This window comes from Corynebacterium sp. BF-R-2 (genome assembly GCF_024586525.1).
In the GTDB taxonomy this organism is placed as follows: Bacteria; Actinomycetota; Actinomycetes; order Mycobacteriales; family Mycobacteriaceae; genus Corynebacterium; species Corynebacterium singulare.
In genome coordinates this window covers 1-57,671 of record NZ_JAMFTP010000010.1, presented here as the reverse complement: position 1 = coordinate 57,671, position 57,671 = coordinate 1, and the positions used below count along the sequence as shown (strand labels likewise).

53 protein-coding genes (1 of these 53 running past the window's edge) are annotated in these 57,671 nt (G+C 60.0%); 37 read left to right on the top strand and 16 right to left on the bottom strand.

Going from position 1 to position 57,671, the window contains the following annotated elements; translation table 11 throughout:
* The 26 genes from carA to secG form a co-directional block, all read left to right on the top strand.
* Window positions 1-522, top strand: partial view of a glutamine-hydrolyzing carbamoyl-phosphate synthase small subunit gene (gene carA, locus M5J09_RS08375; protein ID WP_042533227.1) — the final stretch only. 624 nt of this gene lie to the left of the window's left edge; only the last 522 of its 1,146 coding nucleotides appear in the window; its start codon lies off the left edge, out of view; the stop codon is at window positions 520-522.
* Between the two features lie 30 nt (window positions 523-552).
* Complete coding sequence (gene carB, locus M5J09_RS08370) at window positions 553-3,894, top strand: carbamoyl-phosphate synthase large subunit (protein ID WP_257157549.1); 3,342 nt, start codon at window positions 553-555, stop codon at window positions 3,892-3,894.
* Complete coding sequence (gene pyrF / locus M5J09_RS08365; RefSeq protein WP_042530707.1) at window positions 3,878-4,717, top strand: orotidine-5'-phosphate decarboxylase; 840 nt, start codon at window positions 3,878-3,880, stop codon at window positions 4,715-4,717. The genes carB and pyrF overlap by 17 nt, the downstream gene beginning before the upstream one ends.
* A 258-nt stretch (window positions 4,718-4,975) precedes the next feature.
* Window positions 4,976-5,296, top strand: a complete 321-nt coding sequence (gene mihF / locus M5J09_RS08360) for an integration host factor, actinobacterial type (RefSeq protein ID WP_039675208.1) — start codon at window positions 4,976-4,978, stop codon at window positions 5,294-5,296.
* Window positions 5,297-5,304: 8 nt separating this feature from the next.
* Complete coding sequence (gene gmk / locus M5J09_RS08355; RefSeq protein WP_042530710.1) at window positions 5,305-5,874, top strand: guanylate kinase; 570 nt, start codon at window positions 5,305-5,307, stop codon at window positions 5,872-5,874.
* Between the two features lie 38 nt (window positions 5,875-5,912).
* Entirely contained in the window at window positions 5,913-6,215 is a 303-nt protein-coding gene (rpoZ, locus tag M5J09_RS08350) for a DNA-directed RNA polymerase subunit omega (RefSeq protein ID WP_042530712.1), read from the top strand.
* A gap of 144 nt (window positions 6,216-6,359) precedes the next feature.
* Window positions 6,360-7,601, top strand: coding sequence for a bifunctional phosphopantothenoylcysteine decarboxylase/phosphopantothenate--cysteine ligase CoaBC (coaBC, locus tag M5J09_RS08345; RefSeq protein ID WP_042530714.1), 1,242 nt, complete (start codon window positions 6,360-6,362; stop codon window positions 7,599-7,601).
* Window positions 7,602-7,731: 130 nt separating this feature from the next.
* Window positions 7,732-8,955: a methionine adenosyltransferase gene (metK, locus tag M5J09_RS08340; protein ID WP_042530716.1), complete on the top strand. Its 1,224-nt coding sequence runs from the start codon at window positions 7,732-7,734 to the stop codon at window positions 8,953-8,955.
* Window positions 8,956-8,966: 11 nt separating this feature from the next.
* A complete protein-coding gene (locus tag M5J09_RS08335) occupies window positions 8,967-11,000 on the top strand; it encodes a primosomal protein N' (RefSeq protein ID WP_042530718.1) in 2,034 nt (677 codons plus the stop codon).
* A gap of 148 nt (window positions 11,001-11,148) precedes the next feature.
* The gene (gene def, locus M5J09_RS08330) at window positions 11,149-11,658 is read left to right on the top strand and encodes a peptide deformylase (RefSeq protein ID WP_042530720.1); all 510 of its coding nucleotides are present in this window, start codon (window positions 11,149-11,151) and stop codon (window positions 11,656-11,658) included.
* Between the two features lie 35 nt (window positions 11,659-11,693).
* Complete coding sequence (gene fmt / locus M5J09_RS08325; RefSeq protein ID WP_042530722.1) at window positions 11,694-12,674, top strand: methionyl-tRNA formyltransferase; 981 nt, start codon at window positions 11,694-11,696, stop codon at window positions 12,672-12,674.
* Window positions 12,671-14,263 (top strand): RsmB/NOP family class I SAM-dependent RNA methyltransferase, encoded by a 1,593-nt coding sequence (locus tag M5J09_RS08320; RefSeq protein ID WP_239179028.1) that lies wholly within the window; start codon window positions 12,671-12,673, stop codon window positions 14,261-14,263. Before fmt ends, M5J09_RS08320 begins: the two co-directional genes overlap by 4 nt.
* Before the next feature lie 28 nt (window positions 14,264-14,291).
* On the top strand, window positions 14,292-14,969 hold the full coding sequence (gene rpe, locus M5J09_RS08315) for a ribulose-phosphate 3-epimerase (protein WP_070536519.1): 678 nt from the start codon (window positions 14,292-14,294) through the stop codon (window positions 14,967-14,969).
* Between the two features lie 11 nt (window positions 14,970-14,980).
* A complete protein-coding gene (gene ribD, locus M5J09_RS08310) occupies window positions 14,981-15,994 on the top strand; it encodes a bifunctional diaminohydroxyphosphoribosylaminopyrimidine deaminase/5-amino-6-(5-phosphoribosylamino)uracil reductase RibD (RefSeq protein ID WP_239179030.1) in 1,014 nt (337 codons plus the stop codon).
* A 4-nt stretch (window positions 15,995-15,998) separates the two neighbouring features.
* A complete protein-coding gene (locus tag M5J09_RS08305; protein ID WP_257157548.1) occupies window positions 15,999-16,613 on the top strand; it encodes a riboflavin synthase in 615 nt (204 codons plus the stop codon).
* An 11-nt stretch (window positions 16,614-16,624) separates the two neighbouring features.
* Window positions 16,625-17,887: a bifunctional 3,4-dihydroxy-2-butanone-4-phosphate synthase/GTP cyclohydrolase II gene (locus M5J09_RS08300; protein WP_257157547.1), complete on the top strand. Its 1,263-nt coding sequence runs from the start codon at window positions 16,625-16,627 to the stop codon at window positions 17,885-17,887.
* 21 nt (window positions 17,888-17,908) lie between these two features.
* Window positions 17,909-18,391, top strand: coding sequence for a 6,7-dimethyl-8-ribityllumazine synthase (gene ribH, locus M5J09_RS08295; RefSeq protein ID WP_257157546.1), 483 nt, complete (start codon window positions 17,909-17,911; stop codon window positions 18,389-18,391).
* Window positions 18,392-18,459: 68 nt separating this feature from the next.
* The gene (locus M5J09_RS08290; protein ID WP_042533231.1) at window positions 18,460-19,026 is read left to right on the top strand and encodes a PH domain-containing protein; all 567 of its coding nucleotides are present in this window, start codon (window positions 18,460-18,462) and stop codon (window positions 19,024-19,026) included.
* Window positions 19,026-21,080: an excinuclease ABC subunit UvrC gene (gene uvrC / locus M5J09_RS08285; RefSeq protein ID WP_070536511.1), complete on the top strand. Its 2,055-nt coding sequence runs from the start codon at window positions 19,026-19,028 to the stop codon at window positions 21,078-21,080. Before M5J09_RS08290 ends, uvrC begins: the two co-directional genes overlap by 1 nt.
* A gap of 108 nt (window positions 21,081-21,188) precedes the next feature.
* Entirely contained in the window at window positions 21,189-22,070 is an 882-nt protein-coding gene (gene rapZ / locus M5J09_RS08280) for an RNase adapter RapZ (protein ID WP_239179229.1), read from the top strand.
* A gap of 65 nt (window positions 22,071-22,135) precedes the next feature.
* Complete coding sequence (gene yvcK / locus M5J09_RS08275) at window positions 22,136-23,101, top strand: uridine diphosphate-N-acetylglucosamine-binding protein YvcK (RefSeq protein ID WP_042530738.1); 966 nt, start codon at window positions 22,136-22,138, stop codon at window positions 23,099-23,101.
* Between the two features lie 128 nt (window positions 23,102-23,229).
* Window positions 23,230-24,219 carry a DNA-binding protein WhiA gene (gene whiA, locus M5J09_RS08270; RefSeq protein ID WP_042530740.1) on the top strand — a complete coding sequence of 330 codons (990 nt, stop codon included), beginning with the start codon at window positions 23,230-23,232 and terminating at the stop codon, window positions 24,217-24,219.
* A 398-nt stretch (window positions 24,220-24,617) separates the two neighbouring features.
* Entirely contained in the window at window positions 24,618-25,625 is a 1,008-nt protein-coding gene (gap, locus tag M5J09_RS08265) for a type I glyceraldehyde-3-phosphate dehydrogenase (RefSeq protein WP_042530742.1), read from the top strand.
* Between the two features lie 152 nt (window positions 25,626-25,777).
* Window positions 25,778-26,995, top strand: a complete 1,218-nt coding sequence (locus M5J09_RS08260) for a phosphoglycerate kinase (RefSeq protein WP_042530744.1) — start codon at window positions 25,778-25,780, stop codon at window positions 26,993-26,995.
* 37 nt (window positions 26,996-27,032) lie between these two features.
* Complete coding sequence (tpiA, locus tag M5J09_RS08255; RefSeq protein ID WP_257157545.1) at window positions 27,033-27,812, top strand: triose-phosphate isomerase; 780 nt, start codon at window positions 27,033-27,035, stop codon at window positions 27,810-27,812.
* Between the two features lie 185 nt (window positions 27,813-27,997).
* Window positions 27,998-28,231, top strand: coding sequence for a preprotein translocase subunit SecG (gene secG, locus M5J09_RS08250; RefSeq protein ID WP_039675251.1), 234 nt, complete (start codon window positions 27,998-28,000; stop codon window positions 28,229-28,231).
* A gap of 131 nt (window positions 28,232-28,362) precedes the next feature.
* On the opposite strand, the gene pgl is transcribed toward secG, so the two are convergent.
* From pgl to tkt, 5 genes are all read right to left on the bottom strand, one after another.
* The gene (pgl, locus tag M5J09_RS08245; RefSeq protein WP_042530748.1) at window positions 28,363-29,124 is read right to left on the bottom strand and encodes a 6-phosphogluconolactonase; all 762 of its coding nucleotides are present in this window, start codon (window positions 29,122-29,124) and stop codon (window positions 28,363-28,365) included.
* Window positions 29,125-29,168: 44 nt separating this feature from the next.
* On the bottom strand, window positions 29,169-30,107 hold the full coding sequence (locus M5J09_RS08240) for a glucose-6-phosphate dehydrogenase assembly protein OpcA (protein ID WP_144792829.1): 939 nt from the start codon (window positions 30,105-30,107) through the stop codon (window positions 29,169-29,171).
* A 20-nt stretch (window positions 30,108-30,127) separates the two neighbouring features.
* Window positions 30,128-31,579 (bottom strand): glucose-6-phosphate dehydrogenase, encoded by a 1,452-nt coding sequence (gene zwf, locus M5J09_RS08235; RefSeq protein ID WP_374982116.1) that lies wholly within the window; start codon window positions 31,577-31,579, stop codon window positions 30,128-30,130.
* A 251-nt stretch (window positions 31,580-31,830) separates the two neighbouring features.
* Window positions 31,831-32,916: a transaldolase gene (gene tal, locus M5J09_RS08230; protein ID WP_257157544.1), complete on the bottom strand. Its 1,086-nt coding sequence runs from the start codon at window positions 32,914-32,916 to the stop codon at window positions 31,831-31,833.
* A 68-nt stretch (window positions 32,917-32,984) separates the two neighbouring features.
* Window positions 32,985-35,060, bottom strand: coding sequence for a transketolase (gene tkt / locus M5J09_RS08225; RefSeq protein WP_257157618.1), 2,076 nt, complete (start codon window positions 35,058-35,060; stop codon window positions 32,985-32,987).
* A gap of 213 nt (window positions 35,061-35,273) precedes the next feature.
* Between tkt and M5J09_RS08220 the strand changes: the two genes are divergently transcribed.
* Window positions 35,274-36,308 carry a heme o synthase gene (locus M5J09_RS08220; RefSeq protein WP_374982114.1) on the top strand — a complete coding sequence of 345 codons (1,035 nt, stop codon included), beginning with the start codon at window positions 35,274-35,276 and terminating at the stop codon, window positions 36,306-36,308.
* A gap of 32 nt (window positions 36,309-36,340) precedes the next feature.
* Here M5J09_RS08220 and M5J09_RS08215 read toward each other — a convergent pair whose 3' ends face one another.
* From M5J09_RS08215 to mptB, 5 genes are all read right to left on the bottom strand, one after another.
* Window positions 36,341-37,309, bottom strand: coding sequence for a quinone oxidoreductase (locus M5J09_RS08215; protein WP_257157543.1), 969 nt, complete (start codon window positions 37,307-37,309; stop codon window positions 36,341-36,343).
* Window positions 37,310-37,436: 127 nt separating this feature from the next.
* The gene (locus M5J09_RS08210; RefSeq protein ID WP_257157617.1) at window positions 37,437-38,414 is read right to left on the bottom strand and encodes a heme A synthase; all 978 of its coding nucleotides are present in this window, start codon (window positions 38,412-38,414) and stop codon (window positions 37,437-37,439) included.
* A 96-nt stretch (window positions 38,415-38,510) separates the two neighbouring features.
* Window positions 38,511-39,272, bottom strand: coding sequence for an ABC transporter permease (locus M5J09_RS08205; protein WP_257157542.1), 762 nt, complete (start codon window positions 39,270-39,272; stop codon window positions 38,511-38,513).
* A 39-nt stretch (window positions 39,273-39,311) separates the two neighbouring features.
* Window positions 39,312-40,226 carry an ABC transporter ATP-binding protein gene (locus tag M5J09_RS08200; RefSeq protein ID WP_042530765.1) on the bottom strand — a complete coding sequence of 305 codons (915 nt, stop codon included), beginning with the start codon at window positions 40,224-40,226 and terminating at the stop codon, window positions 39,312-39,314.
* Between the two features lie 6 nt (window positions 40,227-40,232).
* Complete coding sequence (gene mptB / locus M5J09_RS08195; protein ID WP_257157541.1) at window positions 40,233-41,987, bottom strand: polyprenol phosphomannose-dependent alpha 1,6 mannosyltransferase MptB; 1,755 nt, start codon at window positions 41,985-41,987, stop codon at window positions 40,233-40,235.
* A gap of 194 nt (window positions 41,988-42,181) precedes the next feature.
* On the opposite strand from mptB, the gene M5J09_RS08190 reads away from it, so the two are divergent.
* The 7 genes from M5J09_RS08190 (at window position 42,182) to M5J09_RS08160 (ending at window position 48,469) form a co-directional block, all read left to right on the top strand.
* Complete coding sequence (locus tag M5J09_RS08190; RefSeq protein ID WP_374982115.1) at window positions 42,182-42,832, top strand: helix-turn-helix transcriptional regulator; 651 nt, start codon at window positions 42,182-42,184, stop codon at window positions 42,830-42,832.
* Between the two features lie 60 nt (window positions 42,833-42,892).
* The gene (gene sufB / locus M5J09_RS08185; protein WP_162484150.1) at window positions 42,893-44,299 is read left to right on the top strand and encodes a Fe-S cluster assembly protein SufB; all 1,407 of its coding nucleotides are present in this window, start codon (window positions 42,893-42,895) and stop codon (window positions 44,297-44,299) included.
* The gene (sufD, locus tag M5J09_RS08180) at window positions 44,300-45,490 is read left to right on the top strand and encodes a Fe-S cluster assembly protein SufD (protein ID WP_257157539.1); all 1,191 of its coding nucleotides are present in this window, start codon (window positions 44,300-44,302) and stop codon (window positions 45,488-45,490) included.
* A 27-nt stretch (window positions 45,491-45,517) separates the two neighbouring features.
* Window positions 45,518-46,276: a Fe-S cluster assembly ATPase SufC gene (gene sufC / locus M5J09_RS08175; protein ID WP_042530772.1), complete on the top strand. Its 759-nt coding sequence runs from the start codon at window positions 45,518-45,520 to the stop codon at window positions 46,274-46,276.
* A gap of 73 nt (window positions 46,277-46,349) precedes the next feature.
* The gene (locus M5J09_RS08170; protein WP_257157538.1) at window positions 46,350-47,597 is read left to right on the top strand and encodes a cysteine desulfurase; all 1,248 of its coding nucleotides are present in this window, start codon (window positions 46,350-46,352) and stop codon (window positions 47,595-47,597) included.
* Window positions 47,594-48,043, top strand: a complete 450-nt coding sequence (gene sufU / locus M5J09_RS08165) for a Fe-S cluster assembly sulfur transfer protein SufU (protein ID WP_257157537.1) — start codon at window positions 47,594-47,596, stop codon at window positions 48,041-48,043. Before M5J09_RS08170 ends, sufU begins: the two co-directional genes overlap by 4 nt.
* Window positions 48,044-48,469, top strand: a complete 426-nt coding sequence (locus tag M5J09_RS08160) for a metal-sulfur cluster assembly factor (RefSeq protein WP_039675284.1) — start codon at window positions 48,044-48,046, stop codon at window positions 48,467-48,469. It begins immediately after the preceding gene.
* 131 nt (window positions 48,470-48,600) lie between these two features.
* On the opposite strand, the gene M5J09_RS08155 is transcribed toward M5J09_RS08160, so the two are convergent.
* A complete protein-coding gene (locus M5J09_RS08155; protein WP_257157536.1) occupies window positions 48,601-50,601 on the bottom strand; it encodes a fructose-specific PTS transporter subunit EIIC in 2,001 nt (666 codons plus the stop codon).
* A 160-nt stretch (window positions 50,602-50,761) separates the two neighbouring features.
* On the opposite strand from M5J09_RS08155, the gene M5J09_RS08150 reads away from it, so the two are divergent.
* Entirely contained in the window at window positions 50,762-52,393 is a 1,632-nt protein-coding gene (locus tag M5J09_RS08150) for an ABC-F family ATP-binding cassette domain-containing protein (RefSeq protein WP_204100117.1), read from the top strand.
* Window positions 52,394-52,559: 166 nt separating this feature from the next.
* Window positions 52,560-53,297 carry a hypothetical protein gene (locus tag M5J09_RS08145; RefSeq protein ID WP_257157535.1) on the top strand — a complete coding sequence of 246 codons (738 nt, stop codon included), beginning with the start codon at window positions 52,560-52,562 and terminating at the stop codon, window positions 53,295-53,297.
* Here M5J09_RS08145 and M5J09_RS08140 read toward each other — a convergent pair.
* The 4 genes from M5J09_RS08140 to M5J09_RS08125 form a co-directional block, all read right to left on the bottom strand.
* Complete coding sequence (locus M5J09_RS08140; RefSeq protein ID WP_257157534.1) at window positions 53,294-53,857, bottom strand: hypothetical protein; 564 nt, start codon at window positions 53,855-53,857, stop codon at window positions 53,294-53,296. The genes M5J09_RS08145 and M5J09_RS08140 overlap by 4 nt on opposite strands.
* A gap of 13 nt (window positions 53,858-53,870) precedes the next feature.
* Window positions 53,871-54,560 carry a MerR family transcriptional regulator gene (locus M5J09_RS08135; RefSeq protein ID WP_257157533.1) on the bottom strand — a complete coding sequence of 230 codons (690 nt, stop codon included), beginning with the start codon at window positions 54,558-54,560 and terminating at the stop codon, window positions 53,871-53,873.
* Window positions 54,561-54,632: 72 nt separating this feature from the next.
* Window positions 54,633-55,997: a PFL family protein gene (locus M5J09_RS08130; RefSeq protein ID WP_257157532.1), complete on the bottom strand. Its 1,365-nt coding sequence runs from the start codon at window positions 55,995-55,997 to the stop codon at window positions 54,633-54,635.
* A gap of 15 nt (window positions 55,998-56,012) precedes the next feature.
* Complete coding sequence (locus tag M5J09_RS08125) at window positions 56,013-56,282, bottom strand: ACT domain-containing protein (RefSeq protein ID WP_042530788.1); 270 nt, start codon at window positions 56,280-56,282, stop codon at window positions 56,013-56,015.
* Window positions 56,283-56,361: 79 nt separating this feature from the next.
* Between M5J09_RS08125 and M5J09_RS08120 the strand changes: the two genes are divergently transcribed.
* Window positions 56,362-57,051, top strand: coding sequence for an SDR family oxidoreductase (locus tag M5J09_RS08120; protein WP_257157616.1), 690 nt, complete (start codon window positions 56,362-56,364; stop codon window positions 57,049-57,051).
* Here the strand turns inward: M5J09_RS08120 and M5J09_RS08115 are convergent.
* Window positions 57,048-57,431 carry a hypothetical protein gene (locus M5J09_RS08115; protein WP_257157531.1) on the bottom strand — a complete coding sequence of 128 codons (384 nt, stop codon included), beginning with the start codon at window positions 57,429-57,431 and terminating at the stop codon, window positions 57,048-57,050. The two genes, M5J09_RS08120 and M5J09_RS08115, sit on opposite strands and share 4 nt — an antisense overlap.
* Window positions 57,432-57,671: the final 240 nt, after the last annotated feature.

Here is a 57,671-nt window from a genome sequence, read left to right as displayed (position 1 = left end):
GCCAATACTCCGTTTGAGGAGATCACGCAGTACAACCCAGACGGTGTCTTCGTCTCCAACGGCCCGGGTGACCCGGCTACGGCCGACGCCATGGTGGAGGTCGTCCGTGACATCCTCGCCGCCAAGTACCCCTTCTTCGGCATCTGTTTTGGTAACCAGATTCTCGGCCGCGCGCTGGGCATGGACACCTACAAGCTCAAGTTCGGACACCGCGGCATCAACGTGCCGGTGCGCAACCAGCTCACCGGCAAGATTGACATCACGTCCCAGAACCATGGCTTCGCCCTGGCCAGCCCGTCTGGCAAGGAGGACCCTGCCGGCGAGGAATTCGATACCGACTTCGGCCCAGCCATCGTCTCCCACACCTGCCTGAACGACAACACCATTGAAGGCGTTGCCCTCAAGGATGGGATGGCCTACTCGGTGCAGTACCACCCGGAGTCTGCTGCTGGCCCCCACGATGCCAACTCGCTCTTTGACCAGTTCATCGAGCTTATGGCCGAAAAGTCCCCGAACAAGTAAACCGCAACCAGGAAAAGGAAGAAGAAACTTATGCCAAAGCGCACCGACATCAATCACGTCCTGGTTATCGGCTCCGGCCCGATCGTCATCGGCCAAGCCTGCGAGTTCGACTACTCCGGCACCCAGGCGTGCCGCGTCCTGAAGGAAGAAGGCCTGCGCGTGACGCTGGTCAACTCCAACCCGGCCACCATCATGACGGACCCGGAGTTCGCTGACCACACCTACGTCGAGCCCATCGAGCCGGAATTCATTGAGAAGATCCTCCTGAAGGAAAAGGAAGAAGGCCACCCCATCGACGCCGTGCTGGCAACCCTTGGTGGCCAGACCGCTCTCAACGCTGCGGTTCAGCTGGATCGCCTCGGCATCTTGGACAAGTACGACATCGAGCTCATCGGCGCGGACATTGACGCAATTGAGCGCGGTGAGGACCGCCAGAAGTTCAAGGACATTGTTGCCTCCATCGGCGGTGAGTCGGCTCGTTCCCGCGTGTGCCACTCCATGGAAGAAGTCCACGAGACCGTGGCCGAGTTGGGTCTGCCGGTTGTCGTGCGACCGTCCTTCACCATGGGCGGCTTGGGCTCCGGTCTGGCCTTTACCGAGGAGGATTTGGAGCGCATCGCCGGCGGCGGTCTCGCAGCATCGCCAGAGGCCAACGTGCTCATCGAGGAGTCCATACTTGGCTGGAAGGAGTTCGAACTCGAGCTCATGCGTGACGGCGACGATAACGTCGTGGTCATCGCCTCAATCGAGAACGTCGACGCCCTAGGCGTGCACACCGGTGACTCCGTCACCGTAGCCCCGGCGCTGACCCTGACCGACCGCGAGTACCAGAAGATGCGTGACCAGGGCATCGCCATCATCCGTGAGGTCGGCGTTGACACCGGCGGTTGCAACATTCAGTTCGCCGTCAACCCTCAGGACGGCCGCATCATTACCATTGAGATGAACCCGCGCGTGTCCCGCTCCTCTGCGCTGGCGTCCAAGGCCACCGGTTTCCCCATTGCGAAGCTGGCCGCCAAACTCGCCATTGGCTACACCCTCGATGAGGTTCGCAACGACATCACCGGCGTGACCCCAGCGGCCTTTGAGCCGACGTTGGACTACGTCATTGTCAAGGCTCCGCGCTTTGCGTTTGAGAAGTTCCCGGGTGCCGATGACACCTTGACCACGACGATGAAGTCGGTGGGTGAAGCCATGGGCATTGGCCGCAACTACATTTCCGGCCTTAACAAGGTGATGCGTTCGCTGGAGGGCAAGCAGGCCGGTTTCTGGACCCAGCCGGACGAGTACTTCGCTGGGGAGCGCGCCACTGACCTGGATGCCGTACTCAAGGATCTCGAGCGCCCGACCGAGGGCCGCATGTACGACATTGAGTTGGCTTTCCGCCTCGGCGCTACCGTGGAGCAGCTGCATGAGCACTCCAAGCTCGACCCGTGGTTCCTGGCCGAGCTCGAGGCCTTGGTTCAATTCCGGAGCGAGCTTGTCGATGCCCCCGTGCTCGATGCCGAGCTGCTTCGCCGCGCCAAGGTCTTTGGCCTGTCCGACGCCCAGATTGCCGCCTTGCGCCCAGAGTTTGCCGGTGAAGACGGCGTACGTTCTCTTCGCTGGTCCTTGGGGATTCGTCCGGTGTACAAGACCGTCGATACCTGTGCAGGCGAGTTCGAGGCACAGACCCCGTACCACTACAGCACCTATGAGCTTGACCCGAACGCCGAGTCCGAGGTCCGCGAGAGCGCGGACGGTTCCAAGGGCAAAGTCATCATCCTGGGCTCCGGCCCGAACCGCATTGGTCAAGGCATCGAGTTTGACTACTCCTGCGTTCATGCCGCCTTGGAGCTCTCCCGCAAGGGCTACGAGACCGTCATGGTCAACTGCAACCCCGAGACCGTGTCCACGGACTACGACACCGCGGATCGTCTCTACTTCGAGCCGTTGACCTTCGAGGACGTTATGGAGGTCTACCACGCTGAGTCGCAGTCCGGCGAGGTCGCCGGCGTCATCGTCCAGCTCGGTGGCCAAACCCCGCTCGGCCTGGCAGAGCGCCTCACCGCTGCGGGCGTACCGGTGGTGGGCACTTCCGCTGCTGCCATTGACCTGGCAGAGGACCGCGGCGAGTTCGGCAAGGTTCTGGAAGAAGCCGAGCTGCCGGCCCCGGCTTTCGGTACCGCCACGTCCTTTGACGAGGCCCGCGCGGTTGCCGCTGGCATTGGCTACCCGGTGCTAGTCCGCCCGTCCTACGTGCTGGGTGGACGCGGCATGGAGATCGTCTATGACGAGGGCTCCCTGCGTGACTACATCGACCGCGCTACCGAAATCACCTCCGATCACCCCGTCTTGGTGGATCGCTTCCTTGATAACGCCATCGAGATCGACGTCGATGCGCTGTGCGACGGCGAGGAGGTCTACCTGGGCGGCGTCATGGAACACATTGAGGAAGCCGGCATCCACTCCGGTGACTCCTCGTGCGCGCTCCCGCCGATGACGCTTGGCCCGCAGGATATTGAGAAGGTGCGTGAATCGACGCGTCGACTAGCGCACGGCATTGGCGTCAAGGGTCTGATGAACGTTCAATACGCCCTCAAGGACGACACTCTGTACGTCATTGAGGCTAACCCTCGTGCCTCCCGTACCGTGCCGTTCGTGTCCAAAGCCACGGGTGTTCCGCTGGCCAAGGCTGCCGCGCGCGTCATGCTGGGTGATTCCATTGCGCAATTGCGTGGAGAAGGCATCATCCCGTCCAACTACGATGGCGGATCCCTCCCGCTGGAGCACCCGATTGCGGTGAAGGAAGCCGTCCTTCCGTTCAACCGCTTCCGCCGCCCAGATGGACAGCTGCTGGACACCCTGCTGTCCCCAGAGATGAAGTCCACTGGTGAGGTGATGGGCTTGGCCGATAACTTCGGCGCGGCCTACGCCAAGGGTGAGACGGCGGCCTTCGGTGAGCTGCCAACGGAGGGCACGGTCTTCGTATCCGTGGCTAACCGTGACAAGCGCACCCTGATTTTCCCGATCCAGCGTCTGGCCTATATGGGCTACACCATCGTGGCCACCGATGGCACTGCGCAGATGTTGCGTCGCAATGGTGTGGAGTGTGAGGTCGCTACGAAGGTTTCGGAGGCCAAGGACGGCGAGGAGTCCATCGTTGATGCCATCCTCGGCGGCAAGGTGGACCTCATCCTCAACACCCCAGCTGGTTCCGCGGGTGCCCGCCACGATGGCTATGACATCCGTGCCGCCGCTGTGTCGGTTGGTGTTCCGCTGGTCACGACTGTCCAGGGCGTCACTGCCGCGGTGCAGGGTATTGAAGCATTGCGCCAGGGTGATCTCAAGGTGCGCGCACTTCAGGAGCTCGAGCATGCCCCAGCCAAGTAGCACTGTCGCGTCCTTTGGCGAGCGCGCTGTCGCAGCCGGACGTGAGCGAGGACGTCTGTGCGTGGGCATTGACCCGCACCCACACCTACTTGAGGCGTGGGGCCTGACTGTCGATGTTGACGGCCTGCGCACCTTCACCATGACGTGTGTGGAGGCTTTTGCTGACACCGCAGCCATAGTGAAGCCGCAGGTGGCTTTCTTCGAGCGCTTCGGCTCCCGCGGCTTCGCAGTGCTAGAGGACGCCCTGGCGGCGCTGCGTGAGCAGGGCTGCTTGAGTCTGGCCGATGCCAAACGCGGCGATATCGGCTCCACCATGGCCGGCTATGCCGATGCCTGGCTGGGGGAGAGCTCTCCTCTGCGTGCGGACGCCGTAACGGTGTCGCCCTACCTCGGCGTTGGTGCTCTGAATCCAGTCTTTGACCTTGCCGAGGCGACAGGCAGGGGAGTATTCGTTCTTGCCGCGACCTCAAATCCGGAAGCAGTGGCCCTCCAGTCATTAAGCGTTGATGGGCGAAGTGTAGCCCAACGCGTTGTGGACGAGCTCGCAGAACGCAACACGGCGGCCGGGGCGGCTGTAGGTGCTCTCGGCGTGGTCGTTGGCGCGACCCTCGACACGCCGCCCGAGCTAGACCAATTAAATGGTCCTGTGCTGCTTCCAGGCGTCGGCGCCCAGGGAGCCACGCCTGACGACGTCCGTACACTGACTGCGGCGGCGCCTGAACTGGGGTTTGCCAACGTGTCACGAGCCATTCTTTCACATGGCCCACAGGTCGCTGACCTGCGTGAATCCGTCATATCGACGGCTGCGGAGTTCCGGGATTAAGTGTGCGGCGCGCCCGATTAACGAGCGCGCCGTTTACCTGGTATTTTGTTTAGGGCATATGCGTTGACGTGCAGGAACCTTTAGAACAAGGGGGCCGGGTTACGTCATCGTGTACAGACCAGTGCTAGGATTGCCAGAAGTCGGTTCGTGGAGATGCTAAAAGCTATTTCGCGCTGGGGAAACAAACCCCTGAGGACCGAAAATCTGGTGCTAGCCATCAGACGAAAATGTTCACACTAATGAAATCGGAGGAAACCCGTGGCCCTTCCCAAGTTGACTGATGAGCAGCGCAAGGAAGCTCTCGCAAAGGCCGCTGAGGCCCGCAAGGCTCGCGCTGAGCTTAAGGCTGCGCTGAAGCGCGGCGAGACCAACCTGCAGGACGTTCTGGAGAAGGCTGAGACCGACGAGATTATCGGCAAGACCAAGGTCTCTGCTCTCCTCGAGGCCCTGCCGAAGGTGGGCAAGGTCAAGGCCAAGGAAATCATGGAGGACCTGGAGATTGCTCAGACCCGTCGCCTGCGTGGCCTGGGTGACCGTCAGCGTCGCGCCCTGCTCGAGCGTTTCGGCTACGGCGAGTAATTAGCGCAATGGCTGACGAAACTGCACGCGGACGGCTGGTCGTACTGGCCGGTCCGTCTGCTGTGGGTAAGTCCACTGTGGTTTCGCGCCTGCGTGACGATATTGACAACCTCTACTTCAGCGTCTCTATGACGACGCGCCAACCCCGTCCTGGCGAGTCCGACGGGGTTGACTATTTCTTCGTCAGCCCGGAGGCCTTCCAGGAGCACATTGACGCCGGAGACATGCTCGAGTGGGCAGAAATTCATGGCGGCTTGCAGCGTTCCGGTACGCCGGCTCAGCCCGTGCAGGAGGCCATGACGTCTGGTCGCCCGGTGTTGGTGGAGGTTGATCTTGCAGGCGCCCGCAACGTCAAAGCGGCGATGCCGGAGGCGGAAACCGTGTTTCTCGCCCCGCCGTCATGGGAAGTTCTGGTTGAGCGCCTTACTGGGCGGGGAACCGAACCCCAGGACGTTATCGACCGCAGGTTGCAGACCGCAGAGACGGAGCTTGCCGCGCAAAAGGAGTTCGACCACGTCGTTGTCAATAATGACCTCGATGAGGCCGTTGCTGCTATTAGTGCTATCCTGCGTGGATAGACCAAGATTTTGACCATCTATCAACAGTAAAGGTGCATGTGACCAACGTGACCACACCTGCTAATTCTGAGGCCGTCAAGCCGGAGCCAGTCTTCGATCCGCCGACGGGCATTACCGCCCCGCCGATCGATGAGCTCCTGGACAAGGTCTCGTCCAAGTACGCACTGGTGATCTTCGCTGCAAAGCGCGCGCGTCAGATCAACAGCTACTACCAGGAACAAGACGAAGGCGTATTCGAGTTCGTTGGACCGCTGGTGACCCCGGAGCCGGGTGAGAAGCCGCTGTCCATCGCTCTGCGCGAAATTGAGGCCGGTCTCCTAGACCACGAGGAAGGCAACTAATCTTCCTTGAGCGCTCGGCAGGCGGGTGAGTGCCCGGTGCCGCGCCTTGTAACCCACCCTGTGCATCGTGTGCGGATGCCCGGGTGGGTTTTCTGCGTCTTGGGTAACATTGTCCGAGTGAATGACGTACAGGAGAACCCAGACATGACCAGCAACCCGCGTCGCATTCTTGTCGGCGTGGCGGGTGGTATCGCCGCGTATAAGGCCTGCCACCTCATTCGTGACTTCAAAGAGCATGGCGATGATGTGCGCGTGGTTCCCACCGAACCCGCGCTCAACTTTGTTGGGGCAGCAACTTTTGAGGCGCTTTCTGGGAACCCAGTGTCGACCACGGTTTTCGATGCTGTGGATGACGTTCAGCATGTGGCCTTGGGGCAGCAGGCCGACGCCGTCGTCATTGCTCCAGCGACTGCGGACCTCATTGCCCGCTTGGCCGGTGGCCGTGCTGATGACTTGCTAACAGCCTCAGTCCTCGTGGCTACCTGCCCGATCGTCGTTGTGCCTGCCATGCACACGGAGATGTGGCTTAACCCGGCTACGCAGGACAATGTTGCTACGCTTCGTCGCCGTGGCATCACTGTTATGGAACCCGCTCATGGGCGTCTTACCGGCAAGGACACCGGCGCTGGGCGTCTTCCGGAACCTAGCCAAATTGCGGAGTTTGCACGTACGGTCCTTGCCGGCCACCCCGTTCCGTTCGATTGGAAGGGCCGTAAGGTCGTGGTTTCTGCTGGCGGCACCCAGGAAAACCTCGATCCGGTTCGCTACATAGGTAATCGATCGTCCGGACGCCAGGGTTTCGCCTTGGCGGAGCTCGCTGCACAGCGGGGCGCGGACGTGACCATCGTGGCTGGAAATACCGAGGAAATTCCTGTGCCGTCGGGAGCGACTATTCTCCGTGTGACGTCGACGCGCGACATGGAGAAGGCCATGAATGAGTCCGCGGCTGATGCCGATGTTGTCATCATGGCGGCCGCTGTAGCGGATTATCGTCCAGCTACTGTTGCTGGCTCGAAGATGAAAAAGGGAGCTGCGGACGAGCAACTCGCGCAGCTCGAGCTGGTGGAGAATCCGGATATCCTTAAGGGCCTTGTAGCCCGCCGTGACGGCGGTGAGCTCAAGAAAGATGCTGTCATCGTGGGCTTTGCTGCAGAAACTGGTGATGCAAACACGAGTGTGCTTGAGTACGCCCAGCAGAAATTCAAGAAAAAGGGCTGCGATGTGCTCATGGCCAATGAAGTGGGTGAGGGCAAAGTATTTGGACAGTCCACGAGCGCCGGCTGGATTCTTCGCCGAAATGCCGAACCGCTGGAGGTCGCTCACGGCAGTAAACAGGTGGTTGCGGCACAGATTCTCGATGCTGTGAATGAAAAGCTAGCGAAGTAGTGGTCGTTCTTGCAGATATAGACTGCTTGGTCTACGATGGCCTAGTGTTAACGCGTCGGGCTTTCAAGCTGGCATTGCGTCCCAGTTTCTTTTTTCCTTACGGCGCGCAGTACTAGTTAAAGGACTATGTGTGACTGAATCAGCTTCTCAGGCAGTACGCCTCTTCACCAGCGAATCCGTGACCGAAGGCCACCCGGATAAAATTTGCGACGCAATCTCGGACGCCATTCTTGACGCCCTTTTGGAGGCCGACCCGGACGCCCACGTCGCCGTGGAGACCTTGGTGACGACTGGCCAGGTCCACGTCGTCGGTGAGGTTCGCACCTCCGGGTACGTGGAGATCCCGCAGATTGTGCGCAAGACCCTCGTTGACATTGGATTTACCTCCTCCGATGTTGGCTTCGATGGCCACACCTGCGGTGTCAACGTGGCCATTGGTGAGCAGTCCCAGGAAATCGGCGCTGGTGTGGACGCATCGACCGAGGTGCGTTCCGGAACCTATGAGGATGATGACCAGTATGGTGCGGGTGACCAGGGCCTCATGTTCGGCTATGCCACCAATGAAACCCCGGAGTTCATGCCGCTGCCTATTTCCACGGCACACCGCCTCTCGCGCCGTCTTACCCAGGTGCGTAAGGAGGGCATCGTGCCCTCCCTGCGCCCCGACGGTAAGACCCAGGTGACCTTCGCCTATGACGAGGACGATGTTCCTACTCACCTGGAGACCATCGTTATCTCCACGCAACATGATCCGGACGTGACGCAGGACTGGCTCATGGAACAGTTGCGCACCAACGTGGTGGAGTGGGTCGTGAGCGATGCCAACCTGAGTAAGTACTACACCGAGGACACGGAGTTACTGATCAACCCGTCCGGATCTTTCATCCTTGGCGGCCCGATGGGTGATGCTGGCCTGACCGGCCGCAAGATTATCGTCGATACTTATGGCGGCATGGCCCGCCATGGTGGTGGCGCGTTCTCCGGCAAGGACCCGAGCAAGGTTGACCGTTCCGCTGCGTACGCCATGCGGTGGGTGGCCAAGAACATCGTGGCAGCCGAGCTTGCTGACCGCGCTGAGGTGCAGGTTGCCTATGCCATTGGCCGTGCAAAGCCAGTGGGCCTCTACGTTGAGACCTTCGGCACGGCAAAGAATGGACTGAGCGACAGTGCCATTCAGGCCGCGGTCAACAAGGTCTTTGATCTTCGTCCTGCCGCCATCATTCGTGATTTGGACTTGCTTCGCCCGCTATACAGCGCAACTGCAGCCTACGGTCACTTCGGCCGTACTGACGTTGATCTCCCTTGGGAGGACACCACCCGTGCCGAGGAACTGCGCCGCGCCGCAGGCCTGTAGAATCGGGCGCCATGCCCAAGAAGACACCCGCCGCCCATCAACCGGTCGCGCGGGTGTTGCCCTTATTAGGGGTTGCACACCTGGATAGATCCTTTGACTACCTCATTGATGAGGCCGATTCGGAGGTTGCGCAGCCGGGTGTTCGGGTGAGGATTAGGTTCAATGGCCGGCTTGTCGACGCCATCCTCCTCGCCCGCGGCAGTGACTCCGAGTTCGATGGATCGCTACGCTACATCGACCGCGTAATCTCACCTTTTGCGGTCTATACGCCGGCCATGTCTGCCCTGGTGGAGTCATTAGCCGCGCGCTATGGCGGAGTTCGCTCCGACATTATCCGCACCGCGATTCCTTCCCGCCATGCCAAGGCAGAAGAAGCAGATCTCGAGACTCCGTGGGAGGAACTTGGTACTACCGAGCATCCTGACTTGTCGGCGTGGTCGCACTATGTTCATGGCGAGTCCTTCGTCGATTCGGTACTGGAAGGCAAGATTGCCCGCGCTGCCTGGCAAATCGCGCCCGGCGCGGACTGGGCCGATGCCCTGGCTGCCTTGGGAACGAGCGTGGCGCTCACTGGCGGGGGAGTGCTCCTCGTCGTACCTGATCAGCGTGATCTTGACTGCTTGGAAGCGGCCTTCCGTCAGTATGTGTCCGCCAAGCAGATCACGGTGTTGGCCCATAGTACTGGCCCTCAGGCGCGTTATCGGCGTTACCTGTCCGCACTAACGGGCCAATCCCGCATCGTTATTGGCACACGTTCGGCCGCATTTGCTCCGGTCAAGGACCTTCAGCTGGCCGTCATCCTTAACGATGGCGACGACAACCTTGTTGACAACCTCAAACCCTATGTCCATGCCCGCGAGGTTCTCAGCACTCGCTCTGCTCAAGAAAGCTGCAGCCTCATTCTCGCCGGGCATTCGCGTACAGCGGAAGCCCAGTTGCTGGTTGAGTCCGGGTGGGCGCACGATCTTCTCCCGACCGAGGAGTCAGTGGCAGCCTCCTGCCCCGACATCGTGCCGGTAGGCCGCTTCGGCGTGAACCTCACTAGGCACATGCAGGGCGGAACGACCTCTGTGTCCGGGCCCGCCTTCCAGGCAACACGCGCTGCTTTGGAGCGTGGCGAACCAGTGCTGGTACAGGTTCCGCGCAAGGGGTATGCGCCGATTCTGGCGTGTGGGAACTGTTCCTCCCCGGCGCGCTGCCGACACTGCAATGGGCCGTTGGGCCTGCCGTCCGCTGGTGGTCGCGACACCCAGTCCGCTGCTTTGCCCACTTGTCGCTGGTGCGGGCGTGTGGATACACATTACCGTTGCTCTGACTGCGGTTCACCGCGGCTTCGAGCCATCGTCTTGGGCTCTGAGCGCACCGCGGAAGAGATGGGCCGTGCCTTCCCGCAGACGCGAGTTATCCAGTCGGGCGGTTCCAAGGTCATCGACGAAATAGCCCGCGAACCCGCGCTCGTCATAGCCACCCCCGGCGCGGAGCCACGCATCGAGGAAGGCGGGCGCTATGGAGCGGCCCTTCTTGTCGAGACCGGAGCGCTCTTGGGCCGACAGGATCTTCGCGCCACGGAAGACACCCTCGCCACATGGGCGGCAGCAGCAACACGCGTCAAGCCCGCACAGGATGGTGGCGTAGTTATCGTTGCCGCCGATGACCAGCTGGCTTTGGTCGGCTTCTTTGCACGTTGGGACATGGTAGGCGCCGCCGCCGCAGAGTTGCAGGCCCGCCGTGAAGTACGTTTCCCGCCAGCTGTTCATATGGCAGCCATCGATGGCGCCGATGCCTCCCTTGATGCCTTTCTTGAGCTCTCTGAGCTTCCAGAACACGCGGAGCTTCTGGGACCTGTACCGCTCCCACCCGGCGTCAGCCTTCCGGGCGACTATGACCGGGAGAGGGGAGGTGAGCCGCAGCGCCTGCTCGTGCGCACACCTTTAGGACCGCGTGCGGAGCTCGGCACAGCCTTGCGAAAGGCTAATGCGGTACGCAGCGCGCGCAAAGATGTGTTGCCCTTGCGTATTGCGGTCGATCCCATCAACATCGGCTAACTGGCTGATGCCGTCGGAGTCGGAGAGGTACGGGCTGGCGGGGTGAATAGGGCAGGATGCAGACGGGGTGAGGGGGCCTCGTCGCCAAGCGCGGTGCCTCGTGAACTATTGTCGGTCTGTAACGCCCCAACGAAGAGGAGTACTCACCATGACCGTGCGCAAGGTTCGCCTGTATGGCGATCCCGTCCTCAACACCCGTGCCGATGAGATCACCGACTTCGGCCCGTCCTTGGAGCGCCTAGCTCAGGACATGCTTGAGACCATGGAGGATGCCGGTGGAGTCGGGCTGGCGGCCAACCAGATTGGCTTGACCAAGCGTATCTTCGTCTTCGATTGCACCCACTACCAGGATGGTCTGCGCGGCGCCATAGTGAACCCGGAGTGGGAGGCCATTGGGGAGGAGACGCAGTTGGGCACCGAAGGCTGCCTGTCCATCCCAGGTATCTCGCAGCCGACCGAGCGCTTCAACACCGTGCGGGTACGCGGCGTCGATACAGCAGGCCGCCCGATCGCCATGGTGGCGTCTGGGTTGATGGCTCGCTGTATCCAGCACGAAACCGATCACCTCGACGGCGTACTCTTTCTGCAGCGCCTGAGTGATGACCTGCGTAAAGAATCCATGAAGACCATCCGCGAAGCGGATTGGTTTAACGCTTAGATCCATACCTAACCAAGAAAGAGACACGACCTACTGTGCGTATCGTTTTCGCCGGAACCCCTGAACCTGCCGTGGTGGCGCTGGAGAAGCTCATTGCCTCGCGCCACGAGGTGGCTGCCGTTATTACCCGTCCGGATGCCCGCCGTGGACGTGGCCGCAGTCTGCATCCCAGTCCAGTTAAGGCCTTGGCCGAAGAGCACGGCATAGAGGTGCTTACCCCGACCACTCTCAAGGCCGGCACTGAGGACGGCGATGCGCTGCGTGCACGCTTGGCGGAGCTTTCGCCAGAAGCCATTCCAGTGGTGGCCTATGGCAACCTCATTACTGAGGATCTCCTCGACGTGCCCACGCACGGCTGGGTGAACCTGCACTTTTCTCTGCTTCCGGCGTGGCGAGGTGCAGCCCCAGTCCAGGCATCCATCGCTGCGGGTGATGAGGAAACAGGAGCCACGACGTTCCGCATTGACAAGGGCCTCGACACTGGTGACATTCTTGCCACTGTGGAAGAATCCATCCAGCCTACCGATACTGCTGATGATCTCCTTACGCGCTTAGCTTATTCCGGCGCGGACTTGCTCGTGCGCACGATGGATGGTCTCGAGGACGGCAGCATCACCCCGAAGCCGCAGCAGGGGGAGGCCACCTACGCGCACAAAATTGCTACGGAGGACGCCCGCATCGACTGGGCGGCGCCTGCCGACGTCATTGATCGCCACATCCGTGCGCATACCCCAGGCCCTGGCGCATGGACGCTACTGGGCGAATCCCGTCTCAAGGTTGGTCCGGTGACGGCGGCACCTCAGTTCTCGGAAGAGAATGATTCCGCCAGTAACGCTCTTCGCCCTGGTGAAGTTCGCGTGGCCAAGAAGGATGTCCTCGTGGGGACCGGCAGCAGTCCGGTTCGTTTGGGCCAGATTCAACCGCCCGGTAAGAAGATGATGAACGCCGCCGACTGGGGCAGGGGCCTCAGCAGCAAGATGACTCAGGATGGCAAGGATGAGGTGATCTTTTCATGAGCGGAGGATTCAGATCCCGAAGCAAGTCCGGGGATCCCGCTGACCGCGGCAGGAAAGAGCGAGGAAACACAGGCCAGCGCGGTGCCCAGCACTCGCGTGGACAGCGCTCCGGCAAGTCCGGTGGCCGGCCGAAAGGTGGGCGCAGCCAGCGCGCACATGCTGGAAGTAGGCCACGCGGTGAAGGCCGTGACACGCGCCATTCCCAGGCGGATTCACTGATTCAGTCGGCTCGCCGATGCGGAGTGGATGTGCCACGCGCGGTGGCCTTTGACGTGCTCCGTCGCGTCGATGCTGATGATGCCTTTGCCAACCTCACGCTGCCGAGGGCCTTGAGCGCTAACAAGATCAGTGGGCGGGACGCTGCGTTCGCCACTGAGCTGACCTACGGCACCCTGCGTACCGAAGGGGTACTCGATGCGGTCATTTCTGAGTGCGCGTCCCGCGGCCTTGAGGCCATGGCCCCGGAGGTGTTGACCGCACTGCGCTTGGGAACCTACCAGGTGTTGTATACCCGCGTGGAGGCGCACGCTGCCGTCGATACCACTGTGCGCCTCGTCGAGGCAGCGGGGCAGGAGAAGGCTAAGGGGTTTGCTAACGGCATCATGCGCACCATCACGCGTACCCCAGCGCAGGAGTGGTTCGATAAGCTCACCCCAGTGGGTGAGCTTCCAGCGGCGGCTTTCCGCCACGCACATCCGGAGTGGATTGCGCGATCCTTTGCACGCGCGCTCGGGAATTCGGACGAACTTGAACAGGCGCTGGAAGCGGACTCGCAGCGTCCCATCGTTCACCTCGTCGCGCGCCCGGGTGAGATCACCGCGGAAGAGCTGGCGCTCATGACCGGCTGCGAAGAAGGCCGGTATTCGCCCTATGCGGTCTACCTTGAGCAGGGCGATCCGGGTGCGCTGGAGCCGGTACGCCAGGGCATGGCTGCGGTCCAAGATGAAGGATCACAGCTCATTGCCCGTGCGGTAACTGAAGCTCCGCTCAGTGGCGAGGACACTGGCCGCTGGCTCGACTTGTGCGCGGGCCCCGGTGGGAAGGCGGCGCTCATGGGCGCCATTGCCCGTATCGAGAGCGCCACCGTTGACGCCGTGGAGGTTTCACCGCATCGTGCGAAACTCGTGGAGAAGACGGTGGGTGATTTGCCTGTTCGTGTGCACACCGCCGACGGGCGCACTCCCGGACTGGAAGCGGGGTATGACCGCATTCTTGTCGACGCCCCCTGTTCCGGGCTCGGAGCCTTGCGCCGACGTCCCGAGGCACGGTGGCGCAAGTCTGAGTCCGACATTGCTGAACTCACCCGCCTGCAGACAGAGCTGCTTGAGTCCGCTCTGAAACTTGTGCGCCCTGGCGGCGTGGTGGTGTATTCCACGTGTTCGCCAGACCTGCGCGAAACCCGCGAGATTGTCGATGCCGCACTCGCTGAGCACGGTGGCGAGGCGGAGATCCACATTGAGGAACTCGACGCCCGCGACATGCTGCCGAAGATGGGCAATATTGGCTCCGAGCTGTCTGCCCAGCTGTGGCCGCACCGTCATGGCACGGATGCAATGTTTTTCGCTGTCCTTCGCCGAGTAGCGGACTAGGAGGAGTGAAGGGACTAGGCTGTGTGACATGTCTGCAGAAAAGTCTGGTCCCATCATTGCTCCGTCCATTTTGGCCGCTGACTTCACTCAGCTCGGTGATGAAGTCCGTGCAGTAGCCAACGCGGACTGGATCCACGTTGACATCATGGATGGTCACTTCGTTCCCAATCTGTCGTTCGGCCCGGACATTACCGCCACCGTAGACGGCATCACCCCCCAGACTCTCGACGTGCATCTCATGATTGAAGAACCCGAGAAATGGGTAGAAACATACGCCAAGGCGGGTGCTGATTGCATCATCTTCCACGTCGAAGCCGTAGCGGACAAGGACGCTGCCGTGGCTTTGGCCCACAGGATTCGAAACATGGGCGTGCGCGCGGGTTTCTCCATAAAGCCGGGCACCCCGATCGAGCCGTGGTTGGACACGCTTGAGCACTTTGATGAGGTTCTTGTCATGTCCGTTGAACCTGGATTTGGTGGCCAAAGCTTTATGCCAGAGCAACTGGACAAGGTCCGGACGCTGCGCCAAACAATCGATGAGCGTGGCTTGGATGTGCTCATCGAAATCGATGGCGGCATATCTGCCGAGACCATTCGGGAATCCGCCGAAGCCGGCTGCGATGCATTTGTGGCAGGTTCGGCCATTTATAAGCAGGACGATAAGGCCGCTGCCGTTGACGAGCTACGCCGTCTAGCAACGCTGTGATCGTATCAGGAATGCTCTCACCAGTAATCCAGCATGCGCTGCGCCTCGCCATGGAGGCCGGCGCACAGGCGCGTGGTACGACGAGCCCCAACCCGCCCGTCGGTGCGGTCATCCTCGATGCGGCCGGTCAGGTCGTAGGCGTGGGCCACACTCAGCCACCGGGTGGGCCGCATGCGGAGATCATGGCTTTGGCAGACGCGGGGGACAAAGCCCGGGGTGGCACCGCGGTGGTGACCCTGGAGCCCTGCAACCACACTGGTCGTACGGGGCCCTGTGCACAGGCGCTTGTCGCCGCCTCCGTTAGTGCCGTCTACTACCTCCACTCAGACCCAACCCCTCAAGCAGGGGGAGGAGCAACCACTCTCGCGCGGTCGGGAGTCACCGTCAGACAACTTGATGCTCCTTCTGGGCCACAGGATGTGCTCATCCCCTGGCTGACTGCCGCATCCCTGGGACGTCCTCACGTGACCCTGAAGTTCGCCCAGAGCCTCGATGGTTTCACAGCCGCCGTCGATGGCACGAGCCAGTGGATCACAGGCGAGCGGGCTCGCGAGTATGTTCACGAGGATCGCGCCCGGCGCGATGCCATTCTCATAGGCACTGGCACCGCACTAGCGGATAACCCCTCGCTCACCGCTCGCTTTCCAGACGGCTCGCTGCGTGAAACGCAGCCACGGCGTGTAGTAGTGGGCTCGAGGGACGTGCTTCAGCACGGCGCGGACAACCTTGGAAGCCTAGGCTTCGAGCAGTACGCCACCCCCGAGGAGGCACTGGCGGAGCTCTATTCGAGTGGTGCGCGCGACGTCCTTGTCGAAGGCGGGGCAGGCCTTGCCATCAGCATGCTGGAAATGGGCTGCGTGGATGCCGTGCAGGCCTACCTCGGCAACGTCATTCTCGGTGAGGGCACCGGGGTTCTCGCCCGTGCGGCGGCATCGACGCTGGCCACAGCACCGCGCTGGCAGCGTACGGCCGTGATGGAACTGGGCGATGATCTGCTTGTTGAATACCGGAAGAAAGGACAATGACACAGTGTTTACGGGACTTGTTGAAGAGATTGGTCGTGTCGATAGCGTGGAGAAGCAGGGCGATGCCGTGCGGCTTGGTATAGCGGCGACCACCGTTCTCGGGAATGCTGCGCTTGGTGACTCCATCGCTGTTAACGGTGTGTGCCTGACCGTGGCCGAGCTGGGCGAAGGCACCTTTATCGCTGACGTTATGCAGGAATCCCTCAACCGCAGTTCGCTTGGTGGGCTGGAAGTAGGTTCTGCAGTGAACCTAGAGCGCGCAGTGCTTCCGACGACACGGCTCGGTGGGCACATCGTCCAAGGACATGTGGATGGCACCGGAGAGCTACTGTCGCGCACGCCTTCTGACAACTGGGACGTGCTGCGCTTTAGCCTGCCTCAGGAACTAGCGCACTATGTGGTGGAGAAGGGAACCATTGCGGTGCAGGGCACCTCATTGACGGTTTCTGCCGTGGGGGAGGATTTCTTTGAGGTCTCTCTGATTCCGACTACTTTGCGCGATACCATCTTCGGTTCCTTGGAGCCTGGTGCACGGGTAAACCTCGAGGTAGACGTTGTAGCAAAGTATGTGGAGAAGATGGTTCACCCTAACGTCACCGCGTACGCGGCGGAGGGATAGAGTTATTTCCTATGAGCGCCGCAGATTCCACCTTCACTTTCGATAGCGTCGACCGAGCCATCGCCGATGTTGCGGCTGGCAAAGCGGTTGTCGTCGTGGACAACGAGGACCGCGAAAACGAGGGTGACCTCATCTTCGCCGCAGAATTGGCCACGCCTGAGCTCGTTGCCTTTATGGTGCGCTACAGCTCCGGCTACATTTGTGCACCGCTGTTGCCCGATGATTGTGAGCGCCTTAACCTTCCACCTATGATGGCCGTCAACCAGGATGTTCGCCACACGGCCTACACCGTGACGGTGGATTTGGCTAACGGCTCCACCGGAATTTCTGCCACCTCGCGCTGTGACACCATCCGCGCGTTGGCGGATCCGTCGTCAGCACCTACTGACTTCACTCGCCCCGGTCACGTCGTTCCCCTCGCTGCTCGCCCCCACGGCGTACTTGAGCGTGACGGCCACACCGAGGCCGCTATCGACCTTGCTCGTCTGGCGGGCCTACGCCCGGCAGGAGTGCTGTGTGAGATCGTCTCTGAAGAGGATCCGACCGATATGGCTCGTTCCCCGGAGCTGCGCCGTTTTGCGGATAAGCACGGTCTGACGATGATCTCCATCGAGCAGCTCATTGAGTGGCGCCGCCACAATGAGCAGCAAGTGACTCGCCAGGTAGAGACCCGCCTGCCCACTGAGGATGGTGAGTTCAAGGCGCTGGGTTACCAGAGTGGCGTCGACAAGCGCGAGCACATTGCCCTCGTCGTCGGTGAGGTTGATGATTACGCCGGTGCTAAGGACGTACCCGTGCGTGTTCATTCCGAGTGTCTTACCGGAGATGTCTTCGGCTCCCAGCGCTGTGACTGTGGTCCGCAGCTTCAGGAATCTCTCCGCGCAGTGCAGGAAGCTGGGCGCGGAATCGTTATCTACCTGCGGGGTCAGGAAGGCCGTGGCATTGGTCTGGTGAACAAGCTCAAGGCCTACAGCCTGCAGGATGGCGGCATGGATACCGTTGACGCAAATGTGGAGCAGGGCCTGCCGGAGGATGCCCGTGAGTATTCCGTCGCCGGCCAGATTCTGCGTGACATCGGGGTTAAGTCCGTCAACTTGCTTACCAACAACCCTCACAAGGGCGAAGGCCTGCAGGGCTTTGGCATTGATGCCTCCGCGCGTACAGCACTGGCAACCCCAGCCACGGTGGAGAACATTGCTTACCTCCGCACCAAGCGCGACCGCATGGGCCATGATCTGCCCCAGGTGGCAGAGTGGGATAAGAAGCACTCTTAACACGTCACAAAGGAGCACACAATGAGCAAAGAAGGCCTGCCGACACCCAAGAACGTCTCTGGAGAGGGACTGCGCGTGGCTGTGGTGACGGCCACGTGGAACGAAGAAATCTGTGATCAATTGCATCGTCGTGCCATAGAGACTGCTGAGGAGGCCGGTGCGGAGGTCACCGCCGTGCGCGTAGTCGGCGCACTAGAGCTTCCCGTCGTGGTGCAGGCCGCCGCACGGACGCACGACGCCGTTGTCGCCTTAGGCTGTGTTGTTCGTGGTGGAACCCCGCACTTTGATTATGTGTGTGACTCGGTAACGCAAGGTTTGACGCGCATCGCGTTGGACGAGTCAACACCAGTAGGAAATGGCGTGCTCACCGTGAACGAGTATGACCAAGCCGTGGATCGCGCTGGCTTTGAGAACTCCGCTGAAGACAAGGGCGCGGAATCTATGCACGCAGCTTTAGAAACAGTGCACACGTTGCGTACACTGAACAGGTCGAACGCGCAGTAGGTTGCACACAGCCCACGCGACGCGGTCCACACCGTGTGGTGGGGAGTATGGAGGAGATGGAGGTCTCGATGACGGACTCACAGGTTCCCTCGGACAAGGAACAGCAGGCGAGTGCTGTTCGCCCAGGGATCAGCGACGAGCAAGTGATGGCGTACACCAGTGCCGATCCCTTCGCCATGACGTCCACCAAGCCGTGGGAATATGAGGCCCGCTCGCCGTTCCTGCGCAAGGTCGCCATCATCTGGATCATCCTCGTCATGGCTGCCCACCTCTTCATGGGCTTCACCGTCGGTCTGTCGTTCACCGGTGCTACGGTCACCACCATCGATAAGTTCGCGTTCCCCGGCGTGGGCGTGGTGATTTCGATCCTGTCCTGGATTGCGCTGACCCGCCCGCGCTTGCGTGCCAACTCCGATGGCGTTGAGGTCCGCAACATCGTCGGCACCCGCTTCTACCCGTGGCAGGTCATCTACGGATTGTCCTTCCCAGAAGGTTCCCGCATGGCGCGCATCGAGCTGCCAGATTTTGAATATGTCCCCGTGTGGGCGCTGCAGTCCGGGGACAAGGAGGACGTCATCCCCAAGGTGCGTTCCTTCCGTGACCTTGAAGCCCGCTACATGCCGCAGGACGACTAGTGGCTGATCCCACCACCTATCGCCCGGCGCCGGGGAGCATCCCCACTGATCCGGGCGTTTACAAGTTCAGGGACGAGAATCGCCGCGTTGTCTATGTGGGCAAGGCAAAGAACCTGCGCGCACGCCTGTCTAACTATTTCCAAGACATCACGCAGCTGCATCCCCGCACCCGACAAATGGTGCTCACGGCAGCCTCGGTGGAGTGGACCGTAGTAGCCAGCGAGGTCGAAGCGCTGCAGTTGGAGTACACGTGGATTAAGCGCTTCGATCCGCGCTTCAACGTCATGTACCGCGACGACAAGACCTACCCCATGCTCGCGGTGTCCGTTGGGGAGACCATTCCACGCGCTTTCTTCTATCGTGGCCCGCGGCGCAAAGGAGTGCGTTATTTTGGGCCTTACTCGCATGCCTGGGCCGTGCGAGAGTCCCTCGACTTACTGACTCGGGTGTTTCCCATGCGAACGTGCGCGAAGGGCGTGTACAACCGCCATGAGCGCTTGGGCAGGCCTTGCCTGTTGGGCTACATCGGAAAATGTGACGCGCCGTGTATCGGGCGCGTAAGCCCCGAGGAACACCGTGAGACGGTCAATCAGCTCATCAGCTTTATGAACGGCAACACCGCGCCAGTGCGCAAGCGTCTCACCAAGGAAATGGAAGAGGCTTCCGAGAACCTCGAATTCGAGCTCGCGGCTCGCTTGCGCGATGACTTGGGGGCCATTGACAAGCTCATGGAGCAGCAGGCAGTGGTGCTCTCTGATGGAACTGACGCTGACCTCATCGCTTTCAGCTCCGATGAGTTGGAAGCCGCAGTTCAGATCTTCCATGTCCGGTCCGGCCGCATCCGCGGCCAGCGCGGCTGGGTGGTGGAGCGCTCCGGTGACCAGGCCACGGCAGAACCACGGCAGGAAGGCGAACCGGATCCGGGCCTGCCGGCGTTGATCCAGAACTTCCTCATGCAGTTCTATTCTGACGCCGTCGAGAGGCAGCGCCAAGAAGCCGCCGAAGACGCCAAACTAGAGCGCAGGGGAGTGGACCAGGAGTCTCACACCGACATTCATCGAGGCAATGCCATCCCGCGCGAAATTCTGGTCCAAATGCCACCCGAGGAAGCCGATCAAGTCAAGATAGTTCTGGAGGAGCTTCGCGGCGCACAGGTAGACCTGCGCGTGCCGCAACGCGGCGATAAACGCGCGCTCATGGAGACTGTGGAGCGCAATGCGAAAGAGCAGTTGCGTCAGCACAAACTCAAGCGCGTGGGGGATCTGACGGCGCGCTCGGCTGCTTTGCAGGAGCTGCAGGAAGCCCTGGGCATGGATTCGGCACCACTGCGCATCGAATGTACGGATATTTCGCACATCCAAGGCACCGATGTGGTGGCTTCCCTCGTTGTCTTTGAAGACGGCTTGCCACGCAAGTCGGACTACCGGCGCTACCGAATCAAGGAGGCTGCCGGGGACGGCCACTCCAATGACGTGGCCTCCATCGCGGAGGTCACGCGGCGCCGGTTCAAGCATCACCACGACGACAAACGCGCCGTGCCCGATGAAGAACTGGAAAACACCACCTTCGCGGAGGAGCTCGTGCGGGAGGAAGCGGCCAGCACTACGAAGCGCAGCTCTTATCCTCCGCAACTATTTATCGTCGACGGCGGGGCACCTCAGGTGGCTGCGGCCCAAGAGGTCTTTGATGAGCTCGGCATTGTTGACGTCACCCTCATAGGCCTTGCCAAGCGCCTTGAAGAAATTTGGGTACCCGGCGACGATGAACCCGTTATTCTTCCGCGTAACTCCCAAGCGTTGTTTCTTCTTCAGCACCTGCGTGATGAGGCACACCGCGTGGCCATTACGTATCACCGCCAGCAGCGCTCTAAGCGCATGCGGACGTCTGTGCTAGATGCCGTACCTGGACTTGGTCCGCAACGCCGCACCGATTTGGTGAAACACTTTGGCTCCGTCAAAAAACTCAAGGAGGCCAGTGTGGAGGACATTGCTGAGGTCAAGGGCTTTGGTCCGAAGCTGGCGCAGACGGTCTTTGACAATTTGCAACAAACCTAAGATTGCGGGACTGCACAGATGGGGCTGCGCCGCATGTCGGAATGAAGTTTCACCCCGTCACGGGATCGTTGTCGTTTTCTCACCGAACTTTCAGTGTAGGTGGTAAGAATAGAGGCCATGACGTTGTTTGATTCCCCGCCCATTTTGGTCACCGGCATGTCTGGCGGAGGCCTGACTTCGGCCGCCAAGGTGCTGGAGGATAAGGGCTACTACGTGGCTCACAACATTCCCCCGAAGGCCATTGTTGACCTGCTCAAACTCTGCGCCCGTCCGGATTCTCCGGTCACCAAGATCGCCGCGGTGACGGATGTTCGTTCGCGCATGTTCCCAGGTTCTCTCCCAGAGACCCTCGATGAGCTTGCCGAGCTAGACATGAAGCCGACGCTGCTCTTCCTCGATGCCCGCGATGATGTTCTCATTCGCCGTTTCGATTCGGTGCGCCGAACCCACCCGCTTCAGGAGGGGGAGACTCTTAAGGCTGGAATCCAGCGTGAACGTGTCGCCGTCCAGGAAGTCAGGGATCGCGCCGACATTATTATCGATACAACGAACCTGTCTATTCATGACTTGCGCCGCGCGATAGAGGCCTCCTTTGGCGAGATGGGCCACGAGAGACAGCACGTGACGTTGGAGTCCTTCGGCTTCAAGCACGGTTCTCCGCGCGATGCTGACGTTGTTGTTGACGTGCGTTTCCTGCCCAACCCTTATTGGGTTCCGGAGCTGCGCGGCTACCGTGGCACGGATGAACCAGTGGCGGATTATGTCCTGTCACAAGAAGCCGCAGAGCCCTTCATCGAAAACTTCATTGAGATGTTCGATTCGATGCTTAAGGGCTACCGCCACGAAGGCAAGAATTTCATCACCGTGGGCATCGGCTGCACTGGCGGCCACCATCGCTCCGTCGCTGTCACTGAAGAAATTGCTCGTCGTTTAAGCGAGCGCGGGGATGTCGACGTTAACACGTTGCACCGCGACATCGCTCGGGATTAAATTCAGATCTCTCTCATAGTTAACAATTGAAAGCCGGTACGTACGTGACCACACCCCCATCTCACATGGCTAGCCTGGGCGGCGGCCATGGTCTTTATCAAACCCTGTTGGCGGCGCGCCGAACGGGCGCGGAGGCAATTTCAGCTATCGTGACCGTGGCTGATGACGGCGGCTCCTCCGGCCGCTTGCGCCGTGAGCTGGAAATCATCCCGCCAGGGGATCTCCGCATGGCCTTGGCTGCTCTGTCAAGTGATTCTGAGCACGGCCAGCTATGGGCCAAGACCTTGCAGCACCGCTTTCGCGGCAATGGCGCTATGGCAGGACATGCCGTGGGCAATCTGCTCATCGCGGGCCTCAGTGATGTTTTGGGTGACTTCCAGGACGCTCTCGATGCCATCGCGAAGCTTACTGATTCCGCCGGCCGCGTGCTGCCGTCAGTGAACTTGCCGCTCGACATCGAGGCTGATGTTGCCGGGCTTGATGACGACCCCCGAATCATGCGCTCAGTCCGTGGCCAGGTTGCCGTTGCCTCGACAGTGGGGCAGGTGCGTCGCGTGCGTATTATCCCAGAGCGGCCTAAGGCCAACCCAGAAACGCTACAGGCGCTTCACGACGCCGACATGATCACCCTGGGCCCTGGTTCGTGGTTCAGCTCGGTCCTGCCCCACGTTTTGGTTCCAGATATCGTTGAAGCCATCACCTCTTCCGATGCGCTGCGAGTAATCGTGCTGAACCTATCTTCGGAGCCAGGAGAGACCCAGGGCTTCTCCGCAGAGCGGCATCTTCACGTGCTGGCACAACATGCCCCGAATCTCCGGGTAGACCGCGTCATCGTAGACGAGGAAAGTTTGCCAAATGAGTCAGAGCGCGTCTTTGTTCAGCGTGCGGCAAGTGTTCTCGGAGCGACGGCAGTCTTCCGGGATGTGCGTCAGGTGGACGAAGACGGGCAGGTTTTCAACAAGCATTGCCCAGAAAAGCTTGCGGCTGTTTTCAACGAGCTCTATGCCGAGCATATCTGCGATGCCGAGTAAAAGACGCTGATGTGCAGCGTGAAAAGCGGGTTCTAGCCCGGGCATGCACGCCTACTCGGCGCGCACGTTAAACTATGGGACACTCATAGCCGCGTGGCGGCATCAACAGTCGAAAGGGGAGACACGAGGTGTCTGCGTCATTGACCGATCAGGTCAAGGAGGAACTTACGGCGGTATCCGTACCGCGGCAGTCTGCCCGCGCGGCAGAAGTTGCCGCCATTCTCAGGTTTGCCGGCGAGCTACAGGCCACTGGTGAACGCGTCACCTATGACGTCGAGCTGGAATCAAAAAAGGTGGCTGACCGTCTGGTCACTGCGTTGGATGAGCTTTATTCGATCACTGCCACAACGCACTTGGCTGGCCCAGCATCGTCGTCGAAGAAGAACCGTATCCAGGTGCGTATTGCCACGGGAGCCAAGGAGCTCACCCGCCGCCTTGGCTTGATCACGAGGTCGGGGCACCCAGTAGTGGGCCTTCCACCCCAGGTCATATCTGGCTCAATTGCGGATAACGAAGCCGCGTGGCGCGGCGCTTTCTTGGCGCAGGGAACGCTCACTGAACCGGGCCGTTCATCAGCTCTCGAGGTGACCTGTCCGTGCCAGGAAGCAGCCCTAGCCCTTGTGGGCTGTGCCCGCCGTCTTGGAGTACCGGCAAAGACCAAGGAAACCCGCGGTGCGGATCGCGTGGTGATTCGTGATGGCGATGCAATCGGCGCCCTGCTGACTCGCATGGGTGCCCAAGAAACCCGTCTTACGTGGGAAAAGAAGCGTATCCAGCGCGAGGCGCAGGATACCTCTCGCCGCCTAGATAATTTTGATGATGCCAACTTGCGTCGTTCCGCACGCGCTGCGGTAACTGCGGCTGCTCGCGTGGAACGCGCGATGGTCATTTTGGGCGACGATGTACCAGAGCATTTGGCTGATGCCGGCCGTTTGCGTGTGCAGCACCGTGAAGCTTCATTGGAGGAGCTGGGCCGCCTAGCGGACCCACCTATGACTAAAGATGCTGTCGCTGGCCGGATTCGCCGTTTGCTCTCTATGGCAGATAAGCGAGCCAAGGAGTTGGGCGTTCCGGATACGACCCAGTCCGTGACTGAGGATCTTTTCGACGACGATTAAGCGGCTCGCGCTAACGTAACGCCCGTTCGGGCATTCGTTCTGGGGCGCCCCACGTAGCCACCCTGAATTTTTGTCTGGGTGGCTTCGCTCGTTTCCGCTTGGGTGATATATCCCACGCGGTGTCAAAACTATTCCACACATTCCCACATGAACGGGCATAGGTGCAGGTGTTGCGGTGTGGTTTTCCTCGAACTAAACAAAGGCGCCAAACAACTGTACTCCGGTTTTTACTGTGCCGCGGTCACGAGTGTGGTGCCCCTGACTAAGCAGTGCGAGAGCCCACAACCGTGGGTACTATCGACCGTGTTGGGAAAACCGACGACGACGTCACGAGAGCGTGGCCGCCTATCGGCAGTCCCCACGAAGAACTTCACTCGATTATTTGAGGAGACATCACAGTGACCATTCGCGTAGGCATCAACGGCTTTGGCCGCATCGGCCGCAACTTCTTCCGTGCAGTAGCACAGGGCAACAATGACCTTGAGGTTGTCGCCGTCAACGACCTGACCGACAACGCCACCCTCGCCAACCTGCTCAAGTACGATTCCGTTCTCGGCCGCTTCAACGGCGAGATCGAGCATGACGAGGAGTCCATCACCGTCGACGGCCACCGCATCGCTGTTTCTGCCGAGCGTGACCCGAAGAACCTGAACTGGGGCGAGCACAACGTAGATATCGTTATCGAGTCCACCGGCTTCTTCACCGACGGCGAGGCAGCCAAGGCTCACATCGAGGCCGGCGCCAAGAAGGTCATCATCTCCGCTCCGGGTAAGAACGTTGACGCCACCTTCGTCTACGGCGTGAATTCCGACGAGTATGACGCTGAGAACCACAACGTCATCTCCGCCGCATCCTGCACCACCAACTGCCTGGCGCCGATGGCAAAGGTCCTCCACGAGAAGTTCGGTATCGAGAAGGGCCTCATGACCACCATCCACGCTTACACTGGTGATCAGCGCATCCAGGACGCTCCGCACCGCGACCTGCGTCGTGCCCGCGCCGCTGCCGTCAACATGGTTCCGACCTCCACCGGTGCTGCTAAGGCAGTTTCCCTGGTTCTCCCAGAGCTCGAAGGCAAGCTGGATGGCTACGCAATGCGCGTTCCGACCATCACCGGTTCCGCTACCGACCTGACCTTCCAGGCTTCCCGCGACGTCACCGTTGAAGAAATCAACGCAGCCATCAAGGAAGCATCCACCGGCGAGTTCGGCGAGACCCTGGGCTACACCGAGGATCCGATCGTCTCCACCGACATCATCACCGACCCGCACGGCTGCATCTTCGATGCTGGCATGACCAAGGTCTCTAACGGCAACTTCGTTAAGGTTCTTGGTTGGTACGACAACGAGTGGGGCTACACCAACCAGCTCGTTCGCACCACCGCCCTGGTTGCTTCCAAGCTCTAAAGCCTTAAGCACCTTGTGATACACCGGCCCATGCGCCACGCCCTCAACCTCCGTGGCGTGCGCTGGGCCGGTTGTCGTCTATTAGCCCGCCTAAGCGCATAAAAATACGTACGATTTTAGTTAGTCAATCACTTTCCATAAGGAGAATCACCATGGCTTTCAAGACTTTGGATGACCTGCTCGCAGAAGGCGTCGAGGGCCGCCACGTCCTCGTCCGCTCTGACTTCAATGTCCCTCTGGATGACGAGGGCAACATCACCGACTCCGGGCGAATTACCGCATCCCTGCCCACCATCAAGGCTCTTATCGAGGGCGGTGCCAAGGTCATTCTGTCTGCCCACCTTGGCCGCCCGAAGGGAGAGGTGAACGAGAAGTACTCCCTAGCACCAGTCGCTGAAGCCCTTTCTGAGGCTCTCGACCAGTACGTTGCACTTGCGGGTGACGTCAGTGGTGAGGACGCTCACGAGCGAGCCAACGGCCTTAATGAGGGCGATGTCCTCCTCGTGGAGAACGTACGCTTCGACCCGCGTGAGACCTCCAAGGATGAGGCAGAGCGCGGCGCCTTCGCCGATGAGCTCGCCGCACTAGCAGCCGACAATGGCGCTTTTGTGTCCGACGGTTTCGGTGTTGTCCACCGCGCACAGGCGTCCGTGTACGACGTCGCCAAGCGCCTTCCCGCCTACGCCGGCAAGCTGGTTCAGAAGGAAGTGGAGACCCTGGCGTCCGTAGCCAAGGACCCGGAGCACCCGTATGTCGTGGTCCTGGGTGGCGCAAAGGTCTCCGACAAGCTCGGCGTTATCGAAGCACTGGCTGACAAGGCCGACAAGGTCATCATCGGCGGCGGCATGTGCTACACCCTGCTGGCAGCACAGGGCTACAACGTTCAGAACTCCCTGCTGCAGGAAGACCAGATCGACAACTGCAAGGACCTCCTCGAGCGCTTCGGCGACAAGATCGTCCTGCCGGTCGACCTTATTGCCGCCACCGAGTTCAACGCAGACGCCGAGAACAAGGTCGTTGCTCTTGACGGCATCCCGGAGGGCTGGATGTCCCTCGACATCGGCCCCGAGTCTGTCAAGAAATTCGACGAGGTCATCGCCACCTCCAAGACTGTATTTTGGAACGGACCGATGGGCGTCTTTGAAATGGAAGCCTTCTCCAAGGGCACCGCTGGTGTTGCACAGTCCATCATCGATGCCACCGCCAACAACGGTTCCTTCACCGTCGTCGGCGGCGGCGATTCCGCTGCATCTGTCCGCCTGCTCGGCTTGGACGAGAACGGATTCTCCCACATCTCCACCGGTGGCGGCGCTTCCCTCGAGTTCCTGGAGGGCAAGGAACTGCCGGGCGTCGAAGTCCTCGAATCCTAATCACCACTCAACACGTTCCCCTGTAGAAAGGCACATCATGGCACGTACCCCGCTTATTGCTGGTAACTGGAAGATGAACCTCGATCACAAGGAAGCTATCGGCTCCCTTCAAAAGTTCGCCTTCGCACTGCCTCAGGACTACTACGAGAAGGTCGACGTGGCCTTCATGGTCCCGTTCACGGATATCCGCACCGTGCAGACGCTTGTCGACGGCGACAATCTCAAGTTCACCTATGGCTCGCAGGACATCTCCAAGCACGAATCTGGCGCCTACACCGGCGAGGTGTCCGGCAAGATGCTCTCCGCTTTGGGCTGCTCGTGGGCCGTCGTCGGTCACTCGGAGCGCCGCGAATACCACGGCGAGACCGATAAGCTCGTAGCAGAGAAGGCTGCTGCGGCGCTGGCTAACGGAATTAGTCCGATCGTCTGCGTCGGTGAACCACTCGACGTTCGGGAGAAGGGCACCCACGTTGATTACGTGGTGACCCAGACACGCAACTCGCTGCAGGGCCTGTCTGCTGACGACCTTGCCAAGACCGTCATCGCGTATGAGCCGGTCTGGGCGATCGGCACCGGTAAGGTCGCCTCCGCCGACGACGCGCAGGAAGTCTGCGCTGCTATTCGCGGTCTCGTGCGCGAGCTCGGCGGCGACGAGGTTGCAGAGGGCATTCGCATTCTCTACGGCGGTTCCGTCAAGGTTGACTCCGTAGCTGAGATCGTGGGCAAGCCGGACGTAGACGGCGGTCTCGTTGGCGGCGCCTCGCTGAAGGGTGAGGATTTTGCGAAGCTGGCAGCCAACGCTGCGTCTGAGGCCTAAGCGCTAGGGCATAGGCACTGGTGGCTTAGTCTCCCTAAGCGGGTCGGAATGGTTTCTGGCCCGCTTTATGGTGTAGCATCGAAGAATGTCTTGCGCCGGTTGGACGCCTCGGCACACCCGAGTGCGCCGCCGAATACCGCGCAACCTGTACAAACGTCACAACCGTGTAAACAAGGAACTTTTTCATGATCTTGGCACTGGAAATCATCCTGGTGATTGCCGCAATCCTCATGTCCATCTTCGTGCTGCTGCACAAGGGTAAGGGCGGCGGCCTGTCCAGCCTCTTCGGTGGCGGTGTGCAGTCGAACCTGTCTGGTTCCACTGTGGTGGAGAAGAACCTGGACCGCTACACCGTGGTCATGGTCATCATTTGGCTGGCCTGCATCGTTGCGCTGAACCTGCTGCAGGCTTACAGCTAAACGCACGGTTCCCGCACACCTGCTACGGGGATAGAGAAGAACGCCGCGGCCCCTTTCTTAGTCGAAGGGAGGTCGCGGCGTTTCTTTGATTTCTGGCAGTCTCCGTGAGAGACTGCCAGTGCCCCTGAGGGCTAGAGTTTCTCAGCTGCGTCGTCGGCGAGGAAGAGAACGGTTTCCTCAACGCCGTGGGCACCGGCCGCTGGCCAGTCCTCAGCAGCGGCGCCGGCAACAAGATGGGCAGCGGCCTCGGCCTTTTCTTCTCCGGCTACCAGGAACCAGACGCGCTGGGAGCGGTTGATGGCAGGGTAGGTGAGCGTGACACGCTCCGACGGGGGTTTAGGGGAGTCATGCACCGCAAAGGCAAAGTCAGTGTCCTCGTAGACGGCCTCAGCGTGCGGGAAGATGGAGTTGATATGGCCTTCGCCGCCCATCCCCAAAAGGTGAAGGTCAAAGCCTTCTGGGGCGAACTCACGAATTTCTCCCTCATAGGCTTGAGCTGCGTGCTCCATGGAAATGGCGCCAAGGTCATAGCCGTGGATATTGTGTTCCGGGACTCCGACCGGACCGAGCAGGGCCTCGCGGGCCTGCCCCTCGTTGGAGTCCGGATCACTGACGGGTACGTTGCGCTCATCACCGAAGAACACGTGCACGCGAGTCCAATCCACCGTCAACGCTGGGAAGTCAGGGCCCTGCTTCTGTGCAGCATGATCCAATCGCGCAAGCTCACGCAGAAGCCCAATTCCCGCACCTCCACCGGTAAGCACTACTCGGGCGACGCCGTCCTTGTGCAGGCCGCCGCCCGGAGTCTGGATGGCCGCAATCGTATCGATGAAAGCGAGTGCGGCGGAGGATATGAGCTCATCTACATCGCTCACGCGGTGAAGAGTAACCATGGTGCAGGAAGATCCTTTATAGAGAAGTGTAGAGGTGCTGGGACTTAGTGTTTCTCACTGTAGTCCACGTTAGCCAATGCGCGGAGAGTACGGGCGTATGTCCTGTCCGCGTCGAGATGACGCAGTTCTTCAGACAAGACTTCGGCCTCCGAGCGAATATCCAGGCTCACGAGCGACTCGGGTGATCCCGGGACGCTGACCTTGACGGTTTCCGAATCCACTACGGTGATAGCGACATCTGTAGTGGGGCGGCGGAAGATGAGGGAGGTAATTGGGAAGGTGTTCTCATCGCACTCCGCAACTGTGCGATGGACGGGGACGGAGAGGGCGTCGAGAAGCCAGCCAGCGGCAAAATCCACGGCGGCGTGGTTGTGAGCACCCGAAATCTCCACAGAGTGCACAGGCTCATGTGGGTGACGGTCCAGCGCAGACGCAACAATGCCGCGCCACAACGTGATGGCGCCCCACGACATGTCGGAATCACCCGGCTTGTATCCCGAGGACAGCAGGTGAAGATCGTACTGATCGACGCCATCGCCATGCGCCACATTGGTAATACGACGCTGAGCGAGCGCACCAATGGGGACCGATGCCGGGGATTGCGGGCAAGCCGTGGGCCACCACGCCACAATGGGGGTATCAGGAAGCAGCAGGGGAGTCACGACTGCCTCTGCTTGGTCCGCCAATGCTCCATGCAGGTGCATGACCACGATTTCTGAAGCGCCGGCTTCACCACCCACGCGTAGCTCAGCGTCAAGGCGAGTCTTGTCCACAGGATTACCGCGGGCAATAACGATCACACGGGATGGGTGCTCATGAGACGCATCGCGAACGGAAACCAAGAGGTTGTCCAGGTCGTCGCCCTCCTGCGTCATGACAATGAGGGTAAGGACACGGCCCGTGGTCAGAGTGTAGTGCTCCTGCATCTCCACGAGCTTCTGGGAAATCTTGCGCGTCGTCGTTTCGGGCAAGGGGATAATCATGTGGTGTTCCTCCTGTGGGCCTACGGACGGCGCCAGGAGTGACCCTGACGGCGCAGCATTCTATCAGCGGACTCGGGACCCCACGTGCCAGCGCGGTACTGCTCGGGCTGTCCAATTCCTGCCCAGTACTCGATGATGGGATCCAGGATGGACCAGGACAGTTCAACCTCGCGGTTAGTGGGGAAGAGGGAGGATTCATCCAGCAAGGCATCGAGGATGAGGCGCTCATAGGCCTCGGGAGACTCCTCAGTAAACGCGGAGGCGTAGGCGAAGTCCATGTTGACGTCGCGCACCTCCATGGTGGAACCAGGCACCTTGGAACCAAAGCGCATGGTCACGCCTTCATCCGGCTGGACGCGGATGACCACGGCGTTCTGATCCAAAGCCTCAGCCTGCCCCTGGTCAAAGGGCTGGTGTGGGGCGGTCTTGAACACGAGGGCGATTTCTGTCACGCGGCGCCCCAAACGCTTGCCGGTGCGCAGATAGAAGGGAACGCCCGCCCACCGGCGGGAATTCACCTTGAGGGTGCAGGCAGCATAGGTCTCCGTTGTGGACTCAGGATCAAAGCCCTCTTCCTCACGCAGTCCCTTAACGTACTCCGAGCCCTGCCAACCGGCCGCGTACTGGCCGCGTGCCGTCGTTTTGTTGAGCGGGTGCACCGCCTGTGTGGCCTCTAGAACCTTGATCTTTTCTGCCTGAAGGGCTGCCGGGGCAAAGGAGGACGGCTCCTCCATGGCGACGAGGGCGAGCAGCTGCAGAAGGTGGTTCTGGATAACGTCGCGAGCGGCACCAATACCGTCGTAGTAGCCGGCGCGCCCTCCCAAGCCGATGTCTTCAGCCATCGTGATCTGAACGTGGTCAATGTAGTGTGCGTTCCACATCGGCTCGAAGATCTGGTTGGCAAAGCGCAGCGCCATGATGTTCTGCACTGTTTCCTTGCCCAGGTAGTGATCGATACGGAAGACCGAAGACTCCGGGAAGACGGCGTTGACAATCTCGTTGAGCTCGCGGGCAGAAGCCTGATCGTGGCCAAACGGTTTCTCAATGATGACACGGCGCCAGGAACTCTCCGTGTTGTTTGACATGCCGACTCGCTCCAGTTGGTGGCAGATATCGGAGAAGAATTCCGGCGGAACGGAAAGATAATACGCCCAGTTACCACCGGTACCACGAGAGGTGTTGAGCTCGGAAAGGCGTGCTGACAGTTTATCGAAGCCGGCGTCGTCAAAGTTGCCTTGAATAAACTCGATGCCCTTGGCAAGGTGCTCCCAGACACGTTCGTTGAAGGTCGTGCGGGCGCCCGCCTCGGCTGCCTCGCGGACGTAGTCGCAGAAAGCTTGTTTGTCCCAGCCGCGACGGCCATAGCCCACGAGGGTGAAGCCGGCCGGCAACAGACCACGGTTGGCCAAATCATAAATGGCCGGCAGGAGCTTCTTGCGTGCCAAATCGCCGGTCACGCCGAAAATCACCATGCCAGAGGGGCCGGCGATGCGCGGAAGGCGCTTATCCTTCGCGTTGCGCAACGGGTTAACCCACGCGCTGGTAGTGCTCACTAAGTGTCCTTTCGGTCTGTGTGAGGTTAGTCCAACAGCCCAGCATAGCGATACGCGCCCCGCCAACGATAGTTGCCTGTTCGTTAGTGGGGCGCGTGTGACTAAAAAGGGTTAAAGAAATCTTCTACCATTTGAACAATTCCTCATCGCCGGGGCAGGGAAAGTGGAGCCTAAGAGAGACGGTCCACCATTGATGCGAGGAGCTCCTCCCACGCGGCCACGAACTTGTCGACTCCCTCGCGCTCCAATACCGCAAAGACGTCATCAAAGTCGATGCCGACTGCTTCGAGCTCTGCGAAGACCGTATCCGCCTGCTCACCGGCACCAGTCAGGGTATCGCCGTGGAGGTTGCCCTGGTCGAGAACTGCATCGATGGTCTTCTCCGGCATGGTGTTTACCGTATCGGGGCCGGCCAGCTCAGAGACGTAGAGCGTCGCCGGGTACTCCGGATTCTTCACGCCTGTCGACGCCCACAGTGGACGCTGCACCTGCGCACCTTCCGGAAGATCCGCGCCGGCGCCAAATTCCTTGGCAAACAAAGCATAAGCGCGTTGGGCGTTGGCCACGCCTGCCTTTCCACGCAGTGCTAGAGCCTCCTCAGAGCCGATGAGTTCGAGGCGCTTATCCACTTCGGTATCGAGACGAGAGACAAAGAAGGAGGCCACGGAGTGAATCGTCGATACATCCTTGCCCGCCGCGGCGGCACGCCTGATCCCTTCCTTATACGCGGCAATGACCTCGGCGTAGCGCTCCACCGAGAAAATGAGCGTGACGTTGACGGAGATGCCCGCGGCTAGCGCGTCGGTGATTGCTGGGAGGGATCCCTTCGTGGCCGGAATCTTAATCATGAGGTTGGGGCGATCCACCTGCGCCCACAGTTCACGGGCCTGAGCCACAGTGGCCTCCGCGTCGGCGGAAATGCGCGGGTCGACCTCGATGGAGACGCGACCATCGCGGCCCCCTGTCTTCTCGAAGATGTCGCTGAGGACATCGCACGCGTTGCGGACGTCGTCAACGGCGAGGGAGTAGACAGCCTCATCGGCTTTCACGCCCTTTTCCTTGAGGTCGGCGATAGCCGCGTCGTAGGAAGTGCCGGACGACATTGCGGAGGCGAAAATAGCTGGATTGGTGGTGACACCCACAATGGACTTGGTAGACACAAGCTCGCGGAGATTCCCGGAATCCAGGCGCTCGCGCGACAGATCGTCGAGCCACGTCGAGGTACCGATCGTGGCGAGTTCATCGATGTGAGTCATGGTGTGTACAGGGTCCTTTCGTCAGCAACGGCGCTGGGCCGTCGCACTGGCCTGGTAGAAGGTGCGGACTAGATGGCGTGGGCTGCGCCAAGGGCATCGCGGGCGGCGTCCACAATAGCCTCGGCGGTAAAGCCGAACTTCTCAAAGAGCTCGCCAGCAGGGGCAGAAGCACCGAAGTGCTCCAAGGACACCGTACGGCCGAAGGAGCCGGTGTACTTGTGCCACGGCATGGAGATGCCCGCCTCGACGGATACGCGTGCCAGGACTGCGGATGGGAGCACGGACTCGCGGTAGTCTGCGTCCTGCTCGTCGAACCATTCCAAGCAGGGAGCGGATACGACTCGGGTCGCGGTTCCCTCAGCCTCGAGCTGCTGTGCGGCCTCTACTGCCAGCTGCACCTCGGAACCGGAGGCCAGCAGGATAACGTCCGGGGTCTCCTTCGAAGCCTCAACAAGTACGTAGGCACCGCGACGAACGCCGTCGGCAGCCTTGTCCTTGGTGCCTTCGAGGACGGGGAGGTTCTGACGGGACAGCGCCAGGCCCTTTGGCGCTGCCTTGTACTCAAGTGCGGCGGCCCAGCCCTGAGCGGTTTCATTGGCATCGGCTGGACGGATCACGGAGAGGTTCGGGATGGCACGCAAGGCGGCGAGGGTCTCAACCGGCTGGTGAGTAGGACCATCTTCGCCAAGGCCGATGGAGTCATGGGTCCACACGTAGTAGGTATCAGTGGACATCAGCGCGCCGAGGCGCACGGCCGGGTACTGGTACTCAGAAAAGATGAGGAAGGTACCGCCGTAGACGCGGGTATTGCCGTGCAGGGCAATGCCGTTCATGATGGCGGACATGGCGTGCTCGCGGATACCAAAGTGCAGGTTGCGCCCACAAGGCTGCGCAGACCATGCATCAGTGGTGATGGATTCGGGACCAAAGGAGTCAGCTCCCTTAATCACGGTATTGTTGGAGCCCGCCAGGTCGGCGGAGCCGCCCCACATCTCCGGCAGGGAGGCAGCCAGCGCCTGGATAGCGGCCTCGGAAGCCTTACGAGTAGCCAGGGACTCGCCTGCCTCCCAGCTTGGGAGCTCAGCGGCGAAGTCTGCTGGGAGCTCGCGAGCCTGAAGGCGGTCGAAGAGCTTCTTTTCTTCTGGGTGGGCGGCTGCCCATTCATCGAACTTCTTCTGCCACTCGGCATGCTTCTGCGCGCCGCGCTCGGTGAGCTTGCGGGTATGGGCAAGCACCTCGTCGTCGATGTGGAAGTGCTGCTCGGGGTCGAAACCAAGAATCTCCTTGGTTGCCGCAACTTCGTCCTCACCGAGCGCCGCGCCATGAACACCGCCGGTGTTCATCTTGTTCGGTGCTGGGTAGCCGATGACGGTCTTGACGCGGATGAAGGACGGGCGGGTAGTTTCTGCGCGGGCAGCTTCAGCTGCTGCTTCGAGTGCCTCGACATCCTCACCGGACTCAACCGTCTGCACGTGCCAGCCGTAGGCCTCGTAGCGCTTCACGACGTCCTCGTTGAAGGCGATGTTCGTGTCGTCCTCGATGGAGATACGGTTGTCATCCCAGAACACGATGAGGTTGCCCAGCTGCTGAGTGCCTGCCAAGGAGGAAGCTTCAGCGGTCACGCCCTCTTGCAGGTCACCATCGGACGCGATGACGTAGACAAAGTGATCAAAGGGGGATTCGCCGGCGGGTGCGGAAGCGTCGAAAAGCCCGCGTTCTTTCCGTGCCGCCATGGCCATACCGACGGAGGAAGCCAAGCCCTGGCCCAGCGGACCAGTGGTGATCTCCACGCCATCGGTGTGGTGGACCTCCGGGTGGCCCGGGGTCTTAGAACCCCAGGTGCGCAAAGACTTGAGGTCTTCCATCTCAAGGCCGAATCCGCCCAGGAAAAGCTGAATGTACTGGGTTAGTGAGGAGTGGCCTACGGAGAGCACGAAACGGTCACGGCCAGCCCAGTGCACGTCCGCTGGGTCATGATTAATGATGCGCTGGTAGAGCGTGTAGGCCAGCGGTGCCAGGGACATCGCGGTGCCAGGGTGACCGGAGCCGCAGTTCTGCACAGCGTCCGCGGCGAGAACGCGCACGGTATCCACGGCGCGGGTGTCTAGGTCACTCCAGTCAGAGGGATAACGGCGCTGGACCATAGCCTGCAGTTCCGGGGACAACTTATCGTGCGACACGGTGAAAACCTCACTTCGCTTCTGGAAACAGATATACCGTTTATCAGTGTAAAGGTTTTTGAATCCCCGGCGGGTAATTATAGAAACCACGATCTGGGCGGTAGGGTGGCATGGTTGAGGCCGGTCGGTTTGTACTCAGGTTTTCCGGGGATTGTCTTCACACGAATGTGAGGATGGTTGTCGGGAACTTTCGAGCCCCCGCAGCCGACCACTACTAAGACCCACTGCTCGTACGCTGTCGTTGCCAGATATACGGAGGATTGTTCCTTGGAGACCATCAAGGCCTATTTTGCGCTGACGAAACCGAGGATCATTGAACTCCTCCTCGTTGCGGCAATCCCGGCAATGCTCCAAGCACAGCGTGGATTTGACGCTGTCTCCTCGAACTTCTGGCTCATTATTTCCACAATTTTCGGTGGCTGGATGGGCGCGGCCGCAGCCCACACGTTTAACAACGTTGTGGACTATGAAATCGATCAGAAGATGCAGCGCACCCGTGCGCGCCCACTTGTTCGCGCCACCATCTCGCGCCGCAACGCGGCTATCTTCGCGTGGATCATGCTGACCCTTTCCGTCTTTTGGCTGGGCGTATTGGCTCACTCGTGGCTCGCGGCATTTTTCGTGCTTCTGACGAACTTCTTCTACGTGTTCGTCTACACCAAGTTCCTCAAGATGCGTAATGCCCAGAACATCGTCTGGGGCGGTCTGGCCGGATGTATGCCAGCCATGGTGGGCTGGGCCGTCATTCGTGATAACGCCCCAGCGGGGGAGCCGGATCGCTGGTGGCAGGCCGTTGTCCTTTTTCTCATCATCTTCTTCTGGACGCCGCCCCACACGTGGGCATTAGCCATGAAGTACAAGGAAGATTACCGTAAGGCTGGCGTGCCCATGCTGCCTGTAGTAGCAGCGGAATCGGAGGTCACGCGGCAAATCGTGTGGTACACGGTGGGCACCGTGATCGTTACGTTGCTCATCATTCCAGCTGCCTCGTGGATATACCTTGTGGCTGCGGTGGCATCCGGTGCGGTCTTCTTGTGGATGGCAATCCGTCTCCACCAGGGAGTGAAACAAGGCGCCAAGGTCAAGCCTATGCGCCTGTTTATCTACTCCAACAACTACCTTTCGGTGCTGTTCATTGGCCTGTCCGTTGACGCCGTTGTGGGGTGGGAGCCCATTGGTCGCATGCTCGGCTGGTCCGCTACATTCTTCTAGCCGCGCAACGCGCGTCGAACCATGCTGGTCAGTTAATCCTCGCGTACACGCAAGACAATGGATCCGGTAGTCTTACGGCCTTGCAAGTCGCGGTGAGCCTGTGCAGCCTCGGCGAGTGGATACTCCGCCGAGACACGGAACGTGATATCACCGTCAATAACGGCTTGGACCACGGCCTGAGCACGCATGTGGAACTCACCCTCCTGCGCGGTCCACGCGCCCAGGGAGGGGCGGGTGAGGAAAATTGAGCCGTGCTTGTTAAGCAGCTGCGGGTCCATAGGGGGAACCGGGCCGGAAGCAGCGCCGAAAAGCGCCACTGTGCCGCGTGGGCGGACAACCTCGAGGGACTCGTTGAACGTGTCCTTGCCCACGCCGTCGTAGACCACATCCACGCCGCGTCCACCGTTGAAGCGGCGTACCTGCTCCGCCAAGCCTTCGCTATAGAGGAAGACTTCATCGGCGCCGGCCTCGTAAGCCAGCTTCTTCTTTTCTTCGGTCGAGACGACTGAATACACCGTTGCTCCGAGGGACTTAGCCATCTGGGTGAGAACGAGGCCCACACCACCTGCGCCGGCAGTAATTAGGCAGGAAGCGCCTTCGCCGAGCTGGTAAACGCCGTGGCTGAGGTAATGGGCCGTCATGCCTTGCAGCAGCATTGAGCCCGCGACAGCAGAAGGAATTTCATCAGGGACGGCGACGACGCGGTCACGGGGCACGCAGACCTGTTCTGCGTAGGAACCAAAGGCATGGTCCCAGGCCACCATGGTGCCCTCGGCAATCTCGCCCTTCGGATCATGGACTACCCGTCCGCTTCCCTCAAAGCCCATGATAAATGGGGTAGAGGCGTTGTAAATGCCTTCACGGTAGTAAGTATCGATGTAGTTAACACCGGCCACGGAGACGTCGATAAGCAGCTGCTCGTCCGTCGGCGTTGGGTTGTCTACCTCGGTGTAGGTGAGGACCTCTGGCCCTCCGGTCGTGGTTACCTGAATTGCATGCATATACCTAGGCTAAACGAAACCCCGATCACAGCGCAGCAAAAAGGCACCGCCTCCCACAGACGGGGATGCGGCGCCTCAGCGTCATTATGACTGGGGACAGGCGTTATGAGTCGACTTCTTAAACGGCTTAGCGCTTTGTGGTCGGTTCACCGTCGAGTGAATGCACATCACGTGCATCCACGCGGCGGCGGCCATGTGCCCACAACAGTGCGGTGAACGCGGTGACCACGGAAGACATGCCGACGTGGAAAGGTACTGTCCAACGCGGAATGTGCAGGTAGAACTGGGCCACACCAATAGCCCACTGCACGACGATGCACATGATGAGAACCCAACCGGCGTTCTTGGCGGCCTTGGGAGCGCCCGAGCGGTGCAGAAGAAAGACCATGATCAACGTCAGGGCAAGGTACACATACATGCAGATGGCGTGAATGACGGCCATACCATAAGTGTCAACGCCGAGGCGCCCTTCCATGCCAACCCCAGCATCACCGGAGTGAGTACCTGAACCTGTCACAAAGGTGCCGGTGAGCAAGACGATGGACAGCGCCACCGCGGCGATGACCGCGAGCGTACGAATAGCAGTAGGGAAGACGCGCGTGGGGATGCCATCATCGGGCTCAGCGATGCGTGAGTAGAGCATGGCGGCGATCCACACCAGCACCATCGACGGCAGGAAGTGAATGGCCACCGACCACCAGGACAGCTTGAGGAAGACCGAAAGAGCACCGATGAGGGCCTGAACCACGATGCCGGCCAAGCCGAGCCATGCGTAGACCTTTAGCTCGGTACGGCGCTTGGATTTATGCATCGCCACGATAGTGGCCACAGCGGCGGCTCCCACGACAAACGTCAACAGGCGGTTGCCAAATTCGATCACCTGGTGCACGAGCGGTGCAGCACCCTCGAGCGGCACCAAGGAGCCGGGGTGGCAATTGGGCCACGTGACGCACCCCAGGCCGGATCCAGTAACACGAACGATGGATCCAGAAACGGTGATGCCAGCCTGGCACAGCAAAAGGATGAGCGCGAGGATGCGCTGCGTCTTCACTGAAGGGCCGACGGCGTGTCCGGGATCCTGGACAGAAGAGTGGGGCGACGTAATGTTGGCAGTACTCACGGCTCCTCAGCCTACCGCTCGGGCGTTCCCGGGACTAATGCCACCTGCTGTGCCCACGCTTGGTGGGGAGAAAAGTCACATTTAACCGTCGAAGCGGAACCAACGCACCGCGGCGAACGACGCGACTGCCGCCCATCCCGCAAGGACGAGTAGCTCGAACCCGGGGAAGCCGCCGGTCAACGCAGTGTCGAGCCCACTTGCCATAGCCACGGTGGGTACAAGCGTCAAGAGGCCGTTATCGCCCAAACCTTGGGAATACATGACCCAGCCCACCGTGCCGAGCAGGATAAACCAGATGAGGTTGGATACAGCGAGAACCACCTCGGAGCTCATCGTGCCGCCAAGAAGAAGGCCTAGCGCAGTGAAAGCGGCGACGCCAAGGATCAAGGCCACGATACCTACCGCGATGCCCTTCGCACCGACCCGTAATCCCAGGATGGCTGCGACGGTACCCAGCACGAGAACCTGGATAACCACCATGGAGAGCACCGCGATGATCTTGCCCACGATAATGGCCCAGGCAGGCACTCCCGAGGCGCCTGTACGTTTGAGTGCGCCATAGCGACGATCGAAGGCGAGGGAAATCGCTTGCCCCGTAAAACCGGAGGAGGTGGCGGCGACGGCAAGCACCATAGGGAAAATCTCCTCCAGACCATGGCCCGTAATGCTTTCTAGCTTGTGGGCGCCGATAAGAATCGCGAGAGGAATAATAACGCTGAGCAGCTGTTGCTCGCCGTGGCGCACCATCAGCTTGGACTCAATGGCTCCTTGTGCGCGGGCCATGGCGGCTACGCCCACGCGCTGGGGCTGTGGGGAAAAGGTTCCAGGTGCGAAGGTGCTCATAGTGTGTGTCCTTAGGTGCGCGCGGTGTACGGGATTGTTCTAGCTACGCATTTCCCGACCTGTGAGGTCGAGGAAGACTTCTTCGAGGTTGCGGTGCGAGGTTTCCAGGCTGCGCAGCGTCACGTCTTGTGCGGCCAACGCGGTGGCGAGAGCCGCAATAGCCTCAGGGCTGACGGTGCTGGCGAGTCGATAGTGGAGCGGGCGCACGGCCTCGGCAGAAATACCTGCGGTGTGAAGGGCCTCAAGGTCTACCGGGGTAGCAGTTTCAAAGCTTACTTGCGCGGTTTCGGAGGTCTCCATGAGATCTGCCGTGGTGCCGCTGGCTACGAGTTGGCCATGGTCGATGATGACGACTCGGTCCGACAGTGCCTCTGCCTCATCCATCAGGTGTGTGGTGAGGACAACGGTGACGCCATCCTCCCGCAGAGCGCGAATGAGATCCCAGACGGCGAGGCGCGATTGAGCATCCATGCCGGCCGTAGGTTCATCGAGGAAGACGAGTTCGGGGCGCCCGATTATCGCCAGCGCCAGAGAGAGGCGTTGCTGCTGTCCACCGGATAGGCGACGGTATGTGTTCTTTGCCACGCCGGTGAGCCCGAGGGTCTCGAGCAACCAGTCCGGATCGAGCGGGTTGGCGTTATATGAGGCGCTTAGTTTCAGCATCTCGCGCACCTTGATTCCGGAATAGGAGCCTCCCCCTTGCAGCATGATGCCGATTCGTGCACGCACGGCATCGGGGTGACGAGAGGGATCTAGGCCGAGAACGTCGATGTTTCCGGAGGTGGGCTTGGTGAAACCTTCACACATTTCGATGGTGGTGGTCTTGCCGGCTCCGTTGGGCCCGAGTAAGCAGAGGATTTCGCCCCGGTTGACGCGGAAACTGAGTCCGTCCACAGCATTGACATCGCCGTATGTTTTGACGACGTTATCCAGGACCAGAGCTGTTGTATTCACGAAGGCTTAGTGTAGGACACGGACGCCTGCCCTGCGTAGCGCAACCCACCCCGCGGTTGCGAGGATAAGGAAAGTGACCACGGCTGCTAGGTAGATGACGAGTACTGTTCCCGGCGGAAGGCCTAGTCCGCGCGGGAGCACGATGAAACTCATCACTCCCGAGTAGATAATGACCGCCAGCCGGAAGAACCGGCGGTTGGCCCACGCGGCAAGGGGGAGCACGGCCCACAGGATGTACCACGGCTGCACGACGGGAAAGAAAACGACGAGGACGAATGTAGACACGCCTAATCCACCGACGGGATGAATCGCGCCGCGATAGGTGGCGAAGAGCATGCGCGCCATGAACGCAGTGGCGATGAGAACACCCACCGCGCGCGTAACGGTGAGGATGGCATCGGTGTGATCACCCAACCCCAGTAGCATTCCGAGGAATCCGGCGCCGACGCCTACCGACGTCGTCGTGGACAGCCAGGATCGGATGGTAGCGGCACCGCCCTGGCCAAAAATCCACCCGATGTCGATCCCTGTCGTGATGGTGACTGCAGCAATCGATGCGGCAAGAATCATAACCTGTGCGATCCCAGCACGGAGGATGGCGCGCACTGGTGAGACGCCGTGCTTATCGACGAGCATTCGGGCCAGCGCCATCCCCACAAACCCCAACCCGATGAAACCCGTGACCTTGACCATGCCCGCACAGGAGATAAGCACACCGGAAACAAGGAAAAGAACCCAGCGGTGCCATCGTGAGGAGTTCTCGTCGCCCACAGCTCGCAGCCCGCATTCCAGGCCGACGAGGGCCAAACCCAGCATGAAGGCCTCGTTGTGGATGCCGCCGACGAGATGCAGGATGGTGAGAGGGTTAAGGATGCCCAGCCAGAGAGCGGCCTCAGGGGAGACCCGGCAACGCACAGCAAGGCGTGAGATAGCCCATCCTGCGGCGATAATGCCGGCCAAGGAGAGAACTCGGTGCGCCACTACACCCCAGATGATGGAGTCACTCGTTATCCAGCTCACAGCCGCAGCCAATCCCAGTGCCACCGGGCCATAGGGTGACGGTGAGTTAGCCCAGATGAAGGGGACGGAACGCGCAAGATCATTATCTGCGCCTAAGAGTTCCACGGGACCCGCCGAATAGGGGTCGAGGCCTTGGAGAACAATGGAGCCGTTGGCCAGGTAAGAGTAAATGTCCTGGGTAAAGAGGGGAGCGGTGAAGAGAAGCGGCAGCACCCACCCCAACCATGTGCGCCACATGTGGCTTTGTGTTACGACGTGGGGGGAGTGGCTAAACCGCTGCGTGTGTACTGAATCTTCCCCACGGCTGCGGCGCGAAAGGCGCAGTGGGGCACCTACGAGGGGAGCCATGCAGATCCAGGCGATCACCATGAATCCCACGCCGATGAAAACTATGGCCGAGGCGGACTGCAGCATGCGGGACATGAGTGGGCCAAACGGCAACGACTCATAGGGATTTCCCACCACTGGCAGCGCGCCGGCGCCTAACCCTCCTAGGGCGATGAGAAGCGAGCCAATGGTGCCCAGCCATCGGAGTGTGAAGAGAGTGCGGAGATGGGCGATGGTGCGACGGTGGACGTCGCTAAGCGCGGCGTCCTTGCCCGTTCCCAGCGAGTCCGGAGCGTCCTGGTGGAGCAGCGCGGAGCGGGACCCTGCTAAGCCCATCCGTGGCAGCTCATCGCGCACGCCCCACACGGCGCGCTTGAATCGCCCCGATCGGGTGTAGTGACGCTCCTCTTTCATGAGTGTCTACCTTAGTCGCTCGCCTATCGGGCGACACGCAGGTGCCTCTGTGGATGAAAGAGTGGAAATTGGGAATGAATTAAGGAACACTAGTGTTGTCTAATCTGAGACACGTTTGCTAGGACACACTCAAGGAGGTGCACACCGTGACGAAGGAGACTCGCTCCACTGAAGGCGATACCCGCCGGCATGTCATGCTGTTGCTTCTCAAGGACGGTCCGGTCACGGCGTCGTACCTGGGTAAGCGTCTAGGTCTCTCGGCTGCTGGCATTCGTCGGCACTTAGACATTTTGGTGGAAGAAGGACTCACCGAGGTGGTTCACCGCCGTCCGCCGGCCCGCCCAGGGCATACGGCTGGCCGTGGCCGCCCAGCTAAGCACTTCCGCCTCACAGATCAGGGCCGTGCCCAATTTGGTCACGCCTACGACCAGCTCGCCGCCGAAGCTCTCACTGCGCTCCGGGAAGCCGGCGGGCCGGAGGCCGTGCGCCGCTTTGCGAAGGCTCGTTTCGAGCGCCTCGTGGAGGACGTGAAACCTTTGGTGGCTGACGATGAATCGGTACCGGAGGTAGCACGTCAACTTGCCGAGGTTCTTGATGCACATGGTTACGCTGCCACGGTGACCTCTGTGGGTAACGGCGTGCAGATCTGCCAGCACCATTGCCCGGTCGCCCATGTGGCTGCCGAGCATCCGGAGCTGTGTGAGGCTGAGCAGGAAGTCTTCTCCGCCCTCTTAGGAAAACATGTGCAGCCCCTGGCCTCTATTGCGGATGGCCACGGAATCTGCACCACAAACATCCCTCTTACACCCGTGCCGCCGTCTTCGGCGGGACGGGAAGAACGCTAATCGACGAGAAAGGAGCGGGCTTTGACACAGGCACAACCAGCACCAGGGCTTGAAACCAAGATGAGCGATGATGAAATCATCTCCTCCATCGGTGGCTACGAGTATGGCTGGCACGATTCCGACGAAGCCGGCCAGGCAGCACACCGCGGATTGAGCGAGGATGTCGTTCGTGACATCTCGCAGAAGAAGAACGAGCCGGAATGGATGCTCGAGTCGCGCCTCAAGGCACTGCGCGTGTTCAACAAGAAGCCGGTTCCGACGTGGGGCCCGGATCTGTCTGACATCGACTTCGACAACATTAAGTACTTCGTCCGCTCCACCGAGAAGCAGGCCCAGACTTGGGATGACCTTCCGGAGGACATCAAGGAGACTTACGACAAGCTGGGCATCCCGGATGCAGAGAAGAAGCGCCTTGTCTCCGGTGTTGCTGCTCAGTACGAGTCCGAGGTTGTTTACCACAAGATCCGCGAGGACCTTGAGGAACAGGGCGTTATCTTCGTCGATACCGATACTGCTGTGCGTGAGTACCCGGAGATTCTCCAGGAGTACTTCGGCACTGTTATTCCGGCCGGTGACAACAAGTTCTCCGCGCTCAACAACGCCTGCTGGTCCGGTGGTTCCTTCGTGTACGTGCCGAAGGGCGTGCACGTGGACATCCCGCTTCAGGCTTATTTCCGCATTAACACTGAGAACATGGGACAGTTCGAGCGCACTCTCATCGTCGTCGAAGAGGGCGCTTATGTTCACTATATTGAGGGCTGCACCGCCCCGATTTACAACTCGGATTCCCTGCACACCGGCGTCATTGAGATTGTGGTGAAGAAGGGTGGCCGCTGCCGCTACACCACCATCCAGAACTGGTCCACCAACGTGTACAACCTGGTGACCCAGCGCGCCAAGGTGGAAGAGGGCGGCACCATGGAATGGGTTGATGGCAACATCGGCTCCAAGGTCACCATGAAGTACCCGTCCTGCTGGCTCACTGGTGAGCACGCCAAGGGCGAAGTTCTTTCCCTGGCTTTCGCTGGCGACAAGCAGGTTCAGGACACCGGATCCAAGATGATCCACATGGCGCCGAACACCTCCTCCAACATCGTGTCCAAGTCCGTGGCCCGAAACGGTGGCCGCGCCGCGTACCGCGGTCTTGTCCAGGTCAATAACAATGCCTCGAACTCCACCGCAAACGTCGAGTGTGATGCTTTGCTGGTGGATAACGACTCGCGTTCGGACACGTACCCGTACAACGACATCCGCAACGATCACGTCACCCTGGGCCACGAGGCAACTGTCTCGCAGGTCTCTGAGGAGCAGCTGTTCTACCTCATGTCTCGCGGTATCGCCGAGGAAGAGGCCATGGCGATGATCGTGCGCGGCTTCGTCGAGCCGATTGCTAAGGAGCTTCCGATGGAATACGCCTTGGAGCTCAACCGCCTTATCGAACTGCAGATGGAAGGATCGGTGGGCTAAGTGGTAGCTTCCAACGAATTTAACCCAGCTGACGTCACCAAGGGTGACCAGTTCACCTCGTTCAACGTCGAGGATTTCCCGGTACCGCACGGCCGCGATGAGGTCTGGCGTTTCATCGCGCTGCGTAACCTTCGCGGCCTGCACAATGGCGAGTTCGCGCCGGCTACCGCACAGAAGATCGACGTCGTCACTCCAGAAGGCGTGACCTCCGAGACCGTGGCGGCTGATGACTCCCGTCTGGGTGCCGCTGGTGCACCAGCGGACCGCGTTGCCGCTCAGGCATGGACCTCCATGCCGGAAGCACAGGTTGTCACCGTTGCCGCAGAGGCACAACTGGACAAGCCGGTTGAAATCACCATCACCGGCGCTGGCGACGGCGTGACCTCTTTCGGCGCAACCTCCATCCACGTGGGCCACCACGCTGAGGCCACTGTCGTGCTGAAGTACGTCGGTTCTGGCACTCACGCAGACAACGTGGAGTTTGTGCTGGAGGATGGCGCCCAGGTCACCGTCGTTGTTGACGCCGACTGGGAGGATGACGCGGTTCACCTGTCCCACCAGGTTGCGAAGGTAGGCCGCGATGCCGTCCTGCGCCACAACACCGCCATCTTCGGCGGCGAGATTGTGCGCCTCGTCCCGCGCGTGGTCTTCGACGGCCCTGGCGGCGACGCCGAGCTGCTCGGTGTCTACTTCGCTGATGCTGGCCAGTACTTTGAGAACCGCCTGCTCGTGGACCACGATGTCCCGAACTGCCGCTCCCGCGTGTTCTACAAGGGTGCCCTACAGGGCGCGACGGCCGCGGAGAAGGAAGAGGCTGGCTCCACTTCCCGCACCCCTGAGGCTCGCACCTGCTGGGTTGGTGACGTGCTCATCCGCAAGGATGCCAACAACACCGACACCTATGAGACGAACAACAACCTGATCCTCACCGAGGGAGCGCGCGCTGACGCCATCCCGAATCTGGAAATCCAGACTGGTGAGATCGTCGGTGCCGGACACGCCGCGACCGTGGGCCGCTTCGATGACCTCGAGCTGTTCTACCTCATGTCCCGCGGTATTCCTGCCGCCGAGGCTCGCCGCCTCATCATCCGCGGCTTCTTCTCTGAAGTCATTTCCCGCATCCCGGTCGAGTCCCTACGTGAGGATCTGGAATCCCGCGTCGTCGACGAGCTCGCCAAGATCAACGCTTAAAACTTCCCGAAAGCAGGTACCAACTCCATGTCTACTCTGGAAATCAAGAACCTTCGCGCGCAGGTACTCCCGAATGAGGAGGACGGCGAGGCCAAGGAGATTCTCAAGGGCGTCAACCTCACCATCAACTCCGGTGAGACCCACGCTGTCATGGGCCCGAACGGCTCCGGCAAGTCCACTCTGTCCTATGTCATCGCTGGCCACCCCAAGTACGAGGTCACTGAGGGCGAGGTGCTTCTCGACGGCGAAAACCTCCTCGAGATGGAAGTTGACGAGCGCGCTCGCGCTGGCCTCTTCCTGGCTATGCAGTACCCGACCGAGGTACCGGGCGTGAAGATGGCTCAGTTCATGCGCTCTGCTGTCACTGCCATCCGTGGCGAGGCCCCGAAGCTGCGCGAGTGGAACAAGGAACTTACCGAGGCTCGCGAAAAGCTCTCCATCGATAAGTCCTTCGCTCACCGTTCTGTCAACGAGGGCTTCTCCGGTGGTGAGAAGAAGCGCCACGAGGTTATGCAGCTTGATATCCTCAAGCCGAAGTTCGCCGTTATGGATGAGACCGACTCCGGCCTGGACGTCGACGCCCTGCGCGTTGTTTCCGATGGCATTAACCGCTACCAGGATGAGACCAACGGCGGCATCCTCCTCATCACGCACTACAAGCGCATTCTCAACTACGTCACCCCAGACTTCGTCCATGTCTTTGCTGATGGTCAGGTCATCAAGACTGGTGGCGCAGAGCTGGCTGATCAGCTTGAGGCTGACGGTTACGATCAGTTCCTCAAGTAAAGCTAGTACCCCAACCACACCGAGACGCGCGATGGCCGCGCGCGACAAGCAGAAGAACCGAGCAGAAGGACCTATGTCTGAACTAGACGTTACTGCGATTAGGGAGCAATTCCCCATCCTTTCGCGCACTGTGCGCGATGGTAAGCCCTTGGTGTACCTGGATTCGGGAGCAACCTCGCAACGTCCGCTGCCGGTGTGGAAGGCTGAGGAAGCATTCGTCCTCGGTACCAACGCACCGGTGCACCGCGGCTCCTATCAGCTGGCGGAGGAAGCCGATGATGCCTACGAGTCCGCTCGTCAGGCCATCGCTGCCTTCGTCGGCGCCGACCGAGATGAGATTGCCTTCACAAAAAACGCTACTGAAGCACTCAACGAGGTTGCCTTCACGCTCAGCGATGAGCGTGCTGGTGAGCTCTACATTGGTGAAGGTGACACTGTCGTGGTCACCGAACTCGAGCACCATGCCAACTTGGTTCCGTGGCAGGAGTTGTGTCAGCGTACCGGTGCAACGCTCAAGTGGTACTCCATGACCGAAGACGGTCGCATCGACCTCGACTCACTTGAGCTCGATGATTCCGTCAAGGTCGTGGCTTTTACTCACCAGTCCAACGTGACAGGAGCAGTGGCTCCCGTTACGGAACTTGTACGACGCGCACGTGTCGTGGGTGCCATGGTGGTCCTTGACGCCTGCCAGTCCGTCCCGCATATGCCGGTGGACTTCCATGCCCTTGACGTGGACTTTGCTGCTTTCTCAGGCCATAAGATGTGCGGTCCGACGGGCATCGGCGTGCTCTACGGCAAGGCCGAGTTGCTTGCGAAACTTCCGCCGTTCCTGACGGGTGGTTCCATGATCGAAGTGGTGAAGATGGATAACTCCACCTTCGCGGAGCCGCCCACGCGTTTCGAGGCCGGAACCCAGATGACCAGCCAGGTCGTCGGACTAGGTGCAGCGGTGAAGTATCTCAGTGACGTGGGGATGGAGGCTATCCACGCCCACGAGCAGAAGCTCACTGCTTATGCGCTGGAGAAACTCACCGAGATCCCAGGTCTACGCATCATCGGCCCCGAGAACACCGAGGAGCGTGGGGGAGCGGTATCCTTCGTCGTTGAGGGAATTCACCCCCATGACTTGGGCCAGGTTCTCGACGCCCACGGCGTATCCATTCGCACTGGCCACCACTGCGCGTGGCCGCTGCATCGCGCGTGCAAGGCTAATTCGACCGCACGCGCCAGCTTCTACCTGTACAACACTGAGGACGAGGTCGACGCCCTCGTAGAGGCGGTGCGGGCAGCCCGTGCCTTCTTTGGAGTGAGCGAATGAACCTAGATTCCATGTACCAGGACGTCATCCTGGATCACTACAAGAACCCGAAATTCTCCGGCTTGCGCGAAGGCCAGGCAGAGGTCCACCACGTTAACCCTTCTTGCGGTGATGAGATCACCTTGCGCGTCAAGCTCTCCGCTGATGGAAAAACGGTGGAAGACGTCTCCTACGACGCCGAGGGCTGCTCCATCTCGCAGGCCTCGACCTCCGTTATGGCGGAGGAAATCGTGGGAATCCCTCTCGAGGACGCCAATGCCAAGCTGGCCGAATTCGAGAAGATGGTGACCTCGCGCGGTGAAGTTGAGGGTGACGATGAGATCATTGGGGATGGCATCGCCTTTGCCGGAGTGGCCAAGTTCCCCGCCCGTGTGAAATGCGCTCTTCTGGGGTGGAAGGCTTTCCAGGCCGCCACCATGGAAGCACTCAACGAATTGGAGAAATAGATGGCAGAAAACACTGAGACCACGGGTCCTACCGACCCGTACCAGGACCAGAACGCATCCTTCGACGGCGGTGCTGTTAAACCTGAGCAGACTGAAGAACAGATTGCTAAGGTCTTCGACATTACTGAGTATCTCCGTGACGTCATTGACCCAGAGCTTGGCATCAACATCGTTGACCTGGGCTTGGTCTACGACGTCTGGCTCGATGACATCGACGGCAAGAACACCTGCGTCATTAACATGACGCTGACCTCTCCTGCCTGTCCGCTTACCGATGTCATTGGCGAGCAGATTGAGGACGTCATTGTAGGCAACAAGCTCGCCGAGGCCGTCCAGCTCAACTGGGTCTGGATGCCGCCGTGGGGCCCGAACATGATTACCGAGGAGGGCCGCGAGATGCTCCAGGCCCTCGGCTTCGCAGTCTAGTTTCGGCTGCAAGCCCCCATTACCGTCAGTCCGAGATGCTTGAGGTCTTCACAACATGACCTTCAGTGCCCTTGGGCTGACGGTTTCTTTTTTCATGATGTGCGGTGTTTTAAGGGCTTTGAAACATACCGCTATGACGAAGCGGGTAAGGACGCAGGATCCAAGGTCGTGGAGATGATGTCTACAGCCTCCTCCTTGGATGTGGCGGATTGAAGCCGAGCACGGAAATCATCCTGCATAATCGCCCGCGCTAGCTTGGAAAGCAGCTTGAGATGCTGCTTGCCGGCGTCCTCAGGCACAGTAATAAGGAAGACCATCGTCGTGAGATCCTCACCATCCGCCCACGTAATGCCCTCGGGAAGACGAGCAAAAGCCAAAGTCGGGACGTTCACCCCCGATGTACGGGCATGAGGGATGGCGACGCCATGACCTACCCCGGTAGAGTGCTTCGACTCCCGCTCCAAGGCTGCTTTGGTGACCCCAGAAGGATCAGAAAGCCGAGGAGAGACAAGCGTGACCAAAGAGTTGATGATCTCGTCGCGGTCATTGCCAAGGTTGTGGTCTAGGGTTACTGTCTCGGCAGAGAGCAGAGGTTGGTCCTGGGCCGATGCTTCTGACACATCCTCCTTAGCTATGCCCGCTGCGTCCCGATTATCCTGTCTCGCAGCTTTGCTCTGGACCTTTCCACGTTGGGTAAGTCCAATCAACAGAAGCATGACAGAAGCACAAACGACGACGCCGATGAGCAGTGCGATGAAGAAGCCCACGATGTTGTCGACAGCCCCAAGGACCGCGACGATGGGACCTCCGTGCATGACATGGTCAGTGACACCAAGCACACCTGCCAGGGCTCCTGCTACCGCACCGCCGATGACGTTTGCCGGAATGACTTGGAGCGGGCGTGCAGCCGCAAGAGGGATAGCTCCTTCGGTGATGCCGAAGAATCCCATGAAGAGCGCGGCGATACCGGCGTCCTTCTCTGCTTTGTTGAACCAAGCACGGCGGACCAGGGTGGCAACACCCACCGCAAGGGGCGGTACGGCAATAGCGGTAGCCGCCATACCCATCGGAGCCGCATTGCCGGCGGCAATCATGCCACCGCCGAACAAGAAGGCAGTTTTGTTGAAGGGCCCGCCCATGTCGAAAGCGATCATCGCGCCGATAACCAGACCGAGGACAATGACAGAGGAACCTTCCATCCCCGCGAGGTACTCGGTCATGGCTTCAAAGGCACCGGCTACCGGCGCACCGACGAAGTAGATAAAGACTAGCCCCACGATAAGCGTGGTGAAGATCGGAATCACGATGATCGGCCAGATCGGGGCGATGTACTTATTAACCGGAATCTTTTTAATTCCTAGGGCTACGTAGCCGGACAGGATGCCTGTGACGATGCCTCCCAGGAAACCAGCTCCAGCTTCTGAGCCATAGAGTGAACCGGTCGTAGCGATAAGACCAGTGATGAGTCCTGGTGCCAAGCCGGGGCGGTCCGCAATGCCGACAGCAATATAGCCGGAAAGAATCGGCACCATGAGAGAAAAGGCCAAGCCGCCAAGCTCATTCAGAGTGTTCCAGAAAGAGTTTTCAGGGATAGCTAGGCCTTCGGGCGTGGGAGTTCCTCCGATTGAGAGTGCTACCGCAATGAGGAGACCACCGGTCACCACGAACGGAATCATATGGGAAACACCATTCATTAGCGCTTTGTAGAGCGTCTCTCCCACAGCACGAACCCCGGTGGCGCTGCCGGAGGTTTCTTCGCCCTGATTCCCTTGCGGCTCGTCGCTCGAAGTCTTTCCTTCCCACTTCGCTGCTGACAGAGCGCGAGTGAGAAGCTCCTTTGGTTGCTTAATAGCTTCATCAACGCCAGTGGCTGCCAAGCGCTTTCCACGGAAGCGGTCTTTGGCAATCACGGTGTCGGCGCCAATCACGATGGCATCGGCTTCGTCGATGTCCTTCGAGCTAAAGGTACCTTCGACACCAATTGAACCGTGTGTCTCAATCTTGATGCGGTAACCAAGTTCAGCGGCAGCAGCTTCCAGGTTTTCAGCGGCCATGTAGGTGTGGGCGATTCCGGTCGGACATGCGGTAATCGCGAGGATCAACGGTGATCTCGATGTGTCTGATGTGCTCATGACGTCAATGTAGTCACATCGACTTTCATGCATGAGTGAAACGCGCCGACCAGGAGTCAGGTTTTCCAAGATGCTCTATGCTCGAGATCCCCAGATACATGTTGCAGGCGTACTGCCGCGGGTTCGGGTTTAACTACCCTGGTTGCTAGACTGTTTCGACGTGATTGTGACCAATGATTTCGAGGTGCGCGTGGGCGCACGCACGCTTCTCGACGCCCCCGGCCAGCACCTACGCGTGCAACCGGGCGACCGCATCGGCCTAGTCGGGCGCAATGGCGCGGGCAAGACGACGACGATGCGCATCCTGGCGGGGGAGACCGAACCCTATGGCGGCTCCGTGACGCGCTCAGGGCCCATTGGTTACCTACCGCAGGATTCCCGAGAGGGCAATATCGAGCAGACCGCGCGTGAGCGTGTGCTCTCGGCCCGCGGCTTAGACGACATCAAGCGCCGCATGGCCAAGCAACAAGAGCTGATGGAAACCGCCACGGACGAGAAGTTTCGTGACAAAGCCATTCGTAAGTTTTCCCGCTTGGAGGAGGAGTACCACGCTTTAGGCGGGTATGAAGCGGACTCCGAGTGCGCGCAGATCTGCGACAACCTGGGTCTTCCGCAGCGTGTCCTTGACCAGCAGCTCAAGACGCTGTCCGGTGGTCAACGCCGCCGCGTGGAGCTGGCGCAGATTCTTTTCGCAGCGTCGGCTGGCTCGGGCAAGTCCCAGACCACGCTGCTTCTCGACGAGCCCACGAACCACCTTGATGCGGACTCTATCACCTGGCTGCGCGGCTTCTTATCCAAGCACGAAGGCGGACTCGTGATGATCTCCCACGATGTAGACCTGCTGGAGGACGTGTGTAACAAGGTCTGGTTCCTCGATGCCGTGCGTGCCGAAGCAGACGTCTACAACATGGGCTTTAAGAAGTACCTTGACGCCCGCGCCACCGATGAGGCACGTCGCCGACGCGAGCGCGCGAACGCGGAAAAGAAAGCCGCAGCGTTGCACAAGCAAGCCGCCAAGCTGGGTGCGAAGGCCACGAAGGCCGCCGCCGCCAAGCAGATGCTGCACCGAGCTGAGCGCATGATGAACGAGCTGGATGACGTCCGCGTGGCCGATAAGGTTGCCCACATCAAATTTCCGGAACCCGCTCCCTGCGGTAAGACTCCGATGAACGCCAAGGGCCTGACCAAGATGTATGGTTCGCTGGAGGTCTTCGCCGGCGTCGATTTGGCCATCGACAAGGGATCCCGCGTGGTTGTGCTGGGCTACAACGGTGCCGGCAAGACAACCCTTCTTAAGCTTCTGGCGGGCGTAGAGCGCACCGATGGCGAAGGTGGCATCGTCTCTGGCCACGGCCTGCGCATCGGATACTTTGCCCAGGAACACGACAACATCGACCCCGACAAGACCGTGTGGGAAAACACCATCGAGGCCTGCCCTGATGCTGGCCAGCAGGATTTGCGTGGTCTGCTCGGCGCCTTCATGTTTTCCGGAGACAAGCTGGAGCAACCCGCCGGCACGCTCTCCGGTGGTGAGAAGACCCGATTGTCGCTGGCAACGCTGGTTTCCTCACGAGCCAACGTGCTGCTTCTCGACGAGCCTACGAACAACCTCGACCCACAGTCCCGCGAGCAGGTGCTCGATGCCCTGGGGACCTACACCGGCGCCGTGGTCTTGGTTACCCACGATCCGGGAGCGGTGAAGGCACTCAACCCTGAGCGCGTCATCATCATGCCGGACGGCGATGAGGACCTGTGGAACGACGAGTACATGGAGATTGTGGAGCTAGCCTAAAGACTAATTCTCAAATTTGGCTCTATCCTTGTTCTACATCCTGGGCTAGACTCGGGCTCACAACCACACACCGCTCAAGACTCTTCTCTTGGGTCCTTCCGCTTCCCACGCACAGGGTCTAGAAGTGGTCAGACCCCGACGTGCTGCCGCAGGAGAGGAAGAAGTCATGAGCACCGCCGATAGCCTCGGTTCTGTCATCGAACCGCTACTCACCGGTTTAGTGAGCAAACGGCCTGAAGTCCGCGTGGACTGGGCCTACACCGAATTGAAAGAGGGCATTGAGTCAGGTCAGTGGGATGACCATCTTGATCAGATTCGTGAACGCCTTAACGGTTACCTGCGTACAGACAAGGTGTGGACTAAGGCGTTGTCCGCCAGGTTGCTGAATGTGCTCGCGGCGGCGGGCCACTTCCACTACGAGGACTACCTCGCCTTCCGTGCGTGGTACGTCACCGAGGATGACACGCGTGGCATTGTCAAGGACATCGGTCCTATCATGGCCGTCGGTTACGGCGCCGACTACGTAGAAACGTGTGTGCGCATGGGAAGGATCCCGGCCGTAGAAGGCGCAGCAATTATTTCGTGCCGTCTTCGCGCCCCCGGAGGAGTGTGGCATGACGATGAGAGTGTGCGCTTAGCGCGCGCCGCCTGCACCACGATAGCCAAGAGCACTTCACCCCATATCCTCGAAATTTGGACCGAACGGCTGAGTACCACCGTGCTCACCGAAGGTATTCGCAACAACAACCGTGCCGTAGTCGAAAACTTCGCCCACTTTCTCACGGCCACAGCCACCATGCTCCGCAGTGAACCGGAGAAGTGGGGCATTGATACTGAACGTGCGAAGCTAGCGCTGCCGATGCTTGCGGGGATTGAAGAAGAACTTCGCAACGCCAGCAATTAGCAAGAAATAGCACCATAGAAGCGCACCGTCGTTACCTCCTTTGAAAGGGCGCGCTGCCACGGGTAGCGGTCTGGCGATGCCTGGACGGGTTCACTGAGGTCAAGGAGGGTATCGGTTCCAGCTGGGCCACCTACAGTGAGTTCACCTTTGCTAATAACAACCGCTGATTCGAATGTACGGTCTGCCCGCCTGCTACGGACAAGAGCCATCGGTACCTCAACGAAGACAGTTTTTCCGCGGCGCAAAACCGTGAGTTCTTCGGTGACATAGCTAGGGCGAATACGTTCGGCAGCGATCAAGCCCCACACAAAAATAATGGCCCACAGCGACAGCAGCAACGCCAGAATTCGAAAGACGCCCCCAGGAAGCAGAAAGTGAACGGCCACCATTTCAACCACCAGCACCGCAGTGAGGAAGCCCAGCATCTGTAACCTGCCCGGAGGATGAGGAAGCGCCACCGCTCCGGCGGGTACCAGCGTCTGGCCCCGCATCCAGCGCCACAGATCTTGGTAGAGGCCCAATTCATATTTGGCTAAGCGAAATCCAGGATGTTTCTCCACAAATCGCCAGATACTAACCACCTGAGCCACCCACCAAGGCTTTAAGCGCTACACCTTGCGCACCAGTAGTCGGAGCATCAGCCACGGTCAGCGGGGTGTTGCCGGGCCGGAGCGTTGGGTAGATTCCTTGCATCAAGCCCCGTGGAAGTAGGGACTGCAGGTTGTCGACGATGCGCGCAACCCCACGATCATGCGGAGACAGTGAGCCAAGCTCTAGCCACAACATCTCGGCTTCGCGGAGCGCTGCAAGGCAAGTGTTGTCCCGAAGATTCTCTCGTAGTTGTTCCCATGTCGCTGGTGTGGCGACACTGGTCAATGCCATGAGATCCCAGGAATCCAGTTCGAGTTGAAGCATTGCCGGATCCTCGATGACCTGGCTGAGGGAGTCACGGATATCTTCTGGTGTCCCTTTTGGGGCTTGAGAAAGGGCACGCAAACGTTCTCGCTGCTGTTGCAGCCGAGCAATGCGCTCATCCAGCATGTTAAACGAGCGCTCGACCGCATCAGGAGATGAGACATCAGCGATGGGGACGCCGGCGTCGATAAGCGCACGCGCTCGCAGCACCGAAGCCAGGTCAGAGACAGAATAGTCGCGGTAATTTCCGCTGGTGCGTGCGGGTTCAGGAACCGCGCCCGTTTCGTGTAAATGGCGCACGGAGCGCACTGAGCAGCCAGCGGCGGCGGCAACGTCCGATATCTTCATAGGACAAAGCTAAACCCTCACACTGTGTGAGGGTCAAGCGCTTGGTGAAAATTAATCCGAGGTGGTGAGGCCTTAATTTCGGAACCCGTGCACCGGCGCCGGGATGAAGCCTCCGCGGTTGATGAAGGTGGAGTTGCCCACCTGGTTGACCGGGATCACCGGCGCGTAGCCCAAGAGGCCACCGAAGTTGACCTCGTCGCCAGCCTTGGTGCCGGGGGCAGGAATGACGCGCACGGCGGTGGTCTTATGGTTCATCACACCAATGGCGGCCTCATCAGCAATCATGCCGGCGATGGTTTCTGCAGAAGTATCGCCCGGGATGGCGATCATGTCTAAGCCCACCGAGCAGATCGAGGTCATGGCCTCGAGCTTGTCAATGGAGATGGCGCCGGAGCGCACCGCGTCGATCATGCCCTTGTCCTCGGAGACCGGAATGAAGGAACCGGACAAACCACCCACGCGGGAGCAGGCCATCATGCCGCCCTTCTTGACGGCGTCGTTAAGCAGCGCGAGGGCTGCGGTGGTGCCGTGGGTGCCTACCTGTTCGAGGCCCATGTGTTCCAAGATGTGGGCCACGGAATCGCCCAACTCCGCAGTCGGAGCAAGGGAGAGGTCGATGATGCCGAACGGAACGCCGAGGCGCTCTGACGCAAGCGAACCGACAAGCTGGCCGGCACGCGTGACCTTGAACGCAGCCTTCTTAACCTCTTCAGCAACCTCATTGAGGGTGGAACCCTTCAGAGAACCCAGCGCGCGGTCCACAACACCCGGGCCAGACACGCCCACGGAGACAACGCAATCCGGCTCCTCGATGCCGTGGAAAGCGCCGGCCATGAAGGGGTTATCGCCGACGGAGTTGGAGAAGATCACGAGCTTGGCGCAGCCGATGGCGCTACGGTCCTTGGTGAGCTCGGCGGCCTCCTTAATAATGCGACCCATCTGTGCCGCAGCATTCATGTTGATGCCGGCACGCGAGGACGCGATATTCACAGAGGAGCACACCAAGTTGGTCTCCGCGAGTGCCTCCGGGATGGAGCGGATGAGAGCTTTCTCCGCGGTTGTCGCGCCCTTTTCAACGAGGGCGGAGTAGCCACCAACGAAGTCGACTCCGGTCTCAGCAGCAGCGCGGTCGAGAGCGCGTGCGACGTCGACAGGGTTGCCGTCCACGCCTGCGACAATGAGCGATACTGGGGTGATAGAAATACGCTTGTTGACGATGGGGATGCCGAGTTCGGCCTCGATGCCTTCACAGACCTCGACCAGTTGAGAAGCTCGGGTGGTAACGCGGTCGTACACGGCCTCAGCGGTAGCCTCCATGGTGGGGCGCGTGCAGCCGAGGAGCGACATGCCCATAGTGACTGTACGGATGTCGAGGCGGTACTTCTCGATCATCTCGATAGTGTCGAGAATGCTGACGGTATTGAAACGATTAAGCATGACTCGTTATCGTCCCTAGATCTCGTTCATGGCAGTGAACAGCGCTTCGGACTGCACACGAATGGACTGGTTAATGGATTCTCCCACCGTGTTCATCCGCTCCTGAATCTCCTGGATAGACACAATGTTCTCAGCAAACTCGACGCGCAAGATCATTGTGAAGTACCCAGACATGAGAGTCTGCGAGACGTCAATGATGTTGACGTTGAGTTCAGCAAGAGCAGTGGTCACGGAGGCGATGATGCCGGTGCTGTCGGCACCGGTGACAGTCATGATGGCGATCATGACTCGATTGTATCCTGTGGGCTTTTCGCTCTGCCCAGGGGTCATGCAGAATCGAGTGCAGGGGCGTACGGTGGCGCTCATGACTGGTACGACAACTACTGCACGCAATAAGGTTCTCTACATTGGCGGCCACGGCAAGGTGGGATTGCTGGCGGCGCCGAAGCTTGTCGACGCCAACGTGGACGTCCACTCCCTTATCCGTAATCCCAACCAGGTTCCTGATATTGAGGCGAGTGGAGCCACACCGGTTCTGCGCGATCTCACTGAGATTTCTGAGGAACAGTGGGCTGAACTCCTAGGCGAGTATGACGTCGTTGTATGGGGCGCTGGCAACGGTGGCCGCGCAGGCGCTGACGTCACCTGGGCCGTCGACCGCGATGCTGCGCTCGCATCGATTGCGGGTCTGGAGAAGCTTGCTGCCGCCGGCAAGAACACTCCTGCCTACATCATGATTTCCTACATGGGGGCTACGACGAATACCACCGATCCTGCTGACGAAAAGTGGTATGCCTACGTGGAGTCCAAGAAGGCAGTGGACAATAAGCTAAATTCCACTAACCTGAACTACCTCATCCTTGGCCCAGCTGCTCTCACTGAGGAGCCAGCGCAGGGCATTACCGTTCTTACGGAGAATTCTCAGCGCAGTGCTGATATGAAGACATCGCGCGATTTGGTAGCCGACGTTGTCACCGAAGTGGCCACCCGCGAGACACTGCCGTCCTCTCCGCTGGAGTTCATCGACGGCGACGGGAGCGTTAAAAATATTTAGCGCACCCAATTCTTCGCTGCGAAGGAGAGAACTGCTTCTACCTGCTGCTTAGTGAGCCCGAGCCCAAACTGGGGCTCCGGGTTAGGAAGGTCCACACGGTAGCCAGCGACATCCCAGCCATTATTGTGAGTGAAGTCGACGGTGGCCGTCTGTGGGCTGTCGGCCATAGCGAATTTTTTCGCCTTCAGCCACGCTGGGTCCCTATTAGTGAACTGGCTTGAAGGCACCCTGTTCATGCTCCCATCTGGCTGCAACATCAGAAGCGGTGCGGTGTAGTAGTACGTCATTGTGTCGCCGTCGTCCTTCTGCCGCACCAAGGCTAGCTCGCCGATGAGCACTGGCCGGTATTCAATCCATCCGTTCTTCCATGTGTTATCCATGCCTTTCACCGTGCGGTTCAACGATTTCTTTCCGCGGACAGAAGCGACGACGAGGAATACTGTCAGTGCGACAAAAATGAGAAGGCTGATGAGAATGACGGGTCCTGCTGCCTTCGTTGTTGCGACCGGCTATTTGGTAGCAGTGTCGTGACTATCTGGTAGCGCTTCAGTGAGTATCTGGTAGCAGTTCAGCGCGCTCGGGGTGATACTTCCGGTAGCCGCACCACTCGGGTGCGGCGT

Bases quoted from the DNA above. Each gene is read 5' to 3' on its own strand.
- M5J09_RS08155 (WP_257157536.1), bottom strand. From the start codon at position 50,601: ATGAGCACATCAGACACATCGAGATCACCGTTGATCCTCGCGATTACC.
- M5J09_RS08190 (WP_374982115.1), top strand. From the start codon at position 42,182: ATGCTGTTGCTTCTCAAGGACGGTCCGGTCACGGCGTCGTACCTGGGT.
- M5J09_RS08130 (WP_257157532.1), bottom strand. From the start codon at position 55,997: ATGCTTAATCGTTTCAATACCGTCAGCATTCTCGACACTATCGAGATG.
- M5J09_RS08115 (WP_257157531.1), bottom strand. From the start codon at position 57,431: ATGGATAACACATGGAAGAACGGATGGATTGAATACCGGCCAGTGCTC.
- M5J09_RS08260 (WP_042530744.1), top strand. From the start codon at position 25,778: ATGGCTTTCAAGACTTTGGATGACCTGCTCGCAGAAGGCGTCGAGGGC.
- pgl (WP_042530748.1), bottom strand. From the start codon at position 29,124: ATGGTTACTCTTCACCGCGTGAGCGATGTAGATGAGCTCATATCCTCC.
- ribD (WP_239179030.1), top strand. From the start codon at position 14,981: ATGCTCTCACCAGTAATCCAGCATGCGCTGCGCCTCGCCATGGAGGCC.
- sufU (WP_257157537.1), top strand. From the start codon at position 47,594: ATGAACCTAGATTCCATGTACCAGGACGTCATCCTGGATCACTACAAG.
- tal (WP_257157544.1), bottom strand. From the start codon at position 32,916: ATGACTCACATCGATGAACTCGCCACGATCGGTACCTCGACGTGGCTC.
- zwf (WP_374982116.1), bottom strand. From the start codon at position 31,579: ATGGTGATTTTCGGCGTGACCGGCGATTTGGCACGCAAGAAGCTCCTG.
- coaBC (WP_042530714.1), top strand. From the start codon at position 6,360: ATGACCAGCAACCCGCGTCGCATTCTTGTCGGCGTGGCGGGTGGTATC.
- tkt (WP_257157618.1), bottom strand. From the start codon at position 35,060: ATGGTCCAGCGCCGTTATCCCTCTGACTGGAGTGACCTAGACACCCGC.
- M5J09_RS08170 (WP_257157538.1), top strand. From the start codon at position 46,350: ATGTCTGAACTAGACGTTACTGCGATTAGGGAGCAATTCCCCATCCTT.
- pyrF (WP_042530707.1), top strand. From the start codon at position 3,878: ATGCCCCAGCCAAGTAGCACTGTCGCGTCCTTTGGCGAGCGCGCTGTC.
- M5J09_RS08135 (WP_257157533.1), bottom strand. From the start codon at position 54,560: ATGAAGATATCGGACGTTGCCGCCGCCGCTGGCTGCTCAGTGCGCTCC.
- M5J09_RS08205 (WP_257157542.1), bottom strand. From the start codon at position 39,272: ATGAGCACCTTCGCACCTGGAACCTTTTCCCCACAGCCCCAGCGCGTG.
- M5J09_RS08125 (WP_042530788.1), bottom strand. From the start codon at position 56,282: ATGATCGCCATCATGACTGTCACCGGTGCCGACAGCACCGGCATCATC.
- M5J09_RS08215 (WP_257157543.1), bottom strand. From the start codon at position 37,309: ATGCATGCAATTCAGGTAACCACGACCGGAGGGCCAGAGGTCCTCACC.
- def (WP_042530720.1), top strand. From the start codon at position 11,149: ATGACCGTGCGCAAGGTTCGCCTGTATGGCGATCCCGTCCTCAACACC.
- M5J09_RS08290 (WP_042533231.1), top strand. From the start codon at position 18,460: ATGACGGACTCACAGGTTCCCTCGGACAAGGAACAGCAGGCGAGTGCT.
- sufB (WP_162484150.1), top strand. From the start codon at position 42,893: ATGAGCGATGATGAAATCATCTCCTCCATCGGTGGCTACGAGTATGGC.
- M5J09_RS08160 (WP_039675284.1), top strand. From the start codon at position 48,044: ATGGCAGAAAACACTGAGACCACGGGTCCTACCGACCCGTACCAGGAC.
- M5J09_RS08240 (WP_144792829.1), bottom strand. From the start codon at position 30,107: ATGATTATCCCCTTGCCCGAAACGACGACGCGCAAGATTTCCCAGAAG.
- M5J09_RS08120 (WP_257157616.1), top strand. From the start codon at position 56,362: ATGACTGGTACGACAACTACTGCACGCAATAAGGTTCTCTACATTGGC.
- gmk (WP_042530710.1), top strand. From the start codon at position 5,305: ATGGCTGACGAAACTGCACGCGGACGGCTGGTCGTACTGGCCGGTCCG.
- tpiA (WP_257157545.1), top strand. From the start codon at position 27,033: ATGGCACGTACCCCGCTTATTGCTGGTAACTGGAAGATGAACCTCGAT.
- M5J09_RS08320 (WP_239179028.1), top strand. From the start codon at position 12,671: ATGAGCGGAGGATTCAGATCCCGAAGCAAGTCCGGGGATCCCGCTGAC.
- yvcK (WP_042530738.1), top strand. From the start codon at position 22,136: ATGGCTAGCCTGGGCGGCGGCCATGGTCTTTATCAAACCCTGTTGGCG.
- sufC (WP_042530772.1), top strand. From the start codon at position 45,518: ATGTCTACTCTGGAAATCAAGAACCTTCGCGCGCAGGTACTCCCGAAT.
- M5J09_RS08300 (WP_257157547.1), top strand. From the start codon at position 16,625: ATGAGCGCCGCAGATTCCACCTTCACTTTCGATAGCGTCGACCGAGCC.
- ribH (WP_257157546.1), top strand. From the start codon at position 17,909: ATGAGCAAAGAAGGCCTGCCGACACCCAAGAACGTCTCTGGAGAGGGA.
- M5J09_RS08335 (WP_042530718.1), top strand. From the start codon at position 8,967: ATGCCCAAGAAGACACCCGCCGCCCATCAACCGGTCGCGCGGGTGTTG.
- rpe (WP_070536519.1), top strand. From the start codon at position 14,292: ATGTCTGCAGAAAAGTCTGGTCCCATCATTGCTCCGTCCATTTTGGCC.
- mptB (WP_257157541.1), bottom strand. From the start codon at position 41,987: ATGAAAGAGGAGCGTCACTACACCCGATCGGGGCGATTCAAGCGCGCC.
- carB (WP_257157549.1), top strand. From the start codon at position 553: ATGCCAAAGCGCACCGACATCAATCACGTCCTGGTTATCGGCTCCGGC.
- M5J09_RS08145 (WP_257157535.1), top strand. From the start codon at position 52,560: ATGAGCACCGCCGATAGCCTCGGTTCTGTCATCGAACCGCTACTCACC.
- secG (WP_039675251.1), top strand. From the start codon at position 27,998: ATGATCTTGGCACTGGAAATCATCCTGGTGATTGCCGCAATCCTCATG.